This is a genomic window from Catellatospora sp. NPDC049133, from assembly GCF_040648455.1.
Lineage (GTDB): Bacteria > Actinomycetota > Actinomycetes > Mycobacteriales > Micromonosporaceae > Catellatospora > Catellatospora aurea.
Genome location: NZ_JBEZDT010000023.1, coordinates 114,206 through 161,439 on the forward strand (window position 1 = coordinate 114,206; position 47,234 = coordinate 161,439).

Genomic DNA, 47,234 nt, shown 5'->3' on the forward strand with positions numbered 1-47,234 from the left:
TCGGCTCCAACGGGGAGAGGGAGAGCTCGATGTGGGTCATCGCTGCTCACGTTACCCGCGTGCAGTGCCCTTGTCACCGGGGGTCGCGCCTTCCGGATGCCACGTGTAACCGCTGCCCGCGGCGTATGGCTGGTTGACCCAGATCGCGGGATTGCGGGCCACCTGGGACAGCTTCTCGGCCGTCGTTCCGGTGATCCGCCGACCGGTGGAGTCGAGCACCTTGTCGAGCTCGCGATACGACGTGACGATGCATTCCTTGGGCAGGCCGTTGACGCTGATCGGCCCGCTGCCGACGAACGCGAGCACGGCGAACACCTTGATGTCCTGCCCGATCGCCGCGGAGATGGCCTTGGCGGCGCGCTTGGCGTCGCGCCGGGCCTGCGAGATGTACGGCGGCCGGCGTCCGCTGATCTGCACCACGTCCCCGGCGATGAGCACCCGGCTGCGGCCGTGCTGGGCGATCGAGACGCTGAAGATGCCACCCGGGCCGATGGCGAGGAAGCCGGCGTTGGAGGGCTGCTGCGGTTTGGCCGTGCCGGCCTGCGCGGCCTGGCTGGTCAGCAATGCGTGCGGCCACTCGATGACGTGCCAGTCGCGACCGAGTCGGTGCACCGCGCGATCCTCGGCGGCCGACATGCGCCGGACTGCTCGGTCGGCGCGGCGGCGACGGGCCCAGTCCATCGGGGAACCGGGGGGCGGGGCGGTGTCTGGTCCTGACGGCACCGGCAGGCTGGGGGAGCGTCCGAAGGTCGGGCGCAGGAAGGGCGCACGATCGGGGTAGACGGTCATGGGGTGCCTCCGGGTGGAACGACACGCATTGAGTTAGGTGTCCCTTACCGTACGTGTTCGCTCATCGATGTGTCAGGGGGCAAATCGGGCACTCAGCAAGAATGAATGGATGAATGTCCGATTCAGCTTCATTCCCTGGGGCTCACGCGGCAGGTCTGTCGCCGCGCGCCGCTGAGATTCTCACGTGCCGGGCCGCCGTGCGGTGAGCCTGCCTGAGACACGGCTGCGCCCGTGTTGCAGGAGCAGCACGGGCGCAGCGGAGAACGCGTGAAAAGGCAGGTCAGCGCAGGGTCAGCTGGCGGCCGAGCAGGCCCTGCCGGGCCCGGCGCTGGTCGGGGGTGAGCGGCTCGTCGACCGCCTTCGCCGCGGCGTACCGCGCCGAGACCGCGGCCAGCGACTCCTCCCACGCGCCGGCCCCGGGGGCCGACGGCAGGTCCCACACCGGGACGAGCAGGCCGTGCGCCCGGAACATGCCGGCGAACTTGGTCTCGTCGGTGAGCTTCAGCTCGCCCGCCGCGCTCAGCCGGGCCAGCGCGTTGAGCGCCACATCCTCGCTGTCCGGCAGCACCCAGCGCACGTGGGCCTTCTCCGGGACCCGGCACCAGTACGCGGCCGGCGCCGCGGCCATCCGCACGGTGGGGTAGACCGAGGCGTTGGCCGCGTCCAGCGACGCCGACACCTCGGCGTCGCGTTCCTGGTCCGCGTCGAGCCAGAAGTCGAAGCCCTCGTGCACCGTGATGTCCAGCGGCGCGTCGACCAGCAGGTCGCCCAGGCGCGGACCCTCACCCGGCAGCGGGGGCACGTTCACCGGCGCGCCTGGCTCGCCTTCGAGCGCGCACAGCAGCGCCACGGCCAGGTCGCGGTTCACGTCGCCGGAGCGTTCGTGCCGCTGCAGCCCGAGCAGGATGCGCCCGTCCGTCTTGGTCAGCGCGGGCCAGGCCATCGGCAGGATGGTCGCCAGCGTGATCTGGCGGTCGCCGTACTTCTCGGCGTACTCCGGGGCCAGGGTGAGCGGCGCGGTCGCCGCGGGCACCAGCTCGCGCAGCGCCACCAGCTCGGTCTCGGCGGCCAGCCCGGCGAAGGGGCGGGCCACGAAGACGTCGCGCACCTTCGGCTGCTTCTGCTCCTTCGCCTGCTGCTTCTTGTCCAGGCGATTCTTCTTGCTCACGGCTGCTCCTCAGCTCCGCTCGGCGCAGCCTGCCCGAGGCTTCTTTCGCCTTTCGGACAGCTGGCGTGGGATCACCGGGTCAGCTTAGTTCCGCCCAGACGCTCTGCCCGAGACCGTCCCGCTCGACACCCCACCGGACCGCGAGCGCATCGACGATGGTGAGGCCGCGGCCGTCCGGGTCCTCGGCGCCGGCGGTGCGCGGACGAGGCAGCCCCTGGGCGCCGCCGTCGGTCACCCGCACCTCGATGACCTGCTTCGACTCGACGATCCGCAACCGCCAGGCCAGCCGGACGACCCCGCCCGGCAGCGGCTCCGCGTGGCGTACGGCGTTGCCGACCAGCTCGGCGGCGACCGAGACCACGTCGGCGAGCAGGTTCGGGGTGACCGCGTCGGCGAGGGCCGCGGCGAGGCGGTGTCGTGCCTGCTGCGCGCCGCGGGCGTGGTGGGGGACCACCACGCACCAGGCTCGCTCAGCGACAGCCATCGACACGATCATGCCTCCCCGGATGCATTTGCATCCCTCTTGACGTCACCTCGCGGCAGCCGTACCTCTGCGACCGTACCTCCCCCATCCCGGGGACGTAAGGACACCCATCCGTTTTGTCGTTCAATAGTCTTTCGGACGAGATAAAGACCCAGACCGGCACCACCGTACCGCCGTCCGTCTCCGCTGTCCGCCTGCCAGAACCGTTCGAACACCTGATGGGCCTGTTCGGGGGCGATCCCTATCCCCCGATCGAGTATCTGGAAGAAGACCGTGCGCCGGTCGTTGCCGGCGGACAGCACCACGGTCTCCTCCCGGGCCGAGTACTTGTCGGCGTTGGTGGCCAGCTCGGTGAGCACGTTCGGGATGGTGGCGCGGTCCCCGTAGGCCAGCGGCAGGCGCTCCGGCAGCTCCAGGCGGAACCGGCGGCGCAGATCGGCGGGCAGGTTCGTCGCGGCGTGGCGAAGCGCTTCGACGAGATCGAAGGGGCCCGGTGACAGCGTGCCGACCGCCGTGTCGGTGCTCGCGGCCAGCAGCCGGTCGACCAGCCGGGCCAGCTCGTCGCTGCGCTGGCCGATCACCCGGGCCGCCTCCCGGCGCGCCTTGTCGTCGAGCTGGCTCCAGTGGTCGCGCAGCGTGTCCGCGTACCCCTTGATGACGGTGACCGGGGTGCGCAGCTCGTGGCTGGTGACGGCGATGAACAGCTCGCGGTCGGCCAGATCGTCACCGGCGCTCTGCACCGGCAGCCCGGCCCGCTCGCTGTAGAGGCGGCCGACGGTCGCCCCGAGCAGCGCCATCACCGCGAGCTGGTCGTCGTCGGCGGGCCGGTCGTCGGGCATGAATGCGCCCAGCAGGGCGGGCGGGCGGCCGGCGAGGTCGATCCGGTGCAGCAGGATCCAGCGGCTGCCCAGCGACGACATCTGGTCCGAGGCCTCGTCGTCGACCGCGCCCAGCTCCACGCGATAGGTCGTCGGCCCGGGACGCAAGACGGCGGTGACCACCTCAGGCTGGACCGGCCGGCCCAGCGCCCAGTCGGCGGTGCCGGTCGCGGCGATCACCCGGCCGGCCCCGCCGGTGGTGTGCAGTTCCGAGAGTGCCATTCCGGGCACACCCAGCGCGTACTGGCCGAGGTGCAGCAGGCGGTCGAGGGCGGGCAGGCCGCCGCGGCCGGTGACCGGGTCGTTGAAGAGCGCGGCGATACCCAACGTCAGCTCGCGGTACGCCACCTCCACATGCAGGATCCTGCCTGCCGGAACAGCGACGCGCCAGGGCTCGTGACCGATCAGTGATGATTCAACGACCGAGGTGTGCCAGCACCTCGGCCGGGCGGTCCGTGATGATGCCGTCGACACCGAGCTTGAGCAGCAGGTCCACGTCGTCGGTGGCGTTGACGGTCCACACGTACACCTGCTGGCCGCCGGCCTTGAGCCGCCGCACCAGATCCGGCCGGCGGCGCACCAGCTCCAGGCCGGGGCCCGCGATGCGGGTGCCGAACGGCAGCCGCCGGATGCGCAGCCCCGGGGGCAGCAGGTCCATCAGCTGCACCGTGGGCAGCGACGGCAGCAGCTCGCGCGAGCGGCGCACCGCCAGCGGCGAGAACGACATCACCGTCACCCGCACCGGCGCGGACGCCGACGTGCTGGTCAGGCCGTGCCGGTTCAGCACGGCCCGCAACCGGTACTCCACGGCCTTGCCGTACCGGTTGGGGTGCTTTGTCTCGATCAGCATCCGCACCGGCCGCCCGGCCTGGCGCGCGGTGTCGAGCAGCTCCTCCAGCGTCAGCACCCCGGCCGGCTGCCCGCTGGGGTGCCACGAGCCGAAGTCGAGGGCTCGCAACTGGGCCAGGGTGTACGCCGCGACCGGCCCCCGCCCGTCGCTGACCCGGTCCAGGCGCCGGTCGTGCACGCACACGAGATGACCGTCGCGGGTCAGCCGCACGTCGCACTCGATGCCGTCGGCGCCCTCGCGCAGCGCGCGCGCGTACGCGCCCAGCGTGTGCTCGGGCAGAGCGGCCGACGAGCCACGATGCGCGAAGACCAGCGGGGTCGGGTCGGGGGTGGGGCTCATACGCTCGCTCACGGCTAGATGATCTGCGGCGACCGGCCCTCGTCGGCGACGACCGGGCGGCCGGCGGCGGCCCAACCCATCATGCCGCCGTCGACGTTGGTGACGTTGTCCCAGCCCTGCTGGCGCAGGTACGACACGACCTGTCCGGAACGGCCGCCCACTCGGCAGAGCACGTAGACCTCGCGGTCCTGCGGCACCTCGGCCATGCGGGCCGGGATCTGCATCATGGGCAGGTGGACAGCCGCGGGGGCGTGGCCGGCGGCCCACTCGTCGTCCTCGCGGACGTCGAGCAGGAAGGCGTCGGCGGGCACCTCGGCGACGGTGGCGGTGGGGATCTGCGCAGCGAACACGCCTGCAAGTGTAAGGGTCTTGCACCGCTTAGGAGCCCGTCGGAGCGGCCGCTCGGTGTACAGCCGGAGCGCAGCGGAGGCTGGACGACCGATCAAGGCCGCGGAGCGGGCTCCGCACGTCGGAGTTCAGATCGAGTTGACCCATTCCGGGTGCTGCTGCACCCAGGTGGCCAGGTCGGCGTCGCGCATGGCCCGGAACAGGTCTTCGGCCCCGTCTCGCAGCAGCACGTACGACACCCCGCCGATGCTCTGCGGGTAGGACGGCACCCGGATGCCGGTGAGCGAGTCGGGGCGGATGTTGCGCAGCGCCACGATCAGGTCGGTCAGCGTCGCCTCGCCGGTGTCGAGGGTGAGCGACTGCCCGATACCGCGGATGAACTGGTCGAGCTTGAGCGGGTTGCGGGTCATCCCGCTGTCCAGTGCCTTGCTCAGGATCGCCTTGACCAGTTGCTGCTGGTGGCGCTGCCGGTCGAAGTCGCCGCCCGGCAGGCCGTACCGCTGCCGGGAGTAGTCCAGCGCCTCGGCCCCGTTCATCTCGCGGCAGCCGACCGTGAACAGCCGCTTGGTGTGGATCGACCGCACCTCGGTGTCCACGCACATGTTCACCCCGCCGAGGCTGTCGATGACCCGGGTGAAGCCGCCGAAGTCGACCACCGCCGCGCCGTCGAAGCGCATCCCGGTGAGCGCGGTCAGGGTGGCCGACAGCAGCTGTACGCCGCCGCTGCCGCCCCCGCCGGCCTCGAACGCCGCGTTGATGCGCTGGCGCGCCCCGCCGAACGAGGTGCCGCCCACCTCGGGGATCTCCACTCGCAGATCGCGCGGGATCGAGATGACGTACGCGTGGTTCAGGTCGCGGTCCACCTGGACGACCAGGATGGTGTCCGAGCGCTGCCCCGCCCCCGGGTTCGACTCCCGCAGGTCGGATCCGATGAGCAGGTAGTTGAGCGGGCCGCTGAGCCGCCGCCAGCCCACCTGCGAGTCGGCCATGTCCCGGGCCCGCGGGTCGAGCAGCACGTCACGGCTCACGCTCGACTCGTAGCGGTGCACCAGCGCCTGCCCGGCGACCAGGGCGCCTCCGGCGAGCAGTACCAGGCCCACGAGGATCGCAGCCAGCACCTGCGGCCAGCGCCGGGCGCGGCGGCGCGGCGGCTCAGAGCGGCTCATCCGGGCGGCGCGATGGCTGTGCCTTCGGGCGTTTCCGGCCCCGCGCGGGATGTCCGGCCAGCCGAGGCCGGAGCGGGGTGAGCCGTGCCCGGGTGGTGCCGCCGCCGGGGAGGGCCAGCCGAGGCCCGTGGCCCGGGCCCCATCCCTCCCGCCGTCGCCGGTATGCCACGCGGAGCTGGCCATGCCGCCTCCCCGGGAGTGAGAAATCCTCACTCTCAGCGTATGGACCGCTCACTCCGGGAGGCGTTGAATCCGAAATTACTTCTCGTTGTTGACGACCTCTGGATGGATAAGAGCGAAGTTGCCCAACTTGTCGTTCTTGGCGGCGCGGAACATGTCCTTGGTCGTCTTGTCGAGTCCCTCGCCCTGGTACTGCCCGCCGACGATGACGCTCTCGTAGGTACCCGAGTTGGTCTTGAGCAGCACCAGGTCGGCCCCGGCCATGTCCTTCATGGTGAAGAGGAAGTCCGTGACACCCATCCCCTTGGGCAGGCTGAGCAGCATCGACTTGCCCACCGCGGCGATCAGCTGGTTGACCTTGCCGAAGTCGGTGAGCACGCCGGCCGAGCCGGCCTTCTTCGCCATCGCCTTGATCAGTTGCTGCTGGTGGCGCTGGCGGCCGTAGTCGCCGGAGCCGTCCGGCAGGTAACGCTGGCGCGCGTAATCGAGGGCCTCCCAGCCCTCCATCTCCCGGCAACCCTTCTTGTGCAGGTAACGCGGGTTGCCGCTGCGCCGGGCGTAGCTGTCGGCCTCGTGCTCGTCGGCGATGCCGCCGATGTACTTCGCCTTGCCCTTGACGACGAAGTGGTGGATCGACTTGGTGTCGGCCTCCACGCACATCGGGATGGTGCCGAGCGCATCGATGAAGGTCTTGAAGCCGCCGAAGTCGATGACGGCCGCGGCCTGGAACGACATCCCGGTCAACTTGCCGATGGACTTGGCGGCCGACTTCAGCCCGCCCCGCCAGTCGCCGTCGCTGCCCAGGCCGTTCGTGAACGCGCCGTTGATGCGCTGCTGCGAGCCCGGGATGTTCACGTCCCGCGGCACCGACATCAGGTAAGCCTGGTCGTGGTTCTTCGAGACGTGCAAGATCAGGATGGTGTCGGAGCGGGCGTTCGTCGCCTTCTGCCCGGTCCGGGTGTCGATGCCCAGTAGAAGGATGTTGAATGCTCCGGCGAACTCCTTGCCCGCCGGGGCGGCCGGCTCGGCCGAGGCCTCCGGGTCGGTGAGCGTGTCGTTGTCGGTCACCTGGATGTTGCCCTCGATGTTGCCGACGACCGTCTTGACCCCCACGATCGCCGTCCCGGAGATCATCATCAGCAGGGCGCCGAAGGTGATCGCCAGTTTGGCGGCCAGGGAGGCGCCGCGTTTCTTCTTGCGTTTCTTCGTCTTGGTGGAGGGCTGTTCCGCGTCATCGCCCCGGCGGGGTCGCTGACGCGGCAGTTGGCCCCGCCGCTCGTCTCTGTCCAGCGTCGATGTCGCCACGTGACTCCCCAGGTCCGGTGCGTTGCAGTGGTCGCCGTTTACGTGGCGCGGTCACTTCTCCCTGTTGACGAACTCCGGGTTGAGCAGGGTGAACTGCCCGAGGGTGTCGTTCTTGGCGGCCCGGAACATCTGCATCGTGCTGGAGCTGAGCGCCTCGCCGCCGCTGCCCGAGCTGTTGTACCAACCCGCGTTCGTCTTCAGCAGCACGAGGTCGGCGCCGGCCAGATCCTTCAGGGAGAACATGAAGTCGATCAGCGGGACGCCGTGCGTGTCCAGGATCATGGACTCGCCGACGGCCTTCATCAGGGCGTTGATCTTGCCGAGGTCGGTCAGCACGCCGCTGGAACCGGCCTTCTTCGCCATCGCCTTGATCAGCTGCTGCTGGTGGCGCTGGCGGCCGTAGTCGCCGTCGTCGAGCGACTTGCGGATGCGCGAGTAGTCCAGGGCCTCCCAGCCCGGCTTCTCCTTGCAACCCTTCTTGTGGATGTACGGCTTGAGCCCCTGGCTCGCGGCCTTGTGTTCGTTGACGTACGTGATCTTGCCCTTGACGTAGTAGTAGTGCAGCGACTCCGCGTCCTCCTCGACGCAGACGTTCACCGTGCCCAGGGCCTCGATGATCTTCTTGAAGCCGCCGAAGTCGATGACGGCCGCGCCGTCGAAGGTGATGCCGGTCAGCTTGGTGACCGTCTTCGCGGTCAGGCCCAGGCCGCCGGCCCAGCCACCGCCGTTCTGCGCGCCGAAGTAGAAGGCTGCATTGATCTTGTCGGTGCCGCCGTTGTACCTGGTCTTCGGGTTGGCGGGGATGTCGACCTGGGTGTCGCGCGGGATCGACATCAGGTATGCCTGGTCGTGCGTGGCCGGGATGTGCAGCAGCAGGACCGTGTCCGCGCGGGCGTTGTTCTTCTCCTGGGTGGCGCGCACGTCGATGCCGAGCAGCAGCATGTCGATAGGACCCTTGAGGTCGCTGCCCTTCGGGCCGGTGTCGGCCTTGCCGGCGTCGCCCAGCACGTCGACCACGGCGACGTTGTCCGTGAGCTGGCCTTCGAACGACTTGACGCCGACGATCGCGCCGCCGGCCACCATCATCAGCAGGGCACCGAAGGTCAGCGTCAGCTTCGCCCAGAGGGGGGCGGCGCGCTTGGACTTCTTCTTGCCCTTGCCCTTGCTGAGCGAGTGGCCGGTCTTCCTGCCCGAGGGCTCGTCATCGTAGGCGTCCGCGGGTCGGCGACTCCGCTGGCTGGGCACGGTGTTCTGGGCACCGCCTCGCCGCTGCTTGTTCGCCACGCGTTCCCCCGGGGGTCTGGTTGACCGTAGACCGAGCCACTGTAATGGCTCGGCCTACGGAACCGCGAGGCTGCATAGACCAAATCGGATGTATTTAGACCGATTTGCGGTGAATTTTCATTGCTAATTATTGACAGATGGTGACGGTGGCGGGCTGACGTTGGTCTCGTACCACTGCTTCATCTGGTCCTTGCCGACCGCCTCGTAGAGCGCGATGGCCTTCGGCTTGTCCGAGACGACCACGCTCTCCCCGCCGACCATCTGGCTGCCCAGGTGCGGGCTGGTCAGGAAGATCAGATCGTCGCTGCGGATGCCGCGGAACTGGATCGCCATGTCGATCAGCTTGAACTCCTGGTCGACGGTGACCGCGCTGGTGACCGCCCCGAGGAAGTCGTTGAGCTTGCCGGGGCTGGTCAGGATGCCGCCGCTGGCGGCCTTGTCCAGCAGCGCCTTGAGCAGTTGCTGCTGGTGCCGCATCCGGGCGAAGTCGCCATCCGGGAACTGCTTGCGCTGGCGCACGTAGTCCAGCGCCTCGGCGCCGTTGAGGTGCATGGTGCCCTTGGTGAAGGTGCGCTTGGGCTTGTGGATCGAGGTGATGGTCTTCTCGATCTTCATGTCCACGCCGCCGATCGCGTCGACCACCTCGGTGAAGCCGCCGAAGTCGATCAGCATCACGTGGTCCATGCGCACCGAGGCGTAGCACTCGACCGTCTTCACCAGCAGCGGCATCCCGCCGAAGGCGTACGCGGCGTTCAGCTTCGCCTTGCGCGTGCCGCAGTCGGCCTGCGCGGCGTCCTTCGGGATGTAGACGTGCAGGTCTCGGGGCAGCGAGATGAGGTACGCGCGGTCCTGGGAGGACGGGATGTGCATGATGATCATGGTGTCGGTGCGCCACTGCCCGCCCTGGTCGGTGGGCGCGTCCGGGTCGCGCGAGTCGCTGCCCACCAGCAGGATGTTCTGGCTGCCGTTGACCGTCTTGGGCGGCCGGCCGCCGGTGAGCGCGCTGAACGGGTCGGTGCGGGACAGGTCGCCCTCGACGCTCTTGGCGTAGAGCCACGCGCCGCCAAGGCCGAGGCCGCCGCACAGGGCCAGCGCGATCAGCGCCACCAGCGCGATCCGGCCCCACTTGGGCTGGACCTTCTTCTTCGCGGAGCCGTACGTGTTCCCGCTGCCGGAGACCGGCACCCGCGCCGAGCCCCCGTTGCCGCGCCCGCGCGAGGAGGAGGACGACACCCGGGCCGCCGGCGTGGACGGCACCGAGGCCCGCCCGCTGGTGGCCCGCGCGGCGGAACCGCGGCCCGCCGCCTTGTCGTCGGCCGGCTTGCCGTCCGCCGAGCCACCGGCGGCGGCACGGCCGTAGACACGCGCGGCCGGCTTGTTCTTCTCGTCGCCCGACGATCCGCCGACTGACGGGTACGGACCGGTGGGCAGGTTGGCGAAACCGCCCGGAGGGGGAGTCACCGAGGCGCGGCCGACCGACGCCCGGCCGGTCGGGCGCTGGGCGGGCTTGGCCGGAGGGGTCGAGGACACGTCCTCGGCACCGGCGTCCCCAGCCTGGGGGGTGGCCTCGGGTTCGTCAGGCGTCTGCTGGGACATGAGAACCAGCCTACGAGGCGTCTGCGACAACCCCCCGGTACGTGATGATCGTGGCGCGGCAGCTCACAGGGTGGTTGCCTCCCGATCCGCCTTGATCACGACAGTGTCGTGTACCTGCCACGATGGTGCAGCAGCGGCGGCACGGCGTCACCGAGCGTGATCTCCACCAGGCTCGCCTCGACCAGCAGCCCCCAGCCGAACGGCCGCGAGCCGTCGAGCCGGCAGCCCGCCCAGGTGGTCGTGCCCGCCGGAATCGGCCCGTACGGCGTCTGCGTCCATGGCTCCTGCTTGAACAGCCCGCCCGGCGCGGGCATCAGCCCGGCGAACCGGTCGGCCAGCTGCCGGTGCGCCTCACCGAGCGGCGTCACCGCGAACACGCCCGCCCGCTCGATCGCCGGCCACAGCTCCGACTCGTCGTCGACGATGCCCAGCAACCGCCCTGGGTCCCCGTCGGCCACCAGCGTCGACGACACCGTCAGCCCGGCCGGCCCCGGCGCGGTCCACAGGCACACTGTCATCCCGAACCGCCCCCGCAACCGCCGCACCTCACTGCGCTCCGATTCCGGGGTCGCGAACGGATCAGTGTCATGGATCACGACGCAAGCTCCTCGAATGAAAGGAAGGGCACCTTCACAACGCTCCGCGTTGTAGAAGGTGCCCTTCCCATCGGATCACGTCCAGGCGAGCAGCGTCGCCTCGGGGTCGTGCAGGAAGGCGCCGATGTCCCGGAGGAACTTCGAGCCCAGCTCACCGTCGATGATGCGGTGGTCGAACGACAGGCCCAGCGTGGTGACCTGGCGCAGCTTGACCTTGCCCTTGTGCGCCCACGGGGTCTCCCGCACCGCGCCGAAGGCCAGGATCGCGGCCTCGCCCGGGGGCAGGATCGGGGTGCCGGTGTCCACGCCGAACACGCCCACGTTGGTGATCGTGAACGTGCCGCCGGACATCGCCGACGGCGGCGTCTTGCCCGACTTCGCGGTCGCGACCAGGTCGGTCATCGCGTCGGCCAGCTCCCGCAGGGACAGCCGGCCCGCGTCGGCGATGTTCGGCACGATGAGGCCGCGCTCGGTGGCCGCCGCGATGCCCAGGTTCACGTAGTCCTTGACCACGATCTCCTGCGCCGCCTCGTCCCACGACGAGTTGACCATCGGGTGGCGCTTCGCCGCCAGCAGCACCGCCTTGGCGACCAGCAGCAGCGGCGAGACGCGCACGTCACGCCACTCCCGGTCGGCCTTCAGCCGCTCCAGCGCCTTCATCGACCGCGTCATGTCCACCGTGAGGAACTCGGTGACGTGCGGAGCCGTGAAGGCCGAGGCGACCATGTTGGCCGCGGTCAGCTTGCGTACCCCCTTGATGGGCACGCGGGTCTCGCGCTCGCCCGGGACCATGACCACCTGCGCGCGCGGCGCGGCGGCGGCCGGGGCCGCCAGCGCGGCCTGCACGTCGTCCCGGGTGATCGAGCCCTGCGGGCCGGTGCCCGTCAGCGTGGACAGGTCCACGCCGAGGGTCCGGGCCAGCATCCGGACCGGCGGCTTGGCGAGCACACCGTGCCCGTTGGCTGCCGGAGCCGCCGGAGCCGCCGGGGCGGGCCGCGCGGCCGGCGCGGGCGCGGCCGGAACCGGCGCGGGAGCCGGTGCGACCGGAGCCGCGGCCACCGGGGCCGGAGCCGCAGGAGCGTCGCCCTTGCGGGCGCGGCGCTTGGCGGCGGTGACCCGCGGGCCGTAGCCGACCAGCACCGCGGTGCGGCCGGACGCCGTGGTCTCGCCGATCAGGCCGCCGGTGGCCTCCTCGCCCGCGGCCTTCTCGGCCTGGGCGGCGGCACCCTGCGACATGTCGTCGGCGACCGGCGCGGACGGGCCGCCGGTGTCGATCGAGATGATCGGGGAGCCGACCTCGACCACCGTGCCCTCGGGCACGAAGATCTTCACGACGGTGCCGGCCCACTTCGCCGGGATCTCGACCGCCGCCTTCGCGGTCTCCACCTCGACGATGGGCTGGTTCAGCTCGATGACGTCGCCCTCGGCGACGAGCCACTTGAGGATCTCGCCCTCGGTGAGGCCCTCACCGAGGTCGGGCAGGGGGAACTGGTTGATCGCCATGTGTCAGCCCCCTCAGAACCCGAAGGAACGGTCGACGGCCTCGAGCACGCGGTCCAGGTCGGGCAGGAACTCCTCCTCCACCCGGGAGGCCGGGTAGGGGATGTCGTAGCCGGTCACCCGCAGCACCGGGGCCTCCAGGGAGTAGAAGCACTCCTCGGAGATCCGGGCCGCGACCTCGGCGCCCAGGCCGATGTTGCCCGGGGCCTCGTGCACGACCACGGCACGGCCGGTCTTGCGGACCGACTCGAACACCGGGGCCATGTCCAGCGGGGACAGCGAGCGCAGGTCGATGACCTCCAGGTTGCGGCCGTCCTCGGCCGCCGCGGTCGCGGCGTCCAGGCAGGTGCGCACCATCGGGCCGTACGCCAGCAGTGTCGCGTCCGCGCCGGAGCGCAGCACCCGCGAGCTGTGCAGCGGGTACGCCGCCGACAGCGGCGCGGCCGTGTCGACCTCACCCTTCTCCCAGTAGCGGCGCTTGGGCTCGAAGAAGATGATCGGGTCGTCGCTGGCGATGGCCTGCTGGATCATCCAGTACGCGTCGGACGGGTTGCTGCACGCCACGACCTTGAGGCCGGCGGTGTGCGAGAAGTACGCCTCGGGCGACTCGGAGTGGTGCTCGACCGCGCCGATGCCGCCGCCGAACGGGATCCGGATGACCATGGGCAGGCTGACCTTGCCCCGGGACCGGTAGTGGAACTTCGCCACCTGGCACACGATCTGGTCGTACGCCGGGTACACGAAGCCGTCGAACTGGATCTCGACGACCGGGCGGTAGCCGCGCAGCGCCAGGCCGATCGCGGTGCCGACGATGCCGGCCTCGGCCAGCGGGGTGTCGATGACGCGGTCGTCGCCGAAGTCCTTCTGCAGGCCGTCGGTGATGCGGAACACGCCGCCGAGCTTGCCGACGTCCTCGCCCATGATGAGGACCTTGCTGTCGTCCTCCATCGCGCGGCGCAGGCCCAGGTTGAGCGACTTGCCGAGGGTAAGCGTCTCCATGATCAGTGGCTCCCCTCGAACGAGGCGTGGTAGGTCTCGAACTCGGCGCGCTGCTTGTCGATCAGCGGCGAGCCGTTGGGGTAGACGTGGTCGAACATGGTCACCGGGTCCGGGTCGGGCATCGACAGCACGCGCTCGCGCAGCGCCACCGCCTCGACCTTGGCCTGCTCGTCGACGGCGGCGAAGAACGCCTCGTCGGCGATGCCCTGCTTCTCCAGCAGCTTGCGCATGCGCACGACCGGGTCCTTGGCCTGCCACGCCTCGACCTCGCTGGCCACGCGGTAGCGCGTTGGGTCGTCGGAGGTGGTGTGCGCGCCCATGCGGTACGTGTACGCCTCGATCAGGGTCGGGCCCTGGCCGTGGCGGGCGTTGTCCAGCGCCGCACGCGTCACCGCGTACGTCGCCAGCACGTCGTTGCCGTCGACCCGGATGCCGGGGAAGCCGAAGCCGGCCGCGCGCTGGTACAGCGGGATGCGGGTCTGGCGCTCCAGCGGCTCGGAGATCGCGTACTGGTTGTTCTGGCAGAAGAACACGATCGGCGCGTTGTACACGCTGCCGAAGATGAACGCCTCGTTGACGTCGCCCTGGCTGGTCGCGCCGTCGCCGAAGTAGGCGATGACGGCCTCGCTGGTCTCGTCGTCGTCGCCGACCTTGCCGTCCTTGACGATGCCCATGGCGTAGCCGGTCGCGTGCAGCGTCTGCGCGCCGATGACGATCGTGTACATGTTGAACCGGTGCGCCACCGGGTCCCAGCCGCCCTGGTCGACGCCGCGGAACAGGCCCAGCGGCATGATCGGGTCGATGTTGCGGCAGTAGAGGACGCCGTGCTCCCGGTACGTCGGGAAGGCCATGTCCTGCTTGCGCAGCGCGCGGCCGGAGCCGACCTGCGCCGCCTCCTGGCCCAGCAGGCTGGCCCAGATGCCCAGCTCACCCTGGCGCTGCAGAGCGGTCGCCTCGGCGTCGAGCTTGCGCACCGTGACCAGGTCGCGGTACAGCCCGCGCAGCTCGTCGTCGGTGAAGTCGACGGAGTAGTCGGGGTGTGAGACTCGGTCACCCTCGGGGGTGAGGAGCTGTACGAACTCCGGCTCGGGGGGCCCCGAGCGCTTGCCGCCGCGGCGGGAGGCCGCGCGCTCGACTTTGGTCATCCGTGTTCTCCCTGTCAGTGGTGCGTCGGCGACGGGGTGTGTCTGCCGCGCATCGGTGGCGCCACGTCGTGTCCCTCGTGGGGCGAAGACGCCTGGCTGCGGCAGTAGTGAGTCCGGAGTACGCGGTGACCACGGCCACTCTGCCGCCTGGCCCCCATACTGCCGTATCGGTGGCGGCAGTCACAGGCCGGGCAGGTGATATTGGCAACCGGTAGCGGAAAAACCTGCGTCTAGGAATACCTCAAATACCCGGATCATGGATGTCGTTGGGGCATTCTGGGCGAATTCCCCCGTGCCCTAGGAGCACTCCGATGCCCGACGACAATTTCCTGGAAGACCTCTTCGGCTCGCCGCCTCCGCCGCCCCCGCCTCCCGCGGTGCCGGCGGCGTTCCAGGCCCCCGTTCCCCCGTCCGTCCGCCGCCCTCCCTCCCGGCGGCACGGCCTGCTGGTCGCGCTGCTGGTCGGGATCACCGCCGTGCCGACCTGGATCGTGCTGCGGGCCGGTGTCGAGGGGGTCGACCCCGACTTCGGCGAGCGCCTGGCCGGGCCGGTGCAGCCGTTCGTGGTGCCGGGCGACCACCTTGCCCACGGCTCGTTCCGGCTGCCCGACCGCCCGGTCCGGCCCGCCCCGCAGAACGACCCGGGACTCGCCCAGCGCGGCGGACCGGCGGTGCACCACGAGGACGACGACGAGCGGTCCGACGATGTCGCCGTACCCGTGCTCGAACGCCGTCGCCGGGCCGTCACCCTGCCGATCCGCCCGATCTGGCGACCGGCCGCACCGGCCCCGGCCCGCCCTCTCCCGCCCGCCGGGGGCCCGCCCCGACCGTCCACCCCCGGCGAGCCCGCGCCACCAGGCGGACCGTCCTTCCCGGGCGGACCGTCCTTCCCAGGCGGACCGTCCTTCCCAGGCGGGCCCTGGTTCCCGGGACCCCCGCATCCAGGCGGTCCCTGGGTGCCAGGTGGGCACGGCCATCCCAGCCGCCCGCCCGGTTCTGACGGGCCGGGGCGGCCGGGCGGTCATGGTGGTCCCGGGCGGCCGAACGGTCCCGCCTGGCCGGGATGGCCTGGTGGCGGTGCCGGTGGCCCGGGCAGCGGCGGCGAACAGTGTGAGCGTCCCGGCCCGGTGCGGCGTGCGAGTTCCGTACACGTCGTCGCCGCCCGCCCTGTGGCACCGGTCGTCCGTCGTCCGTCATCACGTCAGCTGCCGCAGGCCACTGCCCGAGGCCCGCTGAAGTCACGCGCATCGGCAGACCCTGCCGCCACGGCCTCCCGCCTGTTGCGGTCCGGGCTGCACCGTGCAGGTCTCCGAGGCGAGACCGAACTGTCCGCGCGCCGGAGCGAGGGCCGCAAGCTCCCAAGCCGCCGCGACGTGGTCAGCCCGAAGCCCCACGGCAAGGGGACCAGCGCCAAGCCCCAGGGCGCCGCCAAGCACGGTGTCGCCAAGCACGGTGTCGCCAAGCACGGCGCCGCCAACCACGGTGCCGCCAAGCACGGTGCCGCCAAGCACGGTGTCGCCAAGCACGGTGTCGCCAAGCACCGCGTCGCCAAGCACGATGCCAAGAAGAAGGCGAACGCCGGCAAGCCCGAACCGCGGCGCGGACACGCTCGCCGCTGACGTCCCGCGCCCCAGCTCGAAGTGAAGATCGCTGTTTGTGGGCGAGAAGTGTGGTCACGCCTTACTTCTTGGCCACAAACAGCGATCTTGCAGGAGGCGCTTACGAAAGGGTCGTGCGGGAGCGCTCGTATGCGGCCAGGGCGCGGCGGACCGGCTCGACGACGTACCGCAGGGCGACCTTGTCGATCTCGGCGCGGAGCACGATCTCGGTCTTCTGGTCGGCGCGCTTCCGGCCGCCGGGGAGCCAGTTGCGGCGGGGGCGCTGGGCGTCGGCGAACGCGACGGCCTGACCCAGGGCGGCGGGCAGCTCGTGCAGGCGGGACCGGGCGGCCTGCTCGACAGCCTTGGCCCAGGGGCCGGGGAGGCCGACCGAGGCGCTCGCGGCGTACGCCTGGATGGTCTGCTCGATGCGGGCGGCGTCGGTGCCGGCCGAGGACAGGCCGCGGACCAGCGGGTTGATCGTCGGCGGGCTGGCCGGGCCGCCGACCAGCTTGCTCAGGTCGGCGATGCTCGCGGTCAGGTCGCGGTCGACGGACTCCTCGGCGAGCGTGCCGCGCAGGATGATCGGTTCGAGCAGCGCGCGCAGCGCGGAGACGCCGGAGTGCCCGCGGGTGGAACGCTCGGCGACGAACGGGCCGGGCTTCGGCTTGATCGGGCCGCGCTTGGCCGGCGGCAGCTGCGGGACCTCGCCGGTGGCCGAGGTGGGCACCAGCGGGACCTTGGACAGGCCGCCCTCGTCGAGCAGCTGGCGCAGGTCGGCACCGACCTTGGGCAGCTGGGCGGGCTGCAGGCGGTCGGTCTGGTTGAGGGCGACGATCAGGCCTTCGCGCGAGCTGGCGAGCTGGCGCAGGTAGCCCTCGTGCACGAGCTGGTCGCCGTACTTCTGCGGGTCGCAGATCCAGATGACCACGTCGACGAGGTGCAGCAGCCGGTCGACCTCGGCGCGGTGGCGCGGCTCGACGGAGTCGACGTCGGGCAGGTCGAGCAGGATCATGCCGCGCAGGCCGACCTCGTCGTTGGCGTCCAGCGCCGACTCCCGGGTGAACCGGCGGCGCGACGAGACGCCGAGCCAGTCGAGCAGCTCGTCGGCGAAGGTCAGGCTGCCCCAGACGCACGCGTACGGCTCGGAGGTCGTCGGGCGCAGGATGCCCGCCGGCGACCGGTCGATCGTGGTGAACGCGTTGAACATGCTGGACTTGCCGCTGCCCGTGGTGCCGGCCAGTGCGATGGTGGTGAAGCCGCGGGCCAGCCGCAGCCGGTCGGCGGAGCGTTCCGCGACCGTCCGCGCGTTCTCCATCGCCGGCTCGCCGGCGAGATGCTCGCCCGCGAGGTCGACGAACTGCTGGACCATGTCGAGCTTGGTGGTGACGGACTCACTGCCGGGGGTGGAGTGGGCCACTGGTCCCTCCTCACGCTCTCCTCAGCCGACGCGGTGCCGACCTGAACCCTCGTCGCCCGCGGAAGCGGCCGTCCGTGTCATCTTGACTCGGCAAGTTTCGCACTCGCGGTCTTGTCGAGGAACTCCCAGATCGGGGTGACCACTCGGTCCGAGAGCATGCCCTGCCGGTCGAGCGCCGATTCGGCCACCACGAACAGTGGCACCGGTTCGCCGAGCAGCTGGGTCAGGTGCGGCAGGATCTCGTCCGCGGCCTCGGTGGGCAGCCGGTTGAGGACCACCGCCAGATCGACCCGGCGCTGCTGCGCGGCCCTCAGGTGCCGCCACGCCTCGGCGTCAGCGTAGCGGCTCGCCGTCGTCACGAAGATCCAGAGGTCGGCCCGCTCGAACGCCGCGTCGGTGGCCGCCCGGTTCTTCTGGTCCACGGCGTTGAGGTCCGGCGAGTCCACGATCGCGACGTGCGCGGGCAGCGCGGGCGCGGCGATCGGCAGCAGCCCGGCCACGTGGGTCGCCGCCACGCTGCGCGGGTGGCAGGCCAGGACCGGCTTGCGGGTGGTGGGCCGGAGGATGCCGGTGGCGCTCACGGGTGACCGGACCAGGCTGTTGACCAGCGTGGACTTGCCCGCGCCGGTCGGCCCGCCGACCACCGCGAGCAGGGGGCCGGTGCGCACCGCGCCCTCCTCGGTTACTCGTTGGTCATACACAGGGGAAGCGTAAGCGGAAAAGGGACAACTCACTAGGACACCACCAAACTTGAGTGTGACCGACTCAACCTTCCGCTTGACACTTCCCGGTCTCATGTCAGTATTGAGCCGTCCGGACTCAACTTGAATCTCCGGCGACCTTGATCTTGGAGGAACACGAACATGGCACGTGCGGTCGGCATCGACCTGGGTACGACCAACTCCTGTATGGCCGTGCTCGAGGGTGGCGAACCCACCGTCATCGCGAACGCCGAGGGCTCCCGCACGACGCCCTCCATCGTGGCGTTCGCCAAGAACGGTGAGGTGCTCGTCGGCGAGGTGGCCAAGCGCCAGGCCGTCACGAACCCGGACCGCACCATCCGGTCCGTGAAGCGTGAGGTCGGCACCAACTGGACCGTCGACATCGACGGCAAGAAGTACACGCCGCAGGAGATCTCCGCGCGTGTGCTGCAGAAGCTCAAGCGTGACGCCGAGGCCTACCTCGGCGAGACCGTGACCGACGTCGTGATCACCGTCCCGGCGTACTTCAACGACGCGCAGCGCACCGCGACGAAGGAGGCCGGTGAGATCGCCGGCTTCAACGTGCTGCGCATCGTCAACGAGCCCACCGCCGCCGCGCTGGCGTACGGGCTGGACAAGGGCTCCAAGGAGCAGACCGTCCTGGTCTTCGACCTCGGCGGCGGCACGTTCGACGTCTCGCTGCTGGAGCTGGCCGAGGGCGTCGTCGAGGTCAAGTCGACCTCCGGCGACAACCACCTCGGTGGCGACGACTGGGACGAGCGCATCATCGAGCACCTGGTGAAGACGTTCCGCGGCCAGTACGGCGTGGACCTGGGCGCGGACAAGATGGCCATGCAGCGCCTCAAGGAGGCCGCGGAGAAGGCCAAGATCGAGCTGTCCGCCGCCAACACCACCGGCATCAACCTGCCGTACATCACGGCCGGCGCCGAGGGCCCGCTGCACCTGGACGTCACGCTCACCCGGGCCGAGTTCCAGCGCATGACCCAGGACCTGCTGGACCGCTGCAAGGCGCCGTTCGAGCAGGCGATCAAGGACGCGGGCGTGAAGCTGTCCGACGTCGAGCACGTCATCCTGGTCGGCGGCTCCACCCGGATGCCCGCCGTGACCGACCTGGTCAAGCAGCTCACCGGCAAGGAGCCCAACAAGGGCGTCAACCCGGACGAGGTCGTGGCCGTCGGCGCCGCGCTGCAGGCCGGTGTGCTCAAGGGTGAGGTCAAGGACGTCCTGCTGCTCGACGTGACCCCGCTGAGCCTGGGCATCGAGACCAAGGGCGGCATCATGCACCGCCTGGTGGAGCGCAACACCACCATCCCGACCAAGCGCTCCGAGGTCTACACCACCGCGGACGACAACCAGCCCTCCGTGCTCATCCAGGTCTTCCAGGGCGAGCGCGAGATGGCGGCGTACAACAAGAAGCTCGGCACCTTCGAGCTGACCGGTATCGCGCCGGCCCCGCGCGGCGTGCCGAAGATCGAGGTCACCTTCGACATCGACGCCAACGGCATCGTGCACGTCTCGGCGAAGGACCTCGGCACCGGCAAGGAGCAGTCGATGACGATCACCGGCGGCTCGTCGCTGCCGAAGGACGACATCGAGCGCATGCGCCGCGACGCCGAGGAGCACGCTGACGAGGACCGCCGCCGCCGCGAGGAGGCCGAGACCCGCAACGTGGCCGAGGCGCTGCAGTGGCAGACCGAGAAGTTCCTGGCCGAGAGCGGCGACAAGCTGCCCGCCGACGCCAAGGAGAACATCAACGACGCGCTGAGCGAGCTGCGCAGTGCCCTGGCGGGCACCGACCTGGAGAAGATCAAGTCGGCGCACGAGAAGCTCGCGCAGGTCTCCCAGGCGGCCGGCTCCGCCCTGTACAACCAGGGCGACAACCCGGCCGCGGCCGGTGCGGGCCAGCAGCAGCACGACTCGGCCGGTGGCCGCGCCGACGACGACGTCGTGGATGCGGAGATCATCGACGACGAGGGCAAGAAGTGACCGGAGCGGCACAGGGTGCCTCGCCGGCGGAGGAGCAGTCCCCCGCCGGCGAGCGCATCGTGATCAAGAACAAGCGCAAGATCAGCCCGAGCGGAGCGACCATGTCCGAGCAGCCGGCGACGCCGGCCGCCCCGGCGGCCGACACCGAACAGCCGACCGTGAAGCAGGAGACCCCTGGCCCGGAGGGCACCGAGCAGGAACCGACTCCGGATGTCGTCGAGGCTGTCGCCGACCAGGACACCGTCGAGGTGCCGGTCGTCGCGCAGCCGGAGGCCGCCGCCGAGGCCGGGCCGGACGCCGCCGAGGCGGTGGAGGGCGAGGTCGTCGAGGCCGAGCCGGTCACCGCGACGGCCGCGCCCGTGGCCGAGCCCGAGGGTCCGCCCGTGCTGGGCGCGGAGCTCGCGCAGCTGCGGTCCGCTCTGGAGGAGCGCACCGCCGACCTGCAGCGGGTGACCGCCGAGTACGCCAACTACCGCAAGCGGGTGGAGCGCGACCGCACGGTCTCGGCCGAGCTCGCCACCGGGCAGGTGCTGACGGCGCTGCTGCCGGTGCTCGACGATCTGGACCGGGCACGTGAGCACGGCGACCTGAGCGGGCCGTTCGGCGCGGTGGCCGACCAGATCGCCGCGGTGGTGGCGAAGTTCGGCCTGACCGCGTTCGGCGAGAAGGGCGACGCCTTCGACCCGAACCGGCACGAGGCGGTGGCGCACCTGCCGTCCGCCGACGTGACCGAGCCGACCTGCATCGACGTGATGCGCCGTGGTTACCTGCTGGGCGAGCGCCTGCTGCGCCCCGCGATGGTGGCCGTAGCAGCGCCGGAATGACAACATGACCGCAACATGCTCGCCGGCTACCGCCGCCTTAATCGATGGCCCTCCTCCGCTTCGCTGCGGATGACCATCGAGCGGCGGCTACCGCGGGCGATGAGCTCTCTCCCCGCCCCGAATCCGGGTGCGGGGAGGGAGCTTCGATCACGACTGGGGGAGGGGGACGGATGAGCTCGAAAGACTGGCTGGAGAAGGATTTCTACGCCGTGCTCGGAGTGGCCAAGGACGCCACCGCAAGCGAGATCAAGAAGGCGTACCGCAGACTCGCACGCGAGCTGCATCCTGACCACAACCCCGGCAACACCGCCGCCGAGGAGCGCTTCAAGGCGGTGTCCGAGGCGTACGACGTGCTGTCGGACGAGAACCGGCGGCGTGAGTACGACGAGATGCGCTCCCTGTTCGAGGCCGGCGCGTTCCGGCGCGGCGCGCGCGGCTCGGGCGGGCAGCACTTCGACGTGAACGACCTGTTCGGCCAGGGCGGTGGACGCCAGGGCCCGGACCAGCGGTTCGGCGGCGCGAGCTTCTCCGACCTGTTCGGCTCGATCTTCTCGGGCGGGGCCGGCACCGGCGCTCCCCCGCGCGGCCCGGCCCGCGGCCGCGACGTCGAGGCCGAGATCTTCCTGGACTTCGCCGACGCGGTGCAGGGCACCACCCAGCCGCTGACGCTGCGCACGCTGGGCGTGTGCGACACCTGCCACGGTGACGGGGCCAAGCCGGGCACCCGCCCCCGGGCCTGCCCGCACTGCCAGGGCACCGGTGTGGTCAACCGCAACCAGGGTGCGTTCGGCTTCTCCGAGGCCTGCCGCGACTGCCAGGGCGTGGGCACGGTCGTCGACCAGAAGTGCCCCGAGTGCCACGGCACCGGCGGGGTGACCAAGACCCGCACGCTGACCGTACGCATCCCGGCCGGTGTCTCCGACGGGCAGCGCATCCGGCTGGCCGGGCGCGGTGAGCCGGGCGAGCGCGGTGGCGCCCCCGGCGACCTGTACATCCGCGCGATCGTGCGCCCGGACGCGATGTTCGGCCGCAACGGCGACGACCTGACCGTGACGGTCCCGGTGACCTTCGCCGAGTCGGTGCTCGGCGCGGAGGTCCGGGTGCCCACTTTGGACGGCATGATGAAGGTCAAGGTGCCCGCCGGCACGCCCAGCGGGCGGCTGCTGCGGGTGCGGGGCAAGGGTGTGCCCAAACGTGATGGCCACAGCGGGGATCTGCTGGTTACCGTGGAGATAGTGGTGCCGCAGCAGCTCTCCGAGGAAGCCCGGGACGCGCTGGTGCGCTTCACCGAGCTGGCCCCGCCGGTGCGGCGGGACCACCTGGAACGGAGGTGATCCACAGTGGACGTGCACGCTAAGGTGCTGCTGATCTCGGTGGCCGCGCAGCTGGCCGGGATGCACCCGCAGACGCTGCGGCAGTACGACCGGATGGGTCTGGTCGAGCCGGGCCGCTCCGCGGGCGGCGGACGCCGGTACAGCCTGCGCGACGTCGAGCTGCTGCGCGAGATCCAGCGGCTCAGCCAGGAGGAGGGCGTCAGCCTGGCCGGCGTCAAGCGGATCATCGATCTGGAGCAGCTGGTCCTGGAGTTGCGCGAGCGGCTGGAGCACACCCAGCAGCAGCTGGCGTACGCCGAGCGGCGGCTGGCGCAGCTGGAGACCATCTCCGCGTTCCCGCGTACCGATCTGCTGCCGAGCACCCGCACCTCGACCGCGCTGGTGGTGTGGCGGCCGCGTTCCAGCGAAGGCGGAACCCGGTAGGTCGCCGGCCGGTATCCTCGATACGGGTCAGTCCGAATTGTCGGACTGTCCCGGAGGGGGATGAAATGGGCATGTTGGACAAGGCCAAGGACGTCCTCGGTATCGACGACAAGTCGGACCAGGCCACGGACAAGGCCAAGCAGATGCAGGACAAGGCCAAGAAGGCCGTCGACCAGGCCGGCGACGCCGTCGACAGCAAGACCGGCGGCAAGTACGCGGGTCACGTCGACAAGGCCCAGGACATGGCCAAAGACGCGATCGACAAGATGGACAAGAAATAGTCGTATCGCGCCACGGCTCCCCGCGGTCAGGTGCCGCGGGGAGCCGTGTGTGCGAGGTCAGGTCCTCCTACTGCAACCTGCGCGAGTGGCGGACCAGGCCGCCTTCGCACCAGTCGTGGTAGTCGAAGAGCTGCGGACGGGCCAGCAGCACTCGGGTGTTGTGGGCCCAGATCGCCATCTGCTCGTCGCCCTCCTCCTCGGCCTCCTCGACCATCTTGCGCAGCTTGCGCCGAGGGTGGGCCTTGAAGCCGGTGCGGATCGCGTCGGCGGCGTAGATGTACAGGCAGTGCATGGTGAAGCGGCGGGCCGGGCAGCTGGTGTCCATCGCCAGGTCGAACAGGGTCCCGATGAGCCGGTCACCGGAGACGAGCAGGTCCCAGTCCGGCGGCATGGCGGTGAGCGGCACGGAGTCTGGCGCGTACGCCCAGGTGCGCAACTCGTTGGGGGTGGGGTCGACCGGGTTGGCGAATCCTCGGAACACCGCCGGAGAAGCGCTCATCGATATCTCCTCCGCTGTGAAGACGCGGGATGGGGGAAGACGCGGCCAGATTCAGCGGCGCTGCTGCCGCGACACGCTAGCGCGGCTGCCCAGGTCAAGGGAAGGTCACGGCCCGTACTTTCATCAACCTGTTACGCATTGCGACCAACCCGGCACGGCCGCTGGGCGTCAGGACACCGAAAGCGCCCCATCGACCGGTGCCGACGGGAACCGGCCCGCCCGTTCACGGCTCGACCGGGTATGACTTCCGCCAGCGTGAACAGGTTCGCGGGCCGCGTGCGCCCGCTGCTCATGACGGTGCTCGGGCTCGCGCTGGTCACAGCGTGCACCCCGCGCGGCGAGGACCCCGGCGCACCCGCACCGCTCCCGGCCACGACCGCGTCCCCGCCCGCGCGGGCGGCGGTGCAGGAGCGCACGGCCGAGGTCGGCGTGCCGCCGGGCTACCTGCCGTTCGTCGAGTTCGCCGACGCCCGCCACGGCTACGCCGTCTTCACCGACTGCGGCGGCAACGGGACCTGCCGCGGCCGCCTGTTCGCGACCGCGGACGCCGGGGTCACCTGGCAGGCGCGCCCGATGCCGCTCGCCGAGGACGAGAGCATCCAGCTGTACGTGGTCGGCCCGCAGCAGATGATGATCTGGGGCGACAAGGCCGGCGGCTACCACCTGTCCCGCGACGGCGGCCTGACCTTCACCTTCAGTGCCACCGTGCCGGCCGACTACCACGCCGCCACCGGCGTCCGTTACGGCGTGGACTTCGCCACGGACGAGCCGGTGCTGCGGGACTGGCGGACCGGCAAGCCGGTGCCGCTGCCCGACGGCTACCAGGGTGCTGGCGCGGTCGCCACGCCCGACGGCGCGATCTGGCTGACCCGGTTCGAGCCGACGAAGGAGACCGCGCGCAGCGTCGACGGCGGGCGTACCTGGCAGCGGCTGGCCGTGCCGGACCAGCCCGGCCGCAAGCTGTGGATGCTGTCGGTGCGGGTCTCCCCCACCGGCGACGTCTGGCTGGTCGGCGAGCAGGACATGCTGTCCGCCGGTGGCGGGACCTCGCTGCTGCGCGGCTCGGTGCTCAAGGCGACCGGCCTGCCGCTGATCTGGCAGCTGGTGGACGGCGCCTGGCGGGCGCGCCCGATCGAGGGTCTGCGGGAGCAGCCGAACCAGATGTACACGGTGGCCCCGGCCGGTGACGGGCTGCTCGCCATCGCCGGGCCCGAGGCCGTCGGCTACCTCGCCGACCGGTACGTCGAGGTCCCCGGCACGCCCCGGCTCGACTGGGTCACCGAGCTGCCCGACGGCACGCTGTTCGCCCGGCAGGACGTGCCCGGCGAGTTCTATCTGGGCACCGGCCACGGCTGGTCGCGCGAGTGGGTGAAGGTCACATTGAAGTAGCCCGCCGGCGGCTCCCTCCTGACTGGCCCGGACAAGTTGAGTGCAGTAGGCTCAACTTTGGTTCGGAGACCATCAGTCGAGGGAGCGTATGGACACTCAGCGTCTGACCACGAAGAGCCGCGAGGTCATCACGGACGCGGCGGCGACGGCGCAGCAGCGGGGCCACGCCACGGTCGAGACGTGGCACCTGCTGCTGACCCTGCTCGACACGGGCGGTTCCACCGCCGCGGGCCTGCTGCGCGCGGTCGGGGCCAATCCCGCCGACGTACGCCGGGCCGCCGCGCGCGCGGTCGAGCAGCTGCCGACGGCGCGCGGGTCGAGCGTGGCCGAGCCGAGCCTGTCCCGGGAACTGGTCAACGCGATCAACGCCGCCGAGCAGATCGCCCGTCCCCTGGGCGACGAGTACGTCTCCACCGAGCACCTGCTGGCCGGCCTGGCCCGGGTCGGCGGTGCGGTCGGCAAGGCGCTCAAGCAGGCCGGCGCCACCGAGGAGGCGCTGGTCGCGGCGTTCCCGCAGATCCGCGGCGGGGACCGCCGGGTCACCAGCCCCGACCCCGAGCAGCAGTACCAGGCGCTGGAGAAGTACGGCGTGGACCTGACCGCGCGGGCGCGCGACGGCAAGGTCGACCCGGTGATCGGCCGGGATGCCGAGATCCGCCGCGTGATCCAGGTGCTGTCCCGGCGGACCAAGAACAACCCGGTCCTGATCGGAGAGCCCGGCGTCGGCAAGACCGCCATCGTCGAGGGCCTGGCCCAGCGCATCGTGGCCGGTGACGTGCCCGAGTCGCTGCGGGACAAGAAGCTGGTCAGCCTCGACCTGGGCGCGATGGTCGCCGGCGCGCAGTACCGCGGGCAGTTCGAGGAGCGGCTCAAGAGCGTGCTGGAGGAGATCAAGGGCAGCGACGGCCAGGTCATCACGTTCCTGGACGAGCTGCACACGGTCGTCGGCGCGGGCAAGGGCGAGGGCTCGATGGACGCGGGCAACATGCTCAAGCCCATGCTGGCCCGCGGCGAGCTGCGCATGGTCGGCGCGACCACGCTCGACGAGTACCGCGACAACATCGAGAAGGACCCGGCGCTGGAGCGCCGCTTCCAGCCGGTCGTGGTCGGCGAGCCCACCGTCGAGGACACCATCGGCATCCTGCGCGGGCTCAAGGAGCGCTACGAGGTGCACCACGGCGTGCGCATCACCGACGGCGCGCTGGTCGCTGCGGCGAGCCTGTCCGACCGGTACATCGCCGACCGCTTCCTGCCCGACAAGGCGATCGACCTGGTGGACGAGGCCGCCTCCCGGCTGCGCATGGAGATCGACTCCCGGCCCACCGAGGTCGACGAGATCGAGCGCCAGGTGCGCCGCCTGGAGATCGAGGAGATGGCGCTGGCCAAGGAGCCCGACCCGGCCTCGGCGGAGCGGCTGACCAAGCTGCGCGCCGAGCTGGCCGACAAGCGCGAGCACATGGCCGCCCTGTCCGACCGCTGGCGCAACGAGAAGCAGCACATCCAGGCCATCTCGGCGGCCAAGGAGCAGCTGGAGGAGGTGCGCGACCAGGCCGACCGAGCCGAACGCGACCTCGACCTGGGCCGCGCCTCCGAGCTGCGCTACGGGCGCATCCCGGCGCTGGAGCGCGAGCAGGCGCGGGCCGAGGCCGAGCTGGCCGCGCTGCAGACCAACGGCGCGATGCTCAAGGAGGAGGTCGGCGCGAACGACATCGCCGAGGTCGTCGCCGCGTGGACCGGCATCCCGGCGGGCCGGATGATGGAGGGCGAGACCGAGAAGCTGCTGCGCATGGAGCAGTCGCTGGGCTCGCGGGTGATCGGCCAGGCCGAGGCGGTCGGCGCGGTCTCCGACGCCGTGCGCCGAGCGCGCGCGGGCGTCGCCGACCCGGACCGGCCCACCGGCTCGTTCCTGTTCCTCGGCCCGACCGGCGTCGGCAAGACCGAACTGGGCAAGGCGCTGGCCGAGTTCCTCTTCGACGATGAGCGGGCCATGGTCCGCATCGACATGAGCGAGTACGCCGAGAAGCACTCGGTGGCGCGGCTGGTCGGCGCCCCGCCCGGGTACGTCGGCTACGAGGAGGGCGGCCAGCTCACCGAGGCGGTGCGGCGGCGGCCCTACTCGGTGGTGCTGCTGGACGAGGTGGAGAAGGCCCACCCGGACGTGTTCGACGTGCTGCTGCAGGTGCTCGACGACGGCCGGCTCACCGACGGCCAGGGGCGCACCGTCGACTTCCGCAACGCGATCCTGATCCTCACCTCGAACCTGGGCTCGCACGCGATCGCCGACCCGACCCTGTCCGAGGAGCAGCGCCGCGACGCGGTGATGGCGGTGGTGCGTACGCACTTCAAGCCGGAGTTCCTCAACCGGCTCGACGACATCGTGGTCTTCCACGCGCTCACCCAGGACGAGCTGACCCACATCGTCGACATCCAGCTGAGCCGGCTGCGCCGGCGGCTTGCCGACCGGCGGCTCACCCTGGAGGTCTCCGACGTGGCCCGCAAGTGGCTGGCGAGCCACGGCTACGACCCGGTGTACGGTGCCCGCCCGCTGCGGCGGCTCGTGCAGTCGGCCATCGGCGACAAGCTGGCCAAGGCGCTGCTCTCCGGCGAGATCCGCGACGGCGACACGGTGCTCATCGACCGCGACGGGGACGCGCTCAAGCTGGCCTGACCAGGTCATCCGCAGAAGACGGGAGCGGTGGACCCGCTCCCGTCTTCGTGTGCGGGCCGCGGCGGAGCGGGCGTGTCTCCTCCTGAGGGGTGAGCAGCGATCGATCTGAGGTCGCAGGCGCGTCTGGCGGGCGGCGATTACGGTGTGCTGCATGTCGTACACGCCACCTCCGAGCGGTTACCTCGTTCCCGCCGCGCCGGGCTCCACCCCGCGGCCGGCCACGGTTTCCGTGTCGGCCCTGCTGCTCTATGTCATCTCGGCCATCCTGCTGATCAGCGCGGCCATCTCGGTGTACACGTTCTCGTCGATGCCCGAGGGTCTCATCGAGGACATCTACCGGGACGCGGGCATGGACGCCGGCCTCGCCGAGTCCACCGCCACCATCGCGACCGTCACCGCCTACGTCAGCGCCGCGCTGTACGTGGCGCTCGCCGTGTTCTTCGTCGTGCTCGGCCTGTTCGTGAACAAGGGCAAGCAGTGGGCCCGGATCACCACGTGGGTGCTGACCGGCATCGGCCTGTGCTGCATCGGCTTCGGCCTGGTCTTCCAGGGGCTCGGGAGCGGCTTGGGCTCGTCCAGCGCCGGTGGCATCGACCAGAAGGAGGTCACCGACCGGCTGGCCGAGGTCGCCCCGGACTGGTCCGTCGCGGTGGGCACGGTGCTGAACGTGGTGCTGCTGCTGTCGATGCTGGGCGTGATCATCATGCTGGCGCTGCCGCCGTCGAACGCGTACTTCCGCAAGCCGGCGCCGGAGTGGACGCCGCCGGCGTACCCGACCGTCTGACCTGGCGAACCGCGGGGCCGGCGCGATCGCGCCGGCCCCGCGTGCTGTCTGGGGATATCCCCAATCAGGCACATACTCCCTGGTAGGGCGGGTAACTTCCGATCTGGAGCAATCTTCGGGCCGCATCGGGGGTACGCCAATGTCGCAATCCGCCTCGTCTCCGGTGGAGCCGGTGTCCCCGGCCGGCCCCAGAGTTCTGCCCGTCCGGCCCACGGTGGTCACTGCCGCGGCCGCGATCCTCGGCCTGGTCGCTCTCCTCCACCTGGTCAACGCGATCCTGCACCTGGCCGCGATCAGCGGCGTGCTGAACCGGCTGCGGGTGCGGGCCGTGCTGGAGGGCGTGAGCCCCGGGATCCTGGTCAACCTGGAGAACAGCGCCAAGGTCGCGCTGCTGACCAGCGCCGCGGTCGCGGTGATCGCCGCGATCGTGCTACTGGCCCTGGCCTGGGGCGTCTGGCAGGGCAACCGCGTCGCCCGCATCCTCACCTGGGTCGTCTGCGGTCTCGGCATCCTGCTGGCCTGCTGCGGCATCTCCGGCGCGGTCAGCCTGGGCACCGGCAACGTGACCGTGCAGGGTGGCGGCGACCCCTCCTACACCCGTGGCGCGCAGGCCCTCGTCGACTCGTTCCCCGGCTGGTGGGCGGCGCTCACCGGGCTCTCCTCGGTGGCGCAGGTTCTCGGCTACATTGCCACTGCGGTGCTGCTCGCGCTGCCGGCTGCGAACGCCTTCTTCAGCCGGCCGCGGTCGCTGCCGCCGGGCCCCGACACCCCCGCGGTGCCCCCGCCGACGACCGCCTGAGGTGACCGATGTCCTCCTCCGCAAACACCGCCGCGCCCGACACCGCGGCGGCGCCCCAGACCACACCGGAACCGGCGGGAGAGCGCCGCACCGCGCTGGTCACCGGTGCCACCGCGGGCATCGGCCGGGCCTTCGCGGTCCGCCTCGCCACCGACGGGTGGGACGTGGTGCTCGTCGCCCGCGACGCCGGCCGGCTGGCCGACTTCTCCGAGGCTCTGAGCAGGACATACGGCGTGCAGGCGAGTGTGATTTCGGCGGATCTCGCCACCACGGAGGGCTGCGAACTGGTGGAGGCGCGGCTGCGCGACACCGACCGGCCGGTGGATCTGCTGGTGAACAACGCGGGACTGTCGCTGAACACGCCGTTCCTGAAATCCACTGTGGAGCAGGAACTGCACCTGCTGGCTGTGAACGTGCAGGCGGTGATGCGGTTGACGCACGCGGCACTGCCCGCCATGGCGGCGCGCGGCCGCGGAGATGTCATCAATGTCTCATCGGTGGCCGGATTCGGCGCGGCGATGCCTGGTAGCACCTATCCGGCGAGTAAGGCGTGGGTCACCAACTTCAGCGAGTCGGTGGCACTGTCGGTGGCCCACCGCGGGGTGCGCGTGATGGCGCTGTGCCCGGGATTCACCCGTACGGAGTTCCACGACCGGGCCGGAATCAACATGACGAAGACACCGGAGTGGCTGTGGCTGCAGGCTCCGCAGGTGGTCTCCGACAGCCTGCGTGACCTGCGGCGGGGCCGCACGGTGAGCGTGCCGAGTTGGAAATACAAAGTGCTGGTGGGTTTCATGCGGCACACGCCGACGCGGTTGCTGCGGCGGCTCGCGCGCGGGGCCCGGGTGCGCACCGGACGGGACACCGAAGCCGACAGCTGACGAGTGTGGGGAGGTCAACGCACCCCCCTAGATCGAGCTCTCAGCATCGGCGAGTAGTGTCCGTCCCATGTCCGACCGCGACGACCTGCGTAAATTCATCACTGACCTCGCGGTGGTTCGGGGAAAGGTGGTCCTGTCCTCGGGACAGGAGGCCGACTACTACGTCGACCTGCGCCGGATCACCCTCCACCACGCTGCTGCGCCCCTGGTCGGGCGTGTGCTGAACGAACTCACCGCGGACTGGGACTTCGACGCCGTCGGCGGTCTCACGCTCGGCGCCGACCCGGTCGCCGCCGCCATGCTGCACACCTCGACGCGTCCGCTGGACGCGTTCGTGGTGCGCAAGGCGGGCAAGGCGCACGGGCTTCAGCGCCGCATCGAAGGACCCGACGTGGCCGGCCGCCGCGTGCTCGCTGTCGAGGACACCTCGACTACTGGCGGTAGTGTTCTTGCCGCTATTGATGCACTGCGGGAGGCGGGTGCCGAGGTCATCGGTGTTGCGGTTATTGTCGATCGAGGCGCGGGCGATACGGTGCGTGCTGCCGGTCTGTCGTACCGAGCCGCCTATACGTTGGCGGACCTTGGCCTGTCGGCCTAACGGAACTCCGATCCGTACCTGCTAATATGTAGGTGGATCGATGCTGTTGTTGGAAGGAAGAAATCACGTGGGAACAGCTCTGGTGGAAACCCCGCTGCCTCAAATCTCGCCCCTCGCTGGTGAGCCGATCGAGCGTGCCGACGCGGAGCGCCTCGCCGGTGTCCTCAAGGCGCTGGCCGACCCGGCCCGTCTCCGGCTGCTCAGCCTTATCCAGTCTGCGCCCGAGGGCGAGGCGTGCGTTTGTGACCTGACCGCTCCGCTGGGTTTGTCCCAGCCGACTGTCAGCCACCACCTGCGCATCCTCACCGAGGCCGGTCTGCTCAACCGCGACAAGCGCGGTGTGTGGGCCTACTACAGCCTGGTGCCGTCCGCCATCGCCACCGTCGCCGAGCTGCTGACGCCGCCGCGCAAGCGCGCGACCAAGAAGGCTCGCTGACCCTGGCAAGGCCCTGAAGCGCCGTGGGGCGCACCCTCCGTCACGGAGAGTGCGCCCCACGGCGCTTTTGGTGATATTGAACGGCGAAAAAGTCACGTAGCGCAGGCTTCGGCAACCGTGAGTGAATTCTGTCATCACCCGGTTGCGCCTGGCCGGGGGACATCTAAGCTGACGCGAAGTCAGGCGTGCTGCCGCCCCGGTAACCCCCGCCGAAGGGCTCGGCGCCGCCGCCTCCTCACTGGGAGTCACCCATGTCTGGACGCCACATCCGTCGCGGCTGGGATGCCCCCGAGGCACCCGCGCCGCGGCGGACCGGCCTGTTCGGCCGCCGTGCCGTACGGATTCCCGTCATCATCGTCAGTGCTCTTTCCGTGTGCGGCCTGGCCACCGTCGTGCTGCGCTCGGTCAGCGCCGACGCCGACGGCTGCGGCAGCGCCGGCATCACGCTGACCGTCGCCGCCGATCCCGCCATCGCGCCCGCCCTCACCGAGATCGGCAACCGCTGGAGCGCCACCAGCCCCATGGTCGGCGAGGACTGCGTACGCGTCGAGGTCATCGAGAAGGCCTCGCACGAGGTCGCCAACTCGCTCGGCACCTGGGCCGGCGGTGCGGTGGACGTGGCCGGCAAGGCCGCGCCCACCCCGGCCGACTCCGAGCTGCCGGTGGTCTGGGTGCCGGACTCGACGTACTGGCTGGGCCGGGTCCGCGGGGTCGACCGCGACATGTTCGACGCCACCGCCCCGTCCCTGGCGGCCAGCCCGGTGGTGCTCGCCGTGCCGGAGACCGTCGCCCGCAACCTCACCGACAAGCTCGGCTCCGGCGTCGACGCGACGCTGCTCAAGAGCCTGCTGTTCGCCAAGACGCCCGTGCTCAAGCTGGGTGTCGTCGAGCCGCGCCGCGACACCGCGGGCATGGTCGGCGCGATGATGCTGTCCGACGCGGTCGTCGCCTCCGAGGCCGACCTACCCGCGCTGGTCGCCGTGTACCGCGGCATCGGCGGGCCGGTCCCGGACACCGGGGCGCTGTGGAAGGCGTACGCCGCCGGCATGACCGGCGCGCCGGTCAGCGAGCAGGCCGTGATCGCCTACAACGCGGCCACGCCCAAGGCCCCGATGGCCGCGGTCACCCTGGCCCAGGCGCCGACGCTGGACTTCCCGTACGCCGTGCGCGCCCGCCAGCCGCGTCCGCTGGCCGCCGCGGCGGCCCTGTTCTCGCAGGCCCTGGTCAGCGGCGAATACAAGTCGGTCTTCGCGGAGAAGGGTCTGCGCTCGCCGGAAGGCGAGGCCTCCACGGGCTTCCCGACCGGCCACGGCGTCACCTCCAACACCGTCTTCGTGCAGCCGCTCAACGACATGAACAAGGTCCGCGGCGCGATGACCGCCTGGGTCGCCGCCAAGACGCCGTCCCGGGTGATCGCGCTGGTCGACGCCACCTCGTCGATGGGCCGCACGATGACCGGCGGCGGCAACACGGCCGTGCGGATGCAGGTGCTGCGCAGCGCCGCGGAGAAGGGCCTGAAGCTGTTCACCGACGACAGCGAGGTCGGCCTGTGGGCCTTCGCCGGTCCGGGCCACCAGCCGCTGGTGCCGCTGGCCGAGCTGACCAAGGCGCAGCGCACCAAGCTGAACGGGGCCGTCAACCAGGCCTCGCCCGCGCCGACCGACATCTGCCCGCTCTACAAGTCGATCATCGACGGGTACCGCGAGCTGCTCAAGGGATACGACCCGTCCCGTAGCAACACGCTGGTGGTCTTCACGGACAGCCGGGACAACTCCGGTATGTCGCTGCGCGCGGTCCAGAAGGAGCTGGAGAAGCTCGCCGACGTGACCAAGCCGGTCCGGGTGGTGCTGCTGGGCCTCGGCCCGGACGTCAAGCTGTCCGATCTGCAGGCCGTCGCCGACACCACCGGCGGCGTGGCCTTCCAGGTCACCGACCCGAGCCAGATGCAGACGATCTTCTTGAAGGCGCTGCTCGCCTGAGGCCCGCACGAGGAGGGGGCACGGCCTGTCGGCCGTGCCCCCTCCTCGTGCTCTGTGATCATCGGACTTGCCGGGCAGGTGTGCGTATCTTGGACCGCTGTTCGCCCACCTGCCTGGCAAGTCGAGCGATCATGGTCAGCCGATGTCGACCTTGCTCATGACGACGGTGTCGTCGCCGTGACCGTGCAGGCCGCGCTTCTTGGCCTGGCGCTCGCGGATGATCTCGATGAAGACCGGGATCAGCGAGAGGAAGACGATCAGGAAGACCATCGGCAGGATGTACTTGTCGATGTGCTCGGGGCCGCCGATCGCGCTGATGATCTGCTCGGCGAGCAGGTAGCCGGCCAGCAGGATGCCGTCGACCCAGAGGATCGCGCCGATCACGTTCCACACGAAGAACTGCCGGGCCGGCATGCCGAGCACGCCCGCGACCGGGTTCATGAAGGTGCGCACGATCGGGATGAACCGGGCCAGCACGATGGCCTTGCGCGGGCCGAACTTCGCGAAGTAGTGCTCGGCCTTGCGCACGTACTCCTGCTTGAACAGGCGGGAGTCGGGCTTGTTGAACATCTTGGGGCCGTACTTCGCGCCCAGCCAGTGGCCCAGCTGCGCGCCGATGATGGCGCAGAGCGGGCCGAGCAGCAGCAGCCAGCCGATCGGCAGCTGGACACCCTTCGACTCCAGGAAGCCGGAGGCGAACACGCCCGCGATGAACAGCAGCGAGTCGCCGGGCAGGAAGAAGCCGACCATCAGGCCGGTCTCGGCGAACAGGATGAAGCAGACGCCGAACAGCGCGGCCGGGCCGAACAGGGTCAACCAGTCCGTCGGATCGAGCGGATTGAAGTCGGCGGCGGCCAGTGGGGGCGCGGCCAGGGCCTGGAGAGTGTCGACTACGGTCACGCCGCACAACAGTACCGGGCAATGTTCTGAACACCCGGACACGTCCTGTGAGTCGAGGAGGTGGCTGTGACGTACGAGGAATTCGTCAACTCGCGACTCGGCGCGCTCGCGCGCTATGCGGTGATGCTCACGGGTGACCAGCACACGGCCCAGGACCTCGTCCAGGAGACGATGGTCCGCGTCCAGCTCAACTGGCGCAAGGTGGTCCGGGCCGACGCGCCCGAGCGCTACGTCAAGCGCATGATGATCAACCAGTATCTCGACTGGCGGCGCGGATCCTGGCTGCGCCGGGTGTTCCTGCGGCCCGACGCCGACGAGGCGGTCGCCGTACCCGTCGATCACGCGCAGCGCACCGCGGACCGCGACCTGATCTGGTCCGTGCTGGCGACGCTGCCCCGGCAGCAGCGGGCGGCGCTGGTGCTGCGCTACTACGAGGACCTGCCGGACGGGGAGATCGCCGAGATGCTCGGCTGCACCGTCGGCACGGCCCGCGGTTACATCTCGAAGGCGCTGGCCCGGTTGCGGGAGTCAGCGGAGCAGCTGAGCCTGGGGGGAGTCCGATGATCGAGGAAGAGCTGCTGCGCGACGCGTTCGCCCGGCACGAGGAGCAGGCGCCCCCGCTGGACCCGCTGCGCCGGGCCATCGACGCCCTGGCCACCCGCCGCCGTCGCCGCCGTACGGCGACCCGTACCGGTGCCGCCGCGGTGGCCGTGGCGATCGCGCTGGCCGTGCCGGTGCAGCTGTGGCGGGGCGGGGTAGCCGATTACGTCGCGGCGATCGGGGTCGAGTCGTCGGTCGTGGCTCCCGAGGGCCCGCTGAACCTGCTGCTGCTCGGGCTGGACCAGCGGGGCGACATGGGGGAGGCCCGGTCCGACACGATCATGCTGGTGCACCTGCCGGCCGACGGAACTGCGGCGTACCTGATCTCCATCGAGCGCGACGTCGCCGTGGAGATCCCCGGCGAAGGCCGACGAAAGATCAACGGGGCATACACCGCCGGGGGTGCGCAGGGCGCCCGGCAGGCTGTGGAGCGGCTCACGGGCGTGAGCGTGGACGCCGTGGCCGAGGTCAAGTTCTCCGCGCTGCGCGAGGTGACCGATGCCCTGGGCGGGCTGCCGGTCTGCTTGCCACAGCGCGTGACGTCGCACCACACCGGGAAGGTCTATCCGGCGGGCTGCCAGGGGTACACGGGGACCCAGGTGGCGGACCTGGTCCGGCAGCGCTGGGGCGGTCTGGCCCACGGGGCCTACGACCGGGACCGCATCGGTCAGCGGGTTCTGCTGGGGCTCGTGAAGAAGGCCGGCGACCGGGCGCTGCTGAGCGACTTCGCCATGGTGAGCCGACTGGTGAGCACGCCGGGGATCACCCTGCACACCGGTGACCTCAGCCTGTTGGGTCTGGCGGTGCGGCTGGACCGGGTCGACGCGGCGCACATCGTCGGCGTCAGTCAGCCGACGTTCCTGCCGGTCACCTACGGCGGGTTCCCGTTCGAGAAGCTGGATCCACAAGTCGCGCCGAAGCTGTTCGCAGCGCTGCGAGATGACACCATGAACGACTTCATCAGCACGCACCCGGACTGGGTGCTTCAGGAGTAGTCCTCGTCGGCGGGCACGGCCACCACGTTCTGTTCGATCTTGTCCCACTCGGAGGCCGGGGGCACCGGCGCGCCCGGCTCTCCGAGTGGCTCAGCCGGGAGGGCGTTGTTCAGGTCCTCGGCGTCCGCCAGGGGATCCGCCGGCGTCGACTGCTCGAGCGCGTCGGCTTCGGGCACGTCGTCGGCGTACGTGTTCCCTGCCACGTTCTCGGTCATTGTTTCACGGTATGACTCGCCTGTGATATTCGCCAGCAGATGTGGGTTTCGGCGTAGAAGATGACCATATGGGCTTTCTGATCCGTTGGGTGATCAACGCAGTCGCGTTGTGGGTCACCACCTTGATCGTCTCCGGCATCGAGGTCACCGCCGCGACCACCACGCGCAGCATCCTCACCCTGATCGCGGTCTCGCTGATCTTCGGCCTGGTCAACGCGATCCTGAAGCCGATCATCCACCTCTTCGGGTGCGTCTTCTACGTCATCACGCTCGGACTGTTCGCGCTGTTCGTCAACGCGGCACTGTTCCTGCTGGTGGACTGGCTGGCGACGGTGTTCAAGCTGCCGTTCGAGATCGACGGATTCTGGCCCGCCTTCTGGGGCGCGATCGTCATGGGCATCGTGAGCTGGGCTCTCAGCCTGCTGGTGCCGGACGGCGGCGAGGGCTGACGGCAGGCGTACCCCCTGGGCAGCCGCCAGCATGCCGGAAAGCGCAGCCACCGGCCCGGCCAGATCCCGCCGGGCGGTCCGGGGTAGGGGCCGATTCGCCAGGTCAAGTGACGTAGGCAATACTCCTGTAACGAGGACATCGCGGTCTTCCCGCAGCCATCGGGCGCGGCGACGCGCCACCGCGGCCATCCGCGTCACTGCACGCACGCTAGGAGCGTTCACAGATGCCTATCGCATCCCCTGAGGTCTACGCCGAGATGCTCGACCGCGCCAAGGCCGGCGCGTTCGCCTACCCCGCGATCAACGTCTCCTCCTCGCAGACGCTGCACGCCGCGCTGCAGGGCTTCGCGGAGGCCGAGAGCGACGGGATCATCCAGGTCTCGACCGGCGGCGCCGAGTACCTGTCCGGCCCGACCATCAAGGACATGGTCAGCGGCTCGGTCGCCTTCGCGGCGTTCGCGCACGAGGTCGCCAAGAAGTACTCGGTCAACGTCGCGCTGCACACCGACCACTGCCCGAAGAACAAGCTGGACGGTTTCGTCCGCCCGCTGCTGGCGATCTCCGCCGAGCGCGTCGCGCGCGGTGAGAACCCGCTGTTCCAGTCGCACATGTGGGACGGCTCGGCCGTGCCGCTGGACGAGAACCTGCAGATCGCCGAGGAGCTGCTGGCCCTCACCCACGCCGCGAAGATCGTCCTTGAGATCGAGGTCGGCGTCGTGGGCGGCGAGGAGGACGGCGTCGTCGGCGCGATCGACGAGAAGCTGTACTCGACCGTCGAGGACGCGCTGGCCACGGCCGCCGCGCTGGGCCTGGGTGAGAAGGGCCGCTACATGACCGCCCTCACCTTCGGCAACGTGCACGGCGTGTACAAGCCGGGCAACGTCAAGCTCCGTCCGGAGATCCTCAAGGAGATCCAGGAGCAGGTCGGCGCCAAGTACGGCAAGGAGAAGCCGTTCGACCTGGTGTTCCACGGCGGCTCGGGCTCGCTGCTGTCGGAGATCCGCGACGCGGTCGACTACGGCGTGGTCAAGATGAACGTCGACACCGACACGCAGTACGCGTTCACCCGCCCGGTCGCCGACCACATGCTGCGCAACTACGACGGCGTGCTGAAGATCGACGGCGAGGTCGGCAACAAGAAGCAGTACGACCCGCGCGCGTGGGGCAAGGCCGCCGAGTCCGGCATGGCCGCCCGCGTCGCCCAGGCGTGCCAGGACCTCCGCTCCACCGGCACCCGCATCAAGTAATCCGCCACGCGGGCCGTCGCTGTCCGCGGGTCGTTGGCAAGATCGCTGAATGCGGTCATGAACTGCGGTTGGACCGCAGATCATGACCGCATTTCGCGATCACGGCGTGTTTCTTTGCGCGCGTGTCGCCCCGCGTCCCCGCCTTGCCTGACGGGAATCGGTACGATCGTCCGAATCCGCGTCTCAGGGCAGGAGGTCCGCACGTGCTGGGCATCGACGGGTACGACCCGGTCTGGCACCACGATGCCGGTGCGCTGGCGGCGGCGCACCGCAACCGCTTCGCCCGCGTCATCGGACAGCCGCTCGTCGGCTCCTGGCTGGTGTGGGACCTGGACGCCGAGGCCTGGTTCACCGGCGGCCCCGTGGTGTTCGGCTTCCCCGACGCCAACATCGAGATCACGCACCGCAAGTTCGACGAGTGCGCGATCAGTTGGGACACCATCGACCTGCAGGCCCAGCTCGACTGGCCCGGCCTGCGCCTGGACTGGTGGGCCGACACCCACCCCGCGATCCTCTCGGCCCGTGGCCGCCCGCTGACCCAGGTCAACATCATCGAACGGATCAGCCCGACCGCCTGGCGCCCGCACGTGCTGCACGCGCTGGAGTTCTTCTTCGGCGACCTGCGCGTCGCCCTGTTCAACGCGATGGACGAGAACGGCCTCACCGGCGAACCCGAGGTCAACCTCCCGGTCGGCTTCTGGCGCAGAATCCCGGTCGCGTAGCGGGCCGGGATCGGGTGGCGTTGTCCGGTCGCGTAGCGGGCCGGGATCAGGTGGCGTTGTCCGGTCGCGTAGCGGGCCGGGATCGGGTGGCGTTGTCCGGTCGCGTAGCGGCCCGCGTCTTTGCTGCTCAACAGGATGCGGTGTTAGGAAGGGCACCTTCCTCTACACATAGCGATGTGAAGGTGCCCTTCCTTTCACTGGCAGAGGATGGCGAGGGCCTCGTCGACGTCGTCGGTGACGTGCACCAGGTCGGCCTGGGCGGCACTGTTGAGCAGGGTGCGGAGCAGGTCGGGGACGGGGAGGTCCTCGGTCCAGAAGCGACGGCCGAGGAAGACGAAGGGGCCGCTCTCGCCGTCGGTGGCGTAGTAGGTCTTGGTCGCGGCTTGGAAGACCTCCTGAACGGTGCCCGCCCGGCCGGGGGCGAAGACGATGCCGCCGCGGGCCGCCTTCAGGATCACGTCCTCGCGGATCGCGTTCGAGAAGTACTTCGCGATCTGGCCCGCGAACACGTTCGACGGTTCGTGGCCGTAGAGCCAGGTCGGCACGGATAGCCCACCCGCCCATGGGTCCATGGTCGGGAACTCGGCCAGCATGTGCAGCGCGGCCTTCGTGTACGGGTCGTGGGCGCGGAAGTCCGGCTCGGCGGCCAGTCGGCCGATCGCCTCGTCCAAGGCCGCCACCGGGTGGGCGGCCAGGTAGGAGCCCAGGTTCGCGGCCTCCATGACGCCCGGACCGCCGCCGGTCAGCACCAGCCTGCCGCGGCCGGCGAGCGCGTGCCCGATCGCCGCCGCCATGCGGTACGCGTCGCTGCCGCGTACCTCCGCGTGGCCGCCCATGATGCCGATGCGCCGCCGGGGCGAGATCCCGGCCAGGGCGTCGTGCAGCGCGTTGTCGATGCCGTGGTCGTGCAGCCGCTGCGCGAGCGCCTCGCGGACCCCCGCGTTCGGGCCGCCCTCGGCGACGAAGTGGTCGTACACCCGGGTGTCGTACATGCCGGCGAAACCGTTCTCGGCGAACCCCGCGGTCAGGTCGGCGGCCGTGTAGAGGCGGGCCGGGTGCGTCGGGTACGGCGCCCAGTCCGCGACCGGCACGACGTGCGCGCCGCGGCGTACCAGCGCGGCCTCCGCGGCCAGGCTCGGGAACGTGCAGCCGATGAAGACCGCGTCCTTGACCTTGACCCGGGACAGGTCGGCGCCGATCGTCAGCCCCTGCACGGTGAGCCCGGCCAGGCTCTTCTCGGCGAGCCGTTCGGACAGCTCTTCCAGGGACTCGATCTCCAGCGGGGTAGCAGCAGACATCAGGCGAGTATGCCCGTGACGAAACCCTCAGCGCAGCGCGGGGACTTCGGGACCCCCACCGGGTTGAATGTCCGTATGCAGAACCTGATGCCCGAACCTCCTGCCACGCTGCTGCCCGCCGACGAGGCGGCCGCCGCCGCGCTGGCCGCCGCCGAGGACCCGACCTCCGTCGCCGCGGCGCACCCCACCTACAGCGCCGCGTGGGCCGCGCTGGCCCAGCTCGCGCTGACCGCGGGGCAGCCTGTTCCGGCGTACGCGTTCGCCCGCACCGGCTACCACCGCGGCCTGGACCAGCTGCGCCGCGCGGGCTGGAAGGGCCACGGCCCGGTGCCCTGGTCGCACGAGCCCAACCAGGGCTTCCTGCGCTGCCTGCACGCTCTCTCGGTGGCGGCCGCGGAGATCGGCGAGGCCGACGAAGCGGCGCGCTGCGCCCAGTTCCTGCGCGACTGCGACCCGGCCGCGTTCGACGCGCTGAACTCCTGACAGGGGTCCGCACGACCCCACCCGCCCGCCGCCGGACCGGCGGCGGGCGGGTTCGGGTCAGAGGCCCTCGGCGACCGCCGCGGCGATGCGCAACCAGGCGTCCTGGGACTCGTCGGTGAGGCGGCCGTAGTCGATCGGTTCGCCGGAGTCGAGCATGCGCTCGTACGGCGCGATCAGCACGGCCCGGGTGCGCGCGGCGAAGTGCCGTTCGATGGCGGGGATGTCCAGCTCGCGGCGGCTCGGCGGTAGGGAGACGATGGTGACGGCCTGCCGGACCAGGCGACTGCGGCCGGTCTGCTCCAGATGGTCGAGCATGCGGGCGGCCGTCTCCGCCGAGTCGTTGCGAGCCGACATGGTGACCACGAGCTGGTCGGTCGCGTCGATGGCGGCCTGCCAGTTCTCGGCCCGCACGTTGTTGCCGGTATCCACCATGATCAGCTTGTAGAAGCGGCTGACCACCTCGCGGATCTCGGCGAACGCGTGCGCGGTGAGCATCTCGCCCGCGGTCGCGGACTCGTCCGAGGCGAGCACCTCGAACATGCCGTCGCCCTGCGAGCGCACGTACTGCGACAGGTCGCCGACCCGGCTCTGCGAACCCTGGAACTGGTGCAGGTCGCGCATCAGGTCGCGCACCGTACGCGAGTGGAAGTCCTGCTGGGAACGCATGCCCAGGGTGCCCTGGGTCTCGTTGTTGTCCCAGGCGAGCACGTAGCCGCCGCGCTTGCGGCCGAACGTCATGGCCAGCAGCAGCACGGCCACCGTCTTGCCCGCGCCGCCCTTCGGGTTGACCACGGTGATCTGCCGCAGGCCGCCGAAGTTGCGCCGGACCAGGTCGGTGGCCCGGCGGATCTCCTGCTCGCGCTGGCCGGGGCTCAGATTGAGCAGCCCGAACGTCGTCTTGCGCAGTGCCGCCTGGATGCCCATGTGGGCGACCGGGTCGGCGGGACGGGCCGCGCGGCGGCGCGCGAACTCCTCGGCCGTGGGCAGGTAGACCTCGCCCCCAGCGGCCGGACCCGGCTGCTGCGGCCCGCCGAACTGCGGCGGCGTCGGGGCGGCCGTGGTGGGCAGCGGCGGGATGTTCGGCTGGGCCGACACGGGCCATACGCCCGGGGCGGTCTGCGGCGGCGGCACCGCCGTGACGGCCGGACGCTGCGGCGGCACGGCGGCGCTCGCGGTATGCGGGGTGGCCGGGCCCGGTTCGGCAGCCGGCGGGAACGGTGCCACCGCGCGGGGCTCAGCCGGCGGGACGGGCACCGCGGCCCGAGCCTCGGCGGGCGGGAACGGTACGGCGGCCCGTGCCTCGGCCGACGGGAACGGGGTGGCGGCCCGGGTGTCGAGCGTGGGCACGGGCGCGGTGCCGCGAGTATCCACCGGCATGGGCACCGGCACGGCGGCGCGGGCCTCCGGCGCGGGCGCCGCCGGGCTTCCGTGGTTCTCGACCGGCGCCGCCGCGCGGGCCTCGGCCGCAGGAGTGCGGTAGGGCATGCGCTGGTCGCCGGGCCCGGTCTGCGGGGGCGTCGGCGTGGCCGGGGATACCGGGGCGGCCGGCGGGGCGGAGACGGGCGGCGGCGGGATCGGCGTGGCCGCCTGCTGCGGCGGCAACGGGATGGGCGCGCTGTGCGGCTGCACCGGCACGGCGGTCGGCGGCAGCGGCACGGCGGCGCGCTCGCGCTGCGGCAGGGGCGGCAGCGGCACCTGCACGGTCCGGGTCAGGTCGGCGGGACCGGCCACCGGCTGCGGCGCGGGGATCGGGATGCCGGCCTGCGGCGCGGGCACCGCCATCGGCACGCCGGCCGAGGGCCCGCCGGACACCGGATCAGGACGCGGCACCGCGGCGGACGCCCGAGCGGGCTGGCCACGCGTGATCTGCTTGCTGTCCTCAGCGGGGCCGCTGATCTCGTCCGGCGGCCACTCCCACTCCGTCATCGCCATCTCCCCAGTGCCGTCTGCCCCTGCAGCCTAGTCAGTGCGCACACCCCGCAGCAGGGCCCGTTTCCCCGCCTCTCAGCGGGTATAGACGGCCCACGCCGCGGGCTCCACCCACCAGGAGCGTTTACGGGTCAGCCCGCCGGATACCCCGTCGTCGGCGAACGGAACCTCGGTGTCGCGCGGCGTCACCGAGACCGCCCGGCCACGCGCCCGGCGCACCTCGATGCGCAGCCGCGGCGTACCGAACAGCGGTTTGTGTCGCACCGGCACCGCCACCGCGACATCGATCACACCGTCGGCCGGGTCGGCGGAGGTCAGCAGCGGCAGCCCGTCCAGCAGCGTCGCGCCCGAGGCGTTCGCGACGGCGACCGCGAGCAGCGGCTCCGCGCCGTCGGTCAGCACCGCGTCGTCGACCTCCACCCGGCCGGCCCACTGCATGGGCTGGCCGTCCTCGGTGCTGCCGGCCAGCAGGACGCCGTCGAGCGTCACCGAGCCGCCGTCGTGGCGCAGCAGGTCCAGCCGCCGCGACCGGTCGCCCAGCACCGCCGCGGCCACCTGGGCGGGCTCCCGGGGCAGGCCCAGCTGCGCGGCGAGGTCCGCCGCGGCCGTGTCGATGGGCAGCACCGCGACCGGGGGCAGATCCGGCACGGTACGCCCCGCGGGCAGGTCGGCGGGGCGCTTCGAGGGGGCCGGGGCATACCGGCGGACCAGGCGGCGCAGCACGTGGCGCAGTTGCCCGTCGTCGGTGACCGCGATCACCAGCCGGGTGGCACCGGCGGCGTCCGGCCAGGTCAGGCCGTCTTCCCGGGCAGGACCGTCGAGCCGCGACAGCACCTGGTCGATCTCCGCGTCGGAGCACGCCACCACGGTCTCCACCCGGGCCCCGGCGGCGCGCAGCGCGTCCGCGCAGTGCAGCACCGGCACCCGGGGGCGCGGCGCGCCGCTGTGACCCTCGCCATGCCCGGCGCCGTCGCCGGTGCCGCAGCCGCCGGAGCCGCAGCAGCCGCCCTCCGGCTCGGTCATGCTCAGCAGCACCACGTCAGCTGTGCCTCTGTCAGCGCGCACGCGAGTAGTCCTCTCGGGTTCCGGCATTGCCCGGGCATGCGTGCCCGATCAAGCTGTTAGCCTGGCACCCCGGGGTCACCACAGCCGTGGGCGGCCCGCGGCTCGCCTAGGAGGCGAAGGAAAGATGCCAGCGATCGTGCTTCTCGGCGCCCAGTGGGGCGACGAGGGCAAAGGCAAGGTTACCGACCTGCTCGGATCACGAGTGGACTACGTCGTCCGCTTCTCCGGGGGCAACAACGCCGGCCATACCGTGGTCACTCCGGACGGCCAGAAGTTCGCCCTCCACCTGATGCCGAGCGGCGCGCTGCACCCCAACGCCGAGATCGTGCTCGGCAACGGCGTCGTGATCGACCCGAAGGTGCTGCTGGCCGAGATCGACGGCCTCGCCGAGCGCGGCGTGGACGTCTCCCGCCTGCTCATCTCCGCCGACGCGCACCTGGTCATGCCGCACCACCGGGCGCTGGACCGGGTCGTCGAGCGTTACCTGGGCACCGCCCGCATCGGCACCACGGGCCGCGGCATCGGCCCCGCCTACGGCGACAAGGTCGCGCGCATGGGCATCCGGGTGCAGGACCTGCTCGACCCGGGCATCCTCCGGCAGAAGCTGGAGCTGGTGCTGCGGGAGAAGAACCAGATCCTGTTCAAGGTGTACAACCGCAAGGGCTTCGACGTCGACGCCGTGGTCGAGGAGTACCTCACCTACGCCGAGCGGCTCAACCCGTTCATCGCCGACACCCGCCTGATCCTGAACAAGGCCCTCGAAGAGGGCAAGACCGTGTTCATGGAGGGCGCGCAGGCCACCCTGCTCGACCTGGACCACGGCACGTATCCGTTCGTGACCTCGTCGAACCCGACCGCGGGCGGCGCCTGCGTGGGCGCGGGCATCGCCCCGACCCGGATCACCTCGGTGATCGGCGTCATCAAGGCGTACACCACGCGTGTCGGGGCGGGCCCGTTCCCGACCGAGCTGCACGACGACATGGGCGAGCACCTGCGCAAGACCGGCGGCGAGTACGGCACCACCACCGGCCGCCCGCGCCGCTGCGGCTGGTTCGACGCCGTCATCGCCCGGTACGCCGTCCGCGTCAACGGCATCACCGACCTCGTCGTCACCAAGCTCGACATCCTCTCCGGCCTGGAGCAGGTCCCGGTCTGCGTCGGCTACGAGGTCGACGGCGAGCACCTCGACGAGATGCCGATGACCCAGACGGCCTTCCACCACGCCAAGCCGGTCTACGAGTACCTGCCCGGCTGGTTCGAGGACATCTCCAAGGCCCGCGACTTCGCCGACCTCCCCCTCAACGCCCAGCGCTACATCGAACGCCTCGAAGAGCTCTGCGGCACCCGCATCTCCATGATCGGCGTAGGCCCCGGCCGCGACGAAAACGTGGTCCGCCACGACATGCTGGCCCCCGCCTGACGCCCCTTTCGGGTTGATCATGAACTTATGGCACGGCTCGGCGGCGTGTCGCTGCCACAAGTTCATGATCAACGCAGGTGGTGCGCATGGCTGTCCACAGGGTTATCCACAGGGGTTGTGAGCTGGGACTGGGCGGCTCAGGCTGGCCGATGTGCCTGCTGTGCAACGACTTGCCGAGCGGCAGGATGGTCTGATCACCGCGGCCCAGTGCCGCGACCTGGAGTTATCCACCGCCTCCGTCAAGAGGTTCCTCCGTCAGGGGGTATGGCGGAGCCTGAGCCGCGGTGTCTACCTGGTCGACGCTGACATGCGCGGTCAGCCGGACTCGCCGAAGGCGCTGGTTCGGGCCGCTGTGCTCACGGGCGGCCCGAATGCCGTCGCGGTGCTGGAGAGCGCGGCGGTCGTGCACGGGCTGCAGGGGCTGCGGCCGCAGACTCGGTTGCACGTCAGCTTGCCGGGCAAGCTGGCGGTCCCCCGCCGGCTGACCGACGTGACGGTGGTGCCCCATCAGCTGACCCTGGCCGCGGCAGACGTCACCGCGGTCGACGGGATCAGGGTGACGACGGTACGGCGTACCGTCGCGGATCTGCTCTTGAAGCTCGATCGCCTGGCCGCTGTCTCGGTCCTGGACTCGGCACTCCACCTGGGCTTGTTGACCGAGGAAGAGCTGGTGGAGCAGCCCTCGCTGATGTTCGGTCGTCGTGGTGCCGCGGGCGCGCGGGACTGGATCGAGCAGGCGGACGGCCGAGCGGAGTCACCGCTGGAGACCCGTGCCCGCCTGCGCTGCGCCGATGCGGGCGTGCCACCCGACGACCTGCAGGCGGTGATCGTCGACGGCGAGGGCCGGACCCTCGCCCGCGTCGACATGCTGTGGCGGCGGGCGCGGCTGATCGGCGAGGCCGACGGCGGCGAGGTGCACGACCGCCCCGAGGCGGTCTACCGCGACCGGCAGCGCCAGAACGACCTCGTCAACGCCGGCTACCGCATCGTCCGCTTCACCTGGTCCGACACCCTGGACCCGGTTGCCATCCCGCGGATCGTCCGCCGCGCACTGGCCGGTGGCACGGCGATGTCGGCGGTGGTGGGGCGCTCGGAGTCGATCAGGAAGCTGTGGACATGAATCGCCGTCGACCCGTGCCATAAGTTCATGATCAACTCGGGGGGTAGGGTGGGGGCGTGCGGGTACTGGTGGTTGGTGGTGGGGGGCGGGAGCACGCCCTGGTGTTGGGGCTGGTGCGGGATCCGGGGGTGACCGCGGTCATTGCGGCGCCGGGGAGTCCGGGGATCGCGGAGGTTGCCACGGAGCTGCGGGAGGTGGACATCCTTTCGCCGGTGGCCGTGGCCGGGCTGGCGGTGGACGTCGAGGCCGATCTCGTGGTCGTGGGGCCGGAGGCGCCGCTGGTGGCGGGGGTCGCCGACGCGGTGCGGGCCAAGGGCATCCCGGTTTTCGGGCCGTCGGGCAGCGCGGCTCGGCTGGAGGGGTCGAAGGACTTCGCCAAGCAGGTCATGACCGCGGCCAAGGTGCCGACCGCGCGGGCGTTCACCTGCACCACGGCCGAGGAGGCGGCGCGGGCGCTGGACACGTTCGGCGCGCCGTACGTCGTGAAGAACGACGGTCTCGCCGCGGGCAAGGGTGTCGTCGTCACCGACGACCGGGACGCCGCGCTGGCCCACGCCGCCGAGTGCGGGCGCGTGGTGATCGAGGAGTACCTCGACGGGCCCGAGGTGTCGCTGTTCGTGGTGACCGACGGCGTGACCGCGGTGCCGCTGCTGCCCGCGCAGGACTTCAAGCGCATCTTCGACGGCGACGCCGGGCCGAACACCGGCGGCATGGGGGCGTACGCGCCGCTGCCGTGGGCCCCGCCGAACCTGGTCGAGCACGTCATGGCCACCGTCGCCCACCCGACCCTGCAGCAGATGCGCGACGCGGGCACCCCGTTCTCCGGCCTGCTCTACATCGGCCTGGCGATCACCGAGGGCGGCCCGAAGGTGATCGAGTTCAACGCGCGCTTCGGTGACCCGGAGACGCAATCGGTGCTGGCGCTGCTGGACACCCCGCTGGGCGGCCTGCTGTACGCGGCGGCCACCGGCGAGCTGGCCGGGCACCCCGAGCTGCAGTGGAAGGACGCCTTCTCGGTGACCGTGGTGCTGGCGAGCGCCGGGTATCCGGCGAGTGCGCGTACCGGGGACGAGATCACGGGCGCGGAGGGCCTGATCCACGCGGGCACGAAGCGCGACGCCGACGGGGTGCTGCGCTCGGCCGGCGGCCGGGTGCTGTGCGCGACGGCGACGGGGCACGACCTGCACGCGGCGCGGGCGGCGGCGTACGAGCTGGTGTCGCACGTGGAGCTGGCGGGCAGCCAGCACCGCACCGACATCGCGCTGGCGGCGGAAGAGGGCCGGGTCGTCTCGCCCTGGCGCTGACGCCGCGGTCTGCGGCGGCCGTGCTCGACGGCCCCGCCGCCCTGGCGCACACACGAGGCTCATTGCGGCCGCGACCGCCGACAGGCCCTGACCTGCATCTCCAGCGGCAAGCTGTTAAGAAGGGCACCTTCTGCAACGCGGAGCGCTTGGGTTCTAGGCGTCGTTGCAACACCTGATCATTTCAGGGGTTGCAGTGTTCGAGATCCGCGCCGGCCGGGTTCCGCAGGGCCGTAAGAAAC

At 71.0% G+C, this 47,234-nt stretch carries 45 protein-coding genes and 1 pseudogene (1 of these 46 cut by a window edge); 23 read left to right on the plus strand and 23 right to left on the minus strand.

Annotated features, from left to right (window positions below):
• The 15 genes and pseudogenes from AB0B35_RS25355 to pdhA form a co-directional block, all read right to left on the minus strand.
• Positions 1 to 40, minus strand: partial view of a hypothetical protein gene (locus AB0B35_RS25355; protein ID WP_361049478.1) — the start only. It extends 389 nt beyond the left edge of the window; only the first 40 of its 429 coding nucleotides appear in the window; it begins with the start codon at positions 38 to 40; the stop codon falls past the left edge of the window.
• A gap of 11 nt (positions 41 to 51) precedes the next feature.
• Entirely contained in the window at positions 52 to 612 is a 561-nt protein-coding gene (locus AB0B35_RS25360; RefSeq protein WP_361049480.1) for an NERD domain-containing protein, read from the minus strand.
• 457 nt (positions 613 to 1,069) lie between these two features.
• Positions 1,070 to 1,957: a DUF5926 family protein gene (locus AB0B35_RS25365; protein ID WP_361049482.1), complete on the minus strand. Its 888-nt coding sequence runs from the start codon at positions 1,955 to 1,957 to the stop codon at positions 1,070 to 1,072.
• Between the two features lie 79 nt (positions 1,958 to 2,036).
• Positions 2,037 to 2,453 (minus strand): ATP-binding protein, encoded by a 417-nt coding sequence (locus AB0B35_RS25370; RefSeq protein WP_360523248.1) that lies wholly within the window; start codon positions 2,451 to 2,453, stop codon positions 2,037 to 2,039.
• Positions 2,450 to 3,673, minus strand: coding sequence for a HAMP domain-containing sensor histidine kinase (locus AB0B35_RS25375; RefSeq protein WP_361049484.1), 1,224 nt, complete (start codon positions 3,671 to 3,673; stop codon positions 2,450 to 2,452). The genes AB0B35_RS25370 and AB0B35_RS25375 overlap by 4 nt, the downstream gene beginning before the upstream one ends.
• A 61-nt stretch (positions 3,674 to 3,734) precedes the next feature.
• Positions 3,735 to 4,508, minus strand: a complete 774-nt coding sequence (locus AB0B35_RS25380; protein WP_361049557.1) for a glycerophosphodiester phosphodiesterase — start codon at positions 4,506 to 4,508, stop codon at positions 3,735 to 3,737.
• Positions 4,509 to 4,522: 14 nt separating this feature from the next.
• Positions 4,523 to 4,858 carry a rhodanese-like domain-containing protein gene (locus AB0B35_RS25385; protein ID WP_361049485.1) on the minus strand — a complete coding sequence of 112 codons (336 nt, stop codon included), beginning with the start codon at positions 4,856 to 4,858 and terminating at the stop codon, positions 4,523 to 4,525.
• Positions 4,859 to 4,984: 126 nt separating this feature from the next.
• A complete protein-coding gene (locus AB0B35_RS25390; protein WP_361049487.1) occupies positions 4,985 to 6,022 on the minus strand; it encodes an LCP family protein in 1,038 nt (345 codons plus the stop codon).
• Positions 6,023 to 6,280: 258 nt separating this feature from the next.
• Positions 6,281 to 7,507 (minus strand): LCP family protein, encoded by a 1,227-nt coding sequence (locus AB0B35_RS25395; protein ID WP_361049489.1) that lies wholly within the window; start codon positions 7,505 to 7,507, stop codon positions 6,281 to 6,283.
• A gap of 51 nt (positions 7,508 to 7,558) precedes the next feature.
• Positions 7,559 to 8,791: an LCP family protein gene (locus tag AB0B35_RS25400; RefSeq protein WP_361049491.1), complete on the minus strand. Its 1,233-nt coding sequence runs from the start codon at positions 8,789 to 8,791 to the stop codon at positions 7,559 to 7,561.
• Between the two features lie 123 nt (positions 8,792 to 8,914).
• Positions 8,915 to 10,387: an LCP family protein gene (locus AB0B35_RS25405; RefSeq protein ID WP_361049493.1), complete on the minus strand. Its 1,473-nt coding sequence runs from the start codon at positions 10,385 to 10,387 to the stop codon at positions 8,915 to 8,917.
• A 95-nt stretch (positions 10,388 to 10,482) separates the two neighbouring features.
• A pseudogene (locus AB0B35_RS25410) lies at positions 10,483 to 10,980 on the minus strand (flavin reductase family protein); the annotation flags it as partial.
• Between the two features lie 78 nt (positions 10,981 to 11,058).
• A complete protein-coding gene (locus AB0B35_RS25415) occupies positions 11,059 to 12,486 on the minus strand; it encodes a dihydrolipoamide acetyltransferase family protein (protein ID WP_361049495.1) in 1,428 nt (475 codons plus the stop codon).
• 12 nt (positions 12,487 to 12,498) lie between these two features.
• Positions 12,499 to 13,488 carry an alpha-ketoacid dehydrogenase subunit beta gene (locus AB0B35_RS25420; protein ID WP_361049559.1) on the minus strand — a complete coding sequence of 330 codons (990 nt, stop codon included), beginning with the start codon at positions 13,486 to 13,488 and terminating at the stop codon, positions 12,499 to 12,501.
• A complete protein-coding gene (gene pdhA, locus AB0B35_RS25425; RefSeq protein ID WP_361049497.1) occupies positions 13,485 to 14,627 on the minus strand; it encodes a pyruvate dehydrogenase (acetyl-transferring) E1 component subunit alpha in 1,143 nt (380 codons plus the stop codon). Before pdhA ends, AB0B35_RS25420 begins: the two co-directional genes overlap by 4 nt.
• Positions 14,628 to 14,938: 311 nt before the next feature.
• Between pdhA and AB0B35_RS25430 the strand changes: the two genes are divergently transcribed.
• Positions 14,939 to 16,246 (plus strand): hypothetical protein, encoded by a 1,308-nt coding sequence (locus AB0B35_RS25430; RefSeq protein ID WP_361049499.1) that lies wholly within the window; start codon positions 14,939 to 14,941, stop codon positions 16,244 to 16,246.
• A 100-nt stretch (positions 16,247 to 16,346) separates the two neighbouring features.
• On the opposite strand, the gene AB0B35_RS25435 is transcribed toward AB0B35_RS25430, so the two are convergent.
• Both AB0B35_RS25435 and AB0B35_RS25440 read right to left on the minus strand, forming a co-directional pair.
• A complete protein-coding gene (locus AB0B35_RS25435; RefSeq protein WP_361049501.1) occupies positions 16,347 to 17,645 on the minus strand; it encodes a hypothetical protein in 1,299 nt (432 codons plus the stop codon).
• A 77-nt stretch (positions 17,646 to 17,722) separates the two neighbouring features.
• The gene (locus AB0B35_RS25440; protein ID WP_361049502.1) at positions 17,723 to 18,346 is read right to left on the minus strand and encodes a GTPase domain-containing protein; all 624 of its coding nucleotides are present in this window, start codon (positions 18,344 to 18,346) and stop codon (positions 17,723 to 17,725) included.
• A gap of 162 nt (positions 18,347 to 18,508) precedes the next feature.
• Here AB0B35_RS25440 and dnaK point away from each other — a divergent pair, with 162 nt between their 5' ends.
• The 5 genes from dnaK (at position 18,509) to AB0B35_RS25465 (ending at position 23,215) form a co-directional block, all read left to right on the plus strand.
• Positions 18,509 to 20,353: a molecular chaperone DnaK gene (gene dnaK, locus AB0B35_RS25445; RefSeq protein WP_361049504.1), complete on the plus strand. Its 1,845-nt coding sequence runs from the start codon at positions 18,509 to 18,511 to the stop codon at positions 20,351 to 20,353.
• A complete protein-coding gene (gene grpE / locus AB0B35_RS25450; protein ID WP_361049506.1) occupies positions 20,350 to 21,177 on the plus strand; it encodes a nucleotide exchange factor GrpE in 828 nt (275 codons plus the stop codon). The genes dnaK and grpE overlap by 4 nt, the downstream gene beginning before the upstream one ends.
• Positions 21,178 to 21,347: 170 nt before the next feature.
• Positions 21,348 to 22,511 carry a molecular chaperone DnaJ gene (gene dnaJ, locus AB0B35_RS25455; protein ID WP_361049508.1) on the plus strand — a complete coding sequence of 388 codons (1,164 nt, stop codon included), beginning with the start codon at positions 21,348 to 21,350 and terminating at the stop codon, positions 22,509 to 22,511.
• 6 nt (positions 22,512 to 22,517) lie between these two features.
• Positions 22,518 to 22,934, plus strand: coding sequence for a helix-turn-helix transcriptional regulator (locus AB0B35_RS25460; RefSeq protein ID WP_361049510.1), 417 nt, complete (start codon positions 22,518 to 22,520; stop codon positions 22,932 to 22,934).
• A 65-nt stretch (positions 22,935 to 22,999) separates the two neighbouring features.
• Entirely contained in the window at positions 23,000 to 23,215 is a 216-nt protein-coding gene (locus tag AB0B35_RS25465) for an antitoxin (RefSeq protein WP_361049512.1), read from the plus strand.
• Between the two features lie 67 nt (positions 23,216 to 23,282).
• Here AB0B35_RS25465 and AB0B35_RS25470 read toward each other — a convergent pair whose 3' ends face one another.
• A complete protein-coding gene (locus AB0B35_RS25470; protein WP_203694662.1) occupies positions 23,283 to 23,714 on the minus strand; it encodes a hypothetical protein in 432 nt (143 codons plus the stop codon).
• A 255-nt stretch (positions 23,715 to 23,969) separates the two neighbouring features.
• Between AB0B35_RS25470 and AB0B35_RS25475 the strand changes: the two genes are divergently transcribed.
• The 8 genes from AB0B35_RS25475 (at position 23,970) to AB0B35_RS25510 (ending at position 33,248) form a co-directional block, all read left to right on the plus strand.
• A complete protein-coding gene (locus AB0B35_RS25475) occupies positions 23,970 to 25,103 on the plus strand; it encodes a hypothetical protein (RefSeq protein ID WP_361049514.1) in 1,134 nt (377 codons plus the stop codon).
• Positions 25,104 to 25,191: 88 nt separating this feature from the next.
• A complete protein-coding gene (gene clpB / locus AB0B35_RS25480; protein ID WP_203694664.1) occupies positions 25,192 to 27,771 on the plus strand; it encodes an ATP-dependent chaperone ClpB in 2,580 nt (859 codons plus the stop codon).
• Between the two features lie 151 nt (positions 27,772 to 27,922).
• On the plus strand, positions 27,923 to 28,555 hold the full coding sequence (locus tag AB0B35_RS25485) for a hypothetical protein (RefSeq protein ID WP_361049516.1): 633 nt from the start codon (positions 27,923 to 27,925) through the stop codon (positions 28,553 to 28,555).
• Positions 28,556 to 28,694: 139 nt separating this feature from the next.
• A complete protein-coding gene (locus AB0B35_RS25490) occupies positions 28,695 to 29,354 on the plus strand; it encodes a hypothetical protein (RefSeq protein ID WP_361049518.1) in 660 nt (219 codons plus the stop codon).
• Between the two features lie 8 nt (positions 29,355 to 29,362).
• Positions 29,363 to 30,235, plus strand: coding sequence for an SDR family oxidoreductase (locus AB0B35_RS25495; protein ID WP_361049520.1), 873 nt, complete (start codon positions 29,363 to 29,365; stop codon positions 30,233 to 30,235).
• A 67-nt stretch (positions 30,236 to 30,302) separates the two neighbouring features.
• A complete protein-coding gene (gene pyrE, locus AB0B35_RS25500; protein WP_360523185.1) occupies positions 30,303 to 30,833 on the plus strand; it encodes an orotate phosphoribosyltransferase in 531 nt (176 codons plus the stop codon).
• A 40-nt stretch (positions 30,834 to 30,873) separates the two neighbouring features.
• Positions 30,874 to 31,269, plus strand: coding sequence for a metalloregulator ArsR/SmtB family transcription factor (locus AB0B35_RS25505; protein ID WP_120317708.1), 396 nt, complete (start codon positions 30,874 to 30,876; stop codon positions 31,267 to 31,269).
• Between the two features lie 251 nt (positions 31,270 to 31,520).
• Positions 31,521 to 33,248, plus strand: coding sequence for a VWA domain-containing protein (locus AB0B35_RS25510; RefSeq protein WP_361049522.1), 1,728 nt, complete (start codon positions 31,521 to 31,523; stop codon positions 33,246 to 33,248).
• 135 nt (positions 33,249 to 33,383) lie between these two features.
• Here AB0B35_RS25510 and AB0B35_RS25515 read toward each other — a convergent pair whose 3' ends face one another.
• A complete protein-coding gene (locus AB0B35_RS25515) occupies positions 33,384 to 34,148 on the minus strand; it encodes a VTT domain-containing protein (RefSeq protein ID WP_361049524.1) in 765 nt (254 codons plus the stop codon).
• A gap of 66 nt (positions 34,149 to 34,214) precedes the next feature.
• On the opposite strand from AB0B35_RS25515, the gene AB0B35_RS25520 reads away from it, so the two are divergent.
• Positions 34,215 to 34,712 (plus strand): SigE family RNA polymerase sigma factor, encoded by a 498-nt coding sequence (locus tag AB0B35_RS25520; protein WP_361049526.1) that lies wholly within the window; start codon positions 34,215 to 34,217, stop codon positions 34,710 to 34,712.
• Positions 34,709 to 35,743, plus strand: a complete 1,035-nt coding sequence (locus AB0B35_RS25525; RefSeq protein ID WP_361049528.1) for an LCP family protein — start codon at positions 34,709 to 34,711, stop codon at positions 35,741 to 35,743. Before AB0B35_RS25520 ends, AB0B35_RS25525 begins: the two co-directional genes overlap by 4 nt.
• Here AB0B35_RS25525 and AB0B35_RS25530 read toward each other — a convergent pair.
• On the minus strand, positions 35,734 to 35,958 hold the full coding sequence (locus AB0B35_RS25530) for a hypothetical protein (RefSeq protein ID WP_361049530.1): 225 nt from the start codon (positions 35,956 to 35,958) through the stop codon (positions 35,734 to 35,736). The two genes, AB0B35_RS25525 and AB0B35_RS25530, sit on opposite strands and share 10 nt — an antisense overlap.
• 68 nt (positions 35,959 to 36,026) lie before the next feature.
• Between AB0B35_RS25530 and AB0B35_RS25535 the strand changes: the two genes are divergently transcribed.
• The 3 genes from AB0B35_RS25535 (at position 36,027) to AB0B35_RS25545 (ending at position 38,376) form a co-directional block, all read left to right on the plus strand.
• On the plus strand, positions 36,027 to 36,407 hold the full coding sequence (locus tag AB0B35_RS25535) for a phage holin family protein (protein ID WP_360524116.1): 381 nt from the start codon (positions 36,027 to 36,029) through the stop codon (positions 36,405 to 36,407).
• Between the two features lie 224 nt (positions 36,408 to 36,631).
• Entirely contained in the window at positions 36,632 to 37,654 is a 1,023-nt protein-coding gene (fbaA, locus tag AB0B35_RS25540; RefSeq protein ID WP_361049532.1) for a class II fructose-bisphosphate aldolase, read from the plus strand.
• 203 nt (positions 37,655 to 37,857) lie between these two features.
• Complete coding sequence (locus AB0B35_RS25545; RefSeq protein ID WP_360523163.1) at positions 37,858 to 38,376, plus strand: hypothetical protein; 519 nt, start codon at positions 37,858 to 37,860, stop codon at positions 38,374 to 38,376.
• Positions 38,377 to 38,570: 194 nt separating this feature from the next.
• On the opposite strand, the gene AB0B35_RS25550 is transcribed toward AB0B35_RS25545, so the two are convergent.
• Positions 38,571 to 39,674 carry a hypothetical protein gene (locus AB0B35_RS25550; protein ID WP_361049534.1) on the minus strand — a complete coding sequence of 368 codons (1,104 nt, stop codon included), beginning with the start codon at positions 39,672 to 39,674 and terminating at the stop codon, positions 38,571 to 38,573.
• Between the two features lie 75 nt (positions 39,675 to 39,749).
• On the opposite strand from AB0B35_RS25550, the gene AB0B35_RS25555 reads away from it, so the two are divergent.
• The gene (locus AB0B35_RS25555) at positions 39,750 to 40,157 is read left to right on the plus strand and encodes a DUF3151 domain-containing protein (protein ID WP_361049536.1); all 408 of its coding nucleotides are present in this window, start codon (positions 39,750 to 39,752) and stop codon (positions 40,155 to 40,157) included.
• A gap of 57 nt (positions 40,158 to 40,214) precedes the next feature.
• On the opposite strand, the gene AB0B35_RS25560 is transcribed toward AB0B35_RS25555, so the two are convergent.
• Both AB0B35_RS25560 and AB0B35_RS25565 read right to left on the minus strand, forming a co-directional pair.
• Positions 40,215 to 42,083 carry a chromosome partitioning protein gene (locus AB0B35_RS25560; RefSeq protein WP_361049538.1) on the minus strand — a complete coding sequence of 623 codons (1,869 nt, stop codon included), beginning with the start codon at positions 42,081 to 42,083 and terminating at the stop codon, positions 40,215 to 40,217.
• 78 nt (positions 42,084 to 42,161) lie between these two features.
• Positions 42,162 to 43,109, minus strand: coding sequence for a hypothetical protein (locus AB0B35_RS25565; RefSeq protein WP_361049561.1), 948 nt, complete (start codon positions 43,107 to 43,109; stop codon positions 42,162 to 42,164).
• A 166-nt stretch (positions 43,110 to 43,275) separates the two neighbouring features.
• On the opposite strand from AB0B35_RS25565, the gene AB0B35_RS25570 reads away from it, so the two are divergent.
• The 3 genes from AB0B35_RS25570 to purD all read left to right on the plus strand — a co-directional run bounded on the left by AB0B35_RS25570 (position 43,276) and on the right by purD (position 46,995).
• On the plus strand, positions 43,276 to 44,571 hold the full coding sequence (locus AB0B35_RS25570; RefSeq protein WP_361049540.1) for an adenylosuccinate synthase: 1,296 nt from the start codon (positions 43,276 to 43,278) through the stop codon (positions 44,569 to 44,571).
• A 160-nt stretch (positions 44,572 to 44,731) separates the two neighbouring features.
• On the plus strand, positions 44,732 to 45,691 hold the full coding sequence (locus AB0B35_RS25575) for a type IV toxin-antitoxin system AbiEi family antitoxin domain-containing protein (protein ID WP_361049542.1): 960 nt from the start codon (positions 44,732 to 44,734) through the stop codon (positions 45,689 to 45,691).
• Positions 45,692 to 45,747: 56 nt separating this feature from the next.
• Positions 45,748 to 46,995 (plus strand): phosphoribosylamine--glycine ligase, encoded by a 1,248-nt coding sequence (gene purD, locus AB0B35_RS25580; RefSeq protein ID WP_361049543.1) that lies wholly within the window; start codon positions 45,748 to 45,750, stop codon positions 46,993 to 46,995.
• The last annotated feature ends 239 nt before the right edge of the window (positions 46,996 to 47,234 follow it).

What these genes read in the sequence shown, in the direction of transcription:
- AB0B35_RS25470 (WP_203694662.1), bottom strand. Translation starts at nt 23,714, where the DNA reads ATGAGCGCTTCTCCGGCGGTGTTCCGAGGATTCGCCAACCCGGTCGAC.
- pdhA (WP_361049497.1), bottom strand. Translation starts at nt 14,627, where the DNA reads ATGACCAAAGTCGAGCGCGCGGCCTCCCGCCGCGGCGGCAAGCGCTCG.
- AB0B35_RS25390 (WP_361049487.1), bottom strand. Translation starts at nt 6,022, where the DNA reads ATGAGCCGCTCTGAGCCGCCGCGCCGCCGCGCCCGGCGCTGGCCGCAG.
- AB0B35_RS25525 (WP_361049528.1), top strand. Translation starts at nt 34,709, where the DNA reads ATGATCGAGGAAGAGCTGCTGCGCGACGCGTTCGCCCGGCACGAGGAG.
- dnaK (WP_361049504.1), top strand. Translation starts at nt 18,509, where the DNA reads ATGGCACGTGCGGTCGGCATCGACCTGGGTACGACCAACTCCTGTATG.
- pyrE (WP_360523185.1), top strand. Translation starts at nt 30,303, where the DNA reads ATGTCCGACCGCGACGACCTGCGTAAATTCATCACTGACCTCGCGGTG.
- AB0B35_RS25370 (WP_360523248.1), bottom strand. Translation starts at nt 2,453, where the DNA reads ATGATCGTGTCGATGGCTGTCGCTGAGCGAGCCTGGTGCGTGGTGGTC.
- AB0B35_RS25530 (WP_361049530.1), bottom strand. Translation starts at nt 35,958, where the DNA reads ATGACCGAGAACGTGGCAGGGAACACGTACGCCGACGACGTGCCCGAA.
- AB0B35_RS25485 (WP_361049516.1), top strand. Translation starts at nt 27,923, where the DNA reads ATGTCGTACACGCCACCTCCGAGCGGTTACCTCGTTCCCGCCGCGCCG.
- fbaA (WP_361049532.1), top strand. Translation starts at nt 36,632, where the DNA reads ATGCCTATCGCATCCCCTGAGGTCTACGCCGAGATGCTCGACCGCGCC.
- AB0B35_RS25405 (WP_361049493.1), bottom strand. Translation starts at nt 10,387, where the DNA reads ATGTCCCAGCAGACGCCTGACGAACCCGAGGCCACCCCCCAGGCTGGG.
- clpB (WP_203694664.1), top strand. Translation starts at nt 25,192, where the DNA reads ATGGACACTCAGCGTCTGACCACGAAGAGCCGCGAGGTCATCACGGAC.
- AB0B35_RS25430 (WP_361049499.1), top strand. Translation starts at nt 14,939, where the DNA reads ATGCCCGACGACAATTTCCTGGAAGACCTCTTCGGCTCGCCGCCTCCG.
- AB0B35_RS25510 (WP_361049522.1), top strand. Translation starts at nt 31,521, where the DNA reads ATGTCTGGACGCCACATCCGTCGCGGCTGGGATGCCCCCGAGGCACCC.
- AB0B35_RS25535 (WP_360524116.1), top strand. Translation starts at nt 36,027, where the DNA reads ATGGGCTTTCTGATCCGTTGGGTGATCAACGCAGTCGCGTTGTGGGTC.
- AB0B35_RS25415 (WP_361049495.1), bottom strand. Translation starts at nt 12,486, where the DNA reads ATGGCGATCAACCAGTTCCCCCTGCCCGACCTCGGTGAGGGCCTCACC.
- AB0B35_RS25495 (WP_361049520.1), top strand. Translation starts at nt 29,363, where the DNA reads ATGTCCTCCTCCGCAAACACCGCCGCGCCCGACACCGCGGCGGCGCCC.
- AB0B35_RS25555 (WP_361049536.1), top strand. Translation starts at nt 39,750, where the DNA reads ATGCAGAACCTGATGCCCGAACCTCCTGCCACGCTGCTGCCCGCCGAC.
- AB0B35_RS25505 (WP_120317708.1), top strand. Translation starts at nt 30,874, where the DNA reads ATGCTGTTGTTGGAAGGAAGAAATCACGTGGGAACAGCTCTGGTGGAA.
- AB0B35_RS25560 (WP_361049538.1), bottom strand. Translation starts at nt 42,083, where the DNA reads ATGACGGAGTGGGAGTGGCCGCCGGACGAGATCAGCGGCCCCGCTGAG.
- AB0B35_RS25550 (WP_361049534.1), bottom strand. Translation starts at nt 39,674, where the DNA reads ATGTCTGCTGCTACCCCGCTGGAGATCGAGTCCCTGGAAGAGCTGTCC.
- AB0B35_RS25570 (WP_361049540.1), top strand. Translation starts at nt 43,276, where the DNA reads ATGCCAGCGATCGTGCTTCTCGGCGCCCAGTGGGGCGACGAGGGCAAA.
- AB0B35_RS25465 (WP_361049512.1), top strand. Translation starts at nt 23,000, where the DNA reads ATGGGCATGTTGGACAAGGCCAAGGACGTCCTCGGTATCGACGACAAG.
- AB0B35_RS25490 (WP_361049518.1), top strand. Translation starts at nt 28,695, where the DNA reads ATGTCGCAATCCGCCTCGTCTCCGGTGGAGCCGGTGTCCCCGGCCGGC.
- dnaJ (WP_361049508.1), top strand. Translation starts at nt 21,348, where the DNA reads ATGAGCTCGAAAGACTGGCTGGAGAAGGATTTCTACGCCGTGCTCGGA.
- AB0B35_RS25380 (WP_361049557.1), bottom strand. Translation starts at nt 4,508, where the DNA reads ATGAGCCCCACCCCCGACCCGACCCCGCTGGTCTTCGCGCATCGTGGC.
- AB0B35_RS25565 (WP_361049561.1), bottom strand. Translation starts at nt 43,109, where the DNA reads ATGACCGAGCCGGAGGGCGGCTGCTGCGGCTCCGGCGGCTGCGGCACC.